This is a genomic window from Metasolibacillus meyeri, from assembly GCF_003049505.1.
Taxonomy (GTDB): domain Bacteria; phylum Bacillota; class Bacilli; order Bacillales_A; family Planococcaceae; genus Metasolibacillus; species Metasolibacillus meyeri.
This window is the reverse complement of sequence record NZ_PYWN01000006.1, coordinates 57,672-102,268: the sequence shown is the minus strand read 5'-3', so window position 1 is coordinate 102,268 and position 44,597 is coordinate 57,672. Positions and strand designations below refer to the sequence as shown.

The window sequence follows — 44,597 nt, the reverse complement described above, 5'->3', positions numbered from 1 at the left end:
TATTTTATAGGTATCCTTACAGGGCGATATAATTTAGAAAATGATTACTTAAATAAAAATGGCGTACAAATGAAAATTAATCCTCTTAATCAAAGAATTAATAAATCAGGCCTAATACGTTTAACCGATAAAATGTATTTCGATGATGATCTTATTTTAAACTTACGTCAATTCCTTGGTAGTGTCTTTTCACCAAACACAGTTGATGAAAATATTCAATGGCTTGCTGAAGCACTTGAAATAAAAAAAGGAGAAGATGCTGAAACTAGATTACGTCGTTATTTCATAAATGAATTTTTTACAGATCATTGTAAAATGTATCAAAAACGCCCTATATATTGGTTGGTAGACTCTGGTAAACAAAAAGGGCTGCGTACACTTATATACATGCATCGTTATCAACCTGACACAATGGCAACAATCCGCTTCGAGCATTTACAGGAAATCCAAGCAAAGTATCAGCAAGAAATTGCTGACTTAGAAAATCGTTTAGTAAATCCGAATTTAAGTGCAACTGAAAAGAAAAAGTTAACTGCGGAGAAAGTAGCATTTGAGAAGAAAATCGACGAGCTTCGAGAGTTTGATAAACGTTTAGCCGCCATTGCAGCAGAGGAAATTGAAATTGATTTAGATGATGGCGTGAAAGTGAATTACGAGAAGTTTTATCGTGGTGGAAAAGGCGTTTTAGCAAAGATTAAATAGTTACTGAGCATGAAACATTCGTTATACTATTTTATAGTGTGACGAATGTTTTATTATCATAAAATAAAAACACCTTAGCTTTTGTTAAAGTAGTGAGGATAGAAGATGCTTACATTGTTATTCTGAATAATATAAACGATTTTTTATAACAGTGTTGCGTTATAAATAATTTTAGAGAGGAGCTTAACGTTGAACGTACTACAATTACTGAAAGAACGCATAGAAGATGAGTTACATAAAAAGAACAAGCCTCGTACGGTTGTTTTTTGGTATGACGAGCAAGGGGAGCATACTGTAGAATCGCTAAAAGAAGAACTAGCAGATCAGCCAGTTCATGTACGAGCTTTGACGCGTAATAATTTCTTCTCATTAAAAATTGAAATTGAAACAGAAAAAAGGGACGATTCGTTTTTACTGTACGCAAATTTTGCGAAGCCTGAAAAGGAGAAAAATTATTTGCTTGATATGGAGCTGTACGGTACAGAATTTAAAGCAGATACAACGGCTTTATTTGCAGAGCAACTACAAGTGAGTGATACATTGCTACGTGACATGATACAAAAGTACCCTGAGTTTTTTAAAAGTGCGGAGCGTAAAGAAAAGCTTAAAAAAGTCTTAAAGTCGCAAGCAAGTGAGCGCGAGTTTGAATATGCAATGTTAGCTGTATTAACTGGGGCGCAAATTGCGGATATGGATAAAATTGCGCAAAATCTATTAATGGCTGGCTTACAAGAGGATACAAACGAGCTTTATAAATCAATTGTAAAACGCTTTAGTAAAGAGCAACTTTTGGTTTTATTAGGACAATATTTCGGTGTCCATATAGAGGAATATACGTTACAGCATTTAATGGAGCATATTTTATATGCCCACTTCCAGCGTTATGCGCAGTTTGAAGATGTCACGTTGCAGAAGAAGTATGAAACGACCCGTGCTAATGCAAGCGCGTTATTTATAGATGATTGGCTACAAACAAAAGACCGTGAAGTGTTAGAGCAGTATATGAATGAAATTGAAGGGAAGTTTTCAATTGTTAAACTATTAAATGACCGTCCAATTGAGCATTATGCTGACATTTCTACGTTTCCTGTTATTGATGTGTTATTAATTGAAAAGCTGGTGACAGAGCTACTGCACCATACGGCTAATTTAGAAGAATGGAAAGAAATTTTACAAAATCGCTTAAACTTGCATTGGGCAAATCGTAACAAACGTATTCATAGTATGTTAACAGTATTAGTACATGCAGTCGATTTAACAATGTATAAAACGTTGTTAAAGCAATATGATACGCGTATTCCGTTATATGTGCAGTATGCAAGTAGCTTATATTTGATAGATCAGGCCTATCGCCGTTTTATAGTAGGTTATAAGCAACTTGAAAATAAAGAAGTATTAGATGAGTTAGCTGAAAAGTTAACAAACTGGTATGAAAATAAGTATCTATCAAAAGTTGCGGAAGAGACCAATTATACGTTAGAACAAGCTGAACTAGGTAAGCTTCCAAAACAGGCTGCTTTCTATAGAGATAATGTTGAGCCAATAATGCAAAAGGAGTCAACACGTGTGTTTGTCATCATTTCAGATGCATTACGTTTTGAAGCGGGTGCCGAGTTACGTGAACGATTAGACGCACGGGCAAATGGTAGTGCTACAATTAGTCCACTCGTTGCCAATATGCCAACCTATACACAGCTCGGAATGGCTTCACTTTTACCTCATAAAACATTAACGATTGACACAAAAGGTACAGTAATAGCAGATGGTGAGCCGACAAATGGTTTAACGAATCGAATTAAGATTCTACAAAAATCTGAACCAGAATCGATCGCTGTTCGCTTTGATGAAATTTCATCTTGGTCACGTGCTACAGCGGATGAGCAGTTAAAGGGTAAACGTTTAGTGTATATATACCACGACGTGATTGATGCTACGGGTGATTCTGTTAAATCAGAGCGTGAAACATATGCAGCAGTAGCACGGGCATTAGATGATTTAGAGAAACTTGTTGACATGCTTTCTAGGTGGCAGGCGAAGCGGATTTTCATTACGGCTGATCATGGCTTCTTATATCAAAATTCGAAAGTTGAAAATGCGGAGAAAATAGCAAGTGTTGACGGTGAGAAATTGGATAGTAACCGTCGATTTATCATTGGTGAAAACCTAGTGATTGGTGATGGGGCAATAGCTGTACCAGAAACCTTTACGACGTTACAAGGTGCAGAGAAGGCTATTGCCAAAGGAGTCAACCGTTTTGTTGGTGGTGGTGGGTTACAATTTATACATGGCGGTGCAACACCACAGGAGGCCATTACACCGTTAATTGATTATCGCCGTACATCACAAGCGACACCAGTAGAAATTAGCGTAGCAATGCCATCACGTGTCATTAAAAACTTCCGTATTGAAGTGCCGATGTACCAGGATCAAAGCATTTCAACAGAATTTATGGCACATACTATTCGATTTGCATTCTACTTAGAAGGAGAACGTATTTCGAATGAAATTGATTATACGTTTGCTATGCAAGGACAAAACCATGAACGTACTGCAAAACTTGTATTTGATTTAACTGAGCAATATTATAAAGCAGGTCAAAAATGTACGCTAAAAATGGCAACAGTTGAGGGTAGTAAAGTAACCCCTTATAGTGAAGCGGAATTTACTATTCATATGTATAATGCACTGTATTAGTAAGGAAGCCCTGAAAATCTAATCTTCAGGGCTTCTTTTAGTTGGATTAGAACACAAACGCTCATTTTATTGATATATGTTATCCTTTGCAATGGAACTATTCATTAACAAATGATTCGGGTTGTTCTATACTTTAACTATAAGAATTTAACGGATGTGAGGAATTTACTTATGCTCAAAGTTGGAGAAATTATAAAAGGCTCATTCTGGCCAGAGATAGTAGAAATTAAGCACTTTGAAGAAATTGATGAAGACCTATATCTAGTAGAATCGATTGGACGTAAAACAAATAAGTATTATGAGCAGTATTTAGATAAAGTGCAACTTAGTCAGCTAGAAAACATTAAAGAAGAAGAAAGTACATTTAATCCCGAGCGGCTACAACATTATCTTCAATACTACATTTTAAAAACCGAAGAGAAGTACTCTCAATCCCGTGCGCGTGGTAATAAAAAGATCATTCCGCTTCCACACCAAATTGAGGCTGTTTACAGTCGAATGCTACAGTCTCCACAAGTTCGCTATTTACTTGCTGATGATCCAGGGGCTGGTAAGACGATAATGTCAGGGATGCTCATTCGTGAATTAATGGCTAGACAAGCGGCAGAGCGAGTTTTGATTTTAGTACCTCCATTAGTGTTAAAACAGTGGCAAGAGGAATTAAAAGATAAATTCGGGGAAGATTTTACGATTGTTAACCGTAGCCTATTAAATAGTTCGAGCGAAGTGAATCCTTTTGAAACACATGACAAGATTATTGCATCACTTTATTGGGCTGCTAGAGAAGAGATTAAAGCTTACATAATGAAGGCTAATTTTGATTTAGTCATTGTCGATGAGGCACATAAAATGGCTGCCTATACGCATGGTGTAAAGAAACGAAAAATTAGTCGAACGAAGATTTATCAGCTTGGAGAAGGGTTACTTCGCCATACGGAGCATTGCTTGTTGTTAACTGCTACACCCCATAAAGGCGATAAAGAAAACTTCCGTCATTTGATGAGCTTAGTCGATCATGATATTTTTTCACGATTAAATACTGGGGAATCTATTTATGAAAAGAGTAATCCGTTTGTGATTCGTCGTTTAAAAGAAACGATGAAAAACTTTGATGGCACTCCATTATTTCCAAAACGCACAACGAAAACAATAGCATTTGACTTAAGCGATAAAGAACAACAGCTCTATGAAGAAGTAACAGCATATGCGCGGGAGCATTTTAATAGAGCGAAGCAAAACAACAAACCAAATGTCGCATTTGCAATGATGATTTTACAGCGTCGTTTAAGTTCGTCCATAGAGGCCATTTATTTATCATTAAAACGGCGAAAAGAAAAATTAGAAGAATTACTAGAATCAGAATTATCAACAGTTAAAACGGTGGAACCTTTTGAATATGATGAACTTTCAATTGATGAACAAGAGGAAGTAGAAGCACTAATTGAAGGGGAAACAGATGTCATTGATATTGAAGAACTTCGCTTGGAAATCTCTGTATTAAGTGATTTAGTTCAAAAGGCAGAAAGATTGGTTTACCAAGATATTGAGATTAAGTATGCTGAACTTGAAAATACGCTTTTTGGTGAAGATGGATTAATTTCTAAAGGCGAGAAAATATTAATTTTTACAGAGTCGAAGGACACGTTGTACTATCTTGAACGGAAACTGTTAAATCACGTACCTGAAGTTACAAAGATCGTTGGTAATTTCTCGATGGATCAACGCCGTGAACAGGTGGAAAAGTTCCGCAATGATGTGCAAATTATGCTGGCAACAGATGCAGGTGGAGAATCTATTAACCTTCAATTCTGTAACCAAATGATAAACTATGACATCCCCTGGAATCCGAATCGTTTAGAGCAGCGTATGGGCCGTATACACCGTATTGGGCAAAAGAATGAAGTATTTATTTTCAATCTAGTTGCGAGCAATACACGAGAAGGTGACGTCCTTATTCGTTTATTAACAAAAATGGATCAAATGCGTGAAGATTTAGGACAAGACCAGGTATATGACTTTATCGGTGAGGTACTCGAAGAAAATAATATCGATTTGGCTAATTTAATGGAACGTGCCATTAGTGGCCGTGAAAATCTCGATGAGCTTGTGGCAACCATGGAGAAAACATTATCTGATGAACATAAACGCTTATTAGAAATTGCGAAACAAGAGCGGTTAGATGATTCTAGTTTTGATTTACCTGGAGCAAGAAGGGCCTATCAAGAAATTTCGATTAATAGTATGCCACCGCGCGTATATGGAGAGTTTGCCGTAAAGCAATTTGAAACGACTCGAATTAAATTGAATTTCTCAAATGATTACAAAACAGTTCGAATTGATCGTTTCCCTAAAAACATCCGTGAATTAATCAAGAGAAAGAAATATGCATTACGAACAGATGAATCGTTAAGATTTTCATTAAGTGAATCCAAACAAACGGAAGATGTATTACTATTGCCTAATGATCACCCTATTAAGAAGCTAGCGATGGAACTAGCAAGTCAGGAGTTGCAGCAGGTTGCCTTACCTGTTTGTCATGTAAAAGCAACTGTCAGTGAGCCATTAATTATTGAATTGAGTCGTATAAGCGTAGTCGATGGAAATAGTCGTGAATTAGAGCAGGAACTGATGTTACTTGCTAAAAGAGAAACGGGGGAATTTATACAAATCGATCCTTATCTTTTATTCCAACAGCCATTAACATATGTAAATAGTGAAGCGAACGAAGATCAGTCATTTAAACGAGAGTCGATTATTCAGGCTAAAAAAGTGCTACAATCCGTTCAAATGAAGCGGGATGACTATCTAAATCGTAAAAGCACTTATTTACGTCGCTCATTCGATGATCAAATGCACGTATTACAGGAACGTCTAACAAACTATTTAGAAGATAACCTAAACAATAAAAATAGTGCTTTAATCAATCAGACATACACGCAAATTGAGGACCTAGAAGAGCGCAGTAAAGAGCGGTTAGAGGATATCGAACGTGAACGTAGTATCCAATTACAATCAATTAAATTGGTTGCACAATTACATGTTCAACCAGTTAGTAATGCTGCACGCATAATACCAACTGATTATATCGACGTTGTAAAGCAATATGAATATGAAAATGGGCGATTAAATATTCGAGAAAAGAAAGCATATGGACTAGTCGATTTCACAAGTGAAGAAGCGGATGGCAACACGCGCTTTATTTTAGTAACTCCATCATTAAAAGCATTAGATGAGCAGATGATAGTAGAGGATTATAAAGAATTAAATGGTTCAGTTTATATTTACGTATTACAAGAAGGAAAAATAATTGAAACACTACAAATGGAACAATTAGTGGGGGTGTAAGAACTTTGGCAGAAATTAAATACGAGGTAATAGAGCATATTGGCTTACTTTCTGAATCAGCTAAAGGCTGGAAGAAAGAATTGAACCTTATAAGTTGGAATGGCAATGCACCTAAGTATGACATTCGCGAATGGGCGCCTAACCGTGAGAAGATGGGAAAAGGTGTTACATTGTCAAAAGAAGAGTTTGAGGCATTAAAGAGTCTCATTAATCGATTATAAATAGTTGATGGCGTATCATGTTTCAGACTGATACGCTTTTGTTTTGAAGTGATTAAGTGTCTAAGTATTCTTGCAAGAACCATTAATTGCTAAAGGTAGGGAGTTATCATGTCGCAAAAGTTACAAGGAATTTTCACTGAAATTAATCCAATATTAGGAACTTACACAAGAAATTGAAAGGCTCATTTTTGTTTCACCGCGAGCAGCAATGCAAACTACACGGATTATGGCGGAAACATTAATTCGCCAAGTAGCACAACTAGAAGATCTCGAGCATAGCGAATTTAATTTTAAGGTTTTTCACATGTAAAGGATCTACCGAAAGAGTTAGTATAGTTAGGCAAATACAGAAATGTCGGAGAGACGGCATTTCTGTATTTATTCAATCAGTTGAAGGTAAAAGGAATGGAGTTTAGGCAAGTTCAAATTTAACTAAATATTCATATAATTTATTTACAAAGAAAATGTTTTATCTAGTTGACATACCAACTCCAATAATTTAATATATTGCTATATAATACAATATCATATAAAAAAGGGAAAACCCCACGTCATAGGTCGTTAGTATACAATTACTAGCGGTTTATTAAACGTGGGGTTTTCTGTTTTAGGAGGAATAACAATGGGAGACAAATTGCACTCAAAAAATACACTGATCGAAGCATACGAATTTTGGGAAGACAATCACTCAATGAAATGGGCTGATTCAACAAAGAAGAGTTATCGTAAGACAGTAGAAAGTGTAGAGGAATATATGATTTCTAACGAGCTAGAACCTATTATTGAAAATATTGATTACGGTTTTATTAAGCAATGGGAGAACTATTTATACGAAATTTTTTCTGAGAAGTCAATTAAGCAAAAAATCGCTACAATGGCAAGTCTGTTTAACTTTTTAAATAAATTAGGCACTGTGAATTCAAATGAATTTGCCATTATTACTATTAATAATAACGATAATCAAGCATCACACTCTCGTGAATTAGATATACAGGAACTGTATGAAGTATTTAAAGCAGCTCAACAATTAGAGGCGGAGGGGACACCGATCCTTTTACCAACTTTAGTAGCAATGTTTACGGGTTTTAGAAGTGTAACATTAACCAAGTTAAAAGTATCAACAGTAAATTTCAACAAATCACAACTAGAATTTAAATTAAAAGAAAATAAGTCAATTAAAACAACAAAACAAAAAAATAATAAACGTCCTAATAATAAGGTAAAAGAGTTGATCGTGCCAATTCCGCCGAAATTGTTAGCATTAATAGAAGAAAATACACAGGACTTAGAAAAAAATGATAGTCTTTTATACGGGTTGCGCGGAAAACCTCTTGCAAACAAGCAAATGAACTATATTACTAAAACACTCTGTACAAAACTTGGCTGGCTGAATGAATATGAAGGGGAAGAAGACGAAGAATCAGAATTAGCGTTTACACCTCATGGATTCCGTTATACATTATCTACTCTATTGTATGAAATGGGCGTATCTGAACAAGCAATTAGGCATGTATTAGGACACTCGCATTTTGAATTAGGCAATTTACGTCTGTATATCAAAACATACAATAAACAAGTTAAAGAAATTAAAGTTGCGCAGATGCTTCTCGAAATGTTACTGTTCACTGCTTATGAAATTGAATCCCAATTTAACCTTAAAATAGATTTAAAAACTATCTTTGATTCAATTGATACACATTATACGAATGCTTTATACAACATCGAATATTTACAATATTTCAAGTCACTTATCTTAAATAGTGCAATTCAAAATTTGAGTGAGACATTGCAGGTTGAACAGCTTAATCCTATGCAAACAAACGCTGTTCAACCACAGAGTATTTATGGTAACCCAATGCAAATGCCATACCAATTTACAGGTCATCCAACTAATCATATGAGCTACCCAAATTACGTACCTGTGTATGGACAAATTCCATATCAACAACCATCTGTACAATTCACAAATCCAGTTACTAATATGCATCCAATTAATTTCTTACAGAAGTGATGTTATCGCTTTTGTGGGAAACGAGTATTCACCGTGTACTATAAACTACACGGTGAATATTTACATTTAATTGAAGATATTAAAAGTCGTAACCGCCTTCTGTTTTTGCTCATAATTCACGTGTGTATAAACTTGTGTAGTAAGCAAGCTAGTATGGCCTAGTAGTTCTTGGATAACACGCAAATCAACGTTCTCACTGTTTTCTTGTAGTAAAAGCGTAGCAAATGTATGTCGTAAATGGTGTAATGAAAACCGTTTTGAATCCATTCCAGCTGCATTTAACGTTTCTTTAAATATTTTGTGCAGTCCACGGGGGTTTAATTGTTTTCCATTTTTATTTAAGAATAAACAATTTGTATCCTGGATTAAATTTTCCGGTAAATGATACTTAAAATCTTGCAACATTGGAATTACAATAGGGTGCAAGGGGACAATGCGTTCTTTTTTACCTTTACCAAAAATACGTACAACAGCATTATCAAGATCTATTTGACCCCAAGTCAGTTCAACAAGCTCTTGGCGTCGCATACCCGTTGTTGCTAACAGTGTAAACATTACCTTATTTCGCATTGCAAAACGACCCTTATAGCTTTCTAAGTATGTTAAAAAATGACGTAATTCCTGTAGTGTCATGTAAATAGGTAATTTCTTATCTAATTTTGGTTTTTCAATACCATTCATAAAATTAGACTCTAATATATTCTCATTAACACAATATTTAGCAAGTGAACGCAACGCTGAAATTTGACGATGTATAGACGCTGCAGACAAATGATCATTTTTCACACGTTCTTGAATAAACCGTCGTACAAGAGCTTTATTAATATCGTTTACATCTAAAGATCGTTTATGGGATTGTAAAAAAGAAACAAAGTTATTCAAATCGTACTCGTAGCCAACAACTGTATTGTATGAGCAATTTTTTTCTACTTCGAGATACAAAAGAAACTCGTCAATCGCATCTTGAATTAACATATAGAACACCTCCGATAATTTACAAAACTAGATAACTCGTTCAAACAGAGATAATTATCGTTCAAAATCACGATAAACGGTTCACAATTAATTATGTGGGAACTTGCCACAATTAGTTCGCAATAACGTTTATTATAGGCACTTCAGGGGGTAAACCCACTTCTACCGCAAAATAAAACTAGTTTACATAATATAAATTATAGGAAGTTATGTATCATTAATAAGTATACTTTTAATATTGAGATGAAGTTGAAATGATGATGTACAAGGACACCAATCTTGTTTCTTCTAGCTGCATCTTTTAAAGTTTCAACTCTGCGTGATTGAGGAAGATTTATTCTTGTTCTTATAAAAAATAGCATAAACCATGGTCTTGGTCTATGCTACTAATATTATATGCTACTAATATTAATTGATTATTGAATAAGGTGCGGAACTGGATAATAATTCGCTACAAATGTATTAGTATAATAATACTTTAAAATTTGAGTATAGGTATATCCTTGATTAGCCAATTGTACTGTTCCCCATTGGCTCAAGATATTCCCTCCATTAGTTCCAGTGCTTACCTGACTTCCAGCGCGATATTGCGCATCGAATGGTCCTTGACTTCTAAGCATTGCATAAGTATGCAACTGATCAACTAAGCTATTTGTAGTCGCATGATTGGAACCTTCTTTATAATGTTGGTAGTTTGCCCACTTGTCAGTAACATGGGCATTATAGTCAGTTGCCGGTTTTCTTGGATTCTCGATATTATACCAAGCATAGGTTCTGAGTGTAAGAGTTTTTAATTGGCTTTTTGATGTATCATATAATTTAATATTAACAGGAATTGGTCTCGGCACTGGTTCAATTGGAATATAATTCAATGTGCTTTTTTCATTTTCCTCATTAGTTTCATCAACGAGACCTTTATAATAAACAGTTTCTATCTTAAGGCCTTCGTTTGTCTTGTTTAAAATAAAAATATGGCGTGTAATTCCATCCGTATAGAATTCAGATTGCTTATGAACATTCATATCTAATAATACATCATACACAAAGTCCCCCTTGGAACTAAATTCGGGGTCGTTTGACAATTTCATGCTTACAAGTTTTATCTCCTGAATTCCATGAATTCCTTCTTTTTTTGATTGGTTTTTACTATCTTTTAAAAAGGATAACAAATCCTCTTTTCCTTCATTATCATAATTGAAGAGCTCCACATATTCATCCCATTTTTTAAAATTTAAATACTCGATATACTGTTGGATTATTGTTTCTGCCTCATTATTGCTAGTGAAAAATACTTTTGACGTAAATATTGTCAAGATGGTTAATAATAAAATAATGCAAAATGATAATATTAATTTCTTCACATATTCACCTTCTCTTTCTATTGTATTTAAAAGCTAGCATACCTAAATCAACATCAATAATACCGAGAAACTATTAAAAGGAATATATTCAACAAAGGGACCTTAAATTCCTTTAGAAAATCATACATCATATAATGGAAAACTTTACTCAAAATAATCAAAGAAAATGGTACAGCTGCATTCCAAAAGAGACGTATGTAAATGAAATGTTGAAAGTGGTTATTTCAATAAATAGCCACCTTCTGTTTACATAGTAGTATTTTAATTCAAAAGAGGATGCTTTAGCGAAATTGAAAAATGATTGAATTTAAAATCAAAGACAATCAAGTTAGATTCCATCAATTTTTAATGCTTTTTACAGATTATAATTCTTCACCATTTATATTGTGTCTGCGGTTATGTAAGTATTGCTATAAAGAAGCATATCAATTCTCTTTACATTCCATAGTTTCTTAAATTCATTAATCGGAACCTTCCGATTATAAGCCTTATGATCATCATCACAATTCGCCAGATGCCCTAATGATTCTGAAAGGTAAATATACTCCTTGTCATAGCCTACGACAGGGACAAAATGCAAATGATTACGGTCTTTCTGTACTTTAATAAAAACAATTACGGGAGTTCCTTTACTAACTTCGTACTTTAATGTATTTATCGTTCCTTTATAATAATTTGTCTTAAAGCCCTTTTTCCTTAACACCGTACGGATCCCTTTTGGATAGACATTGCCTGCCCTCGTTTTACTAGGAAAATGTGTATATAAAGCTTCCCCCTCAGCCTCCATACCAAAATGACGCAACAGATACGCTGTTGAAAATGCTGCACATTCCGTATTATTTTGAAAATCTATTCGATTGCTTTGTTGAATCAGATAGTTAGTTGGATAACCTCTTTTTCGAAAAACAGGTATGGGTAGTGTCATTAAATATGCATTAATGATAGTTGATATAATAATCCATAAAATAACTGTTCTAACTATAAACATACTATTTCCTCCGTTAGTTGAATAAATCAAAATGGGATGTATCATTAAATTTGTTTACAACATTTTGTTGAAAACTATTTTGACTTAGAACTGTAATACCACCTGCTGACGAGGAAAAGTATGCATTAACTATCATTTCTGGCTCAAATTTCAACCACCAAGCAAGTAAGTACCCCAAAGTTCCTCCATGTGTGACAATCAACAGGTTTTTATCTTTATCCGATTCATATAGCTTATCCATGCTATTGCAAACCCGACTATAAAATTGTCGCCAACTCTCACCATCTTGAAATTCCTGATAATCTAAATCAAATCCATTTCTTGTTCGAGGGTTTCTATTTGCTCGTGCCCAATCCTTTGTTTTTCCAGCCGCAACACCAGTATTTATTTCGCGTAGTCCTTTATCTTGAATGACATCTAAACCTAATTGTGTTCCAACTATCTCTGCTGTTTGTGACGCTCTCAATAAGTCAGAAGAATACAAGGAATAAACATTATTATCTACAAATCCTTTTAATTTCTTGCCTATAATTTCTGCTTGTTTTCTACCCAATTCAGTTAAAGGAGTATCTGTCCATCCACCTGACATATTATTTATATGATGCTCTGATTGACAATGTTGTATCAAAATAATGTTGCGCATTTCACTTACCCTCCTATAAGATATTTTTACTGCCTTCTTATGTATCTAAATTAAACAATTCTGCCCCTTTAGAAAATAACAATTCTAGGTAGATTAAAACCATTAAAAGACAGTTCACACAATATTTATTATACCTGAACTGTCTTTTAGATTAAATATACCTTTTTGTCATAAGCTCTATTCTATCAACAATAGAAAGAGTCAAATCTAAATTACTTTTTACATCGCCCAGCTCAATAAGCTGATGTTTATTTTGTCTCACGGTGTAACGTCACTCTTTTTAAGCGTGGTGAATATTTTTTCAACTCTAAACGCTCTGGTGAGTTTCGTTTATTTTTTGTAGTAATATAATTTTTATCTCCTGTTTCTGTACAAGCTAGCGTAACTTGAATGCGCATACTTTAACTCCCTTTCTTAAATCGTAATTATTACGCTTTAAATTTTATTCTCCTTATGAATTTTTGTCAACCTATTTTACATTTTCCCTACTGCCTAGCATTGATATTTAAATAAGAAGATTGCTTTAAAAATAATGCTTCGCACGCAAGATGCCCATTTTCGCACGTTAAACATGGAAATTCGCACACAAGCCAAAAGGCGTGTCACCAAACTTTCTCTTTTTACTGCCCATTCATCAATTATTTAGCAGTCGGCTAATCTAAGGACAAATTGTGTCGGAATTTTATAAAAAATTTTTATAGCAAATTTTTATCATCTTCCTTGTTGTTATATAACAATTTCTGGCTAAGTCCCCTTGCAAAAATTTAGCCTATCGAAATATAATTTTGTACTTTATGTATAAATTATCTGCGCTTATATAAATAATACTGTCATTATTATAGTATTATAGAGGATATATGAGCATTTACTTATTATGGATATGCGCTATGAACCTTGATAATTCTATTGTTATTTCCACTTCTTAGATTTCTGAATATTAGAAAAATAGTATTGCAAACAAAATAATTTTCTCCTAAAATGACATCTAACATGAATTTGCTTTAGGCTGATTCATCGAAATTTACAATTAGGGGGATATTTATGAGCACTAGTTCACTAGAGAAAAATGGTATTAACTTTGAAAAAATTAATCAAATGGAGTCCTTTAATGCGTTTGTGAAAAAGAAAAACAAGCTGTTATTCACCATTACTGCAGCATTTTTAACATTTTATATCTTTTTACCGATCTTAGCATTTACGACTGTTCTACAACAGAACGCACTGGGCTCCATTACTTGGGTATGGCTGTACTCAGCTGCCCTCTTTATTATGACAGTTGTGTTATGCACGGTTTACGGGAAAATCGCTGCTAAATTGGATCGCGAGGTTCAGGCAATTTTAGCTGAATATGAAGGAGGTAACTAATTATGAATTTAGTATCAATAGGCTTTTTCCTTGGGATTGTAGGATTAACATTAATCGTTACATATATTGCAGCGAAGAGAACGTCCTCGGCTAGCGATTTTTATACAGCGGGTGGTGGCTTAACTGGCTGGCAAAATGGCTTTGCGATTGCCGGTGACTATTTATCTGCAGCGGCATTTTTAGGGGTATCTGGTGCGATTGCTTTAACAGGCTTTGATGGCTTCTTCTTCTCTGTCGGCTATGTTGTAGCAAATTTAGTCTTGCTCTATGTCATTGCTGAGCCTATGCGCAATTTAGGACGCTATACGTTGGCGGATATGCTGACGGCTCGCTTTAATGAAAAACGTATACGCGGTGTGGCGGCAACGGGAACAATTATTATCGTTATTTTCTATATGATTGCCCAGCTTGTTGGTGCTGGTGCGTTAATTAAGCTACTGTTTGGGATTGAGTATTGGATTGCTGTGTTGATTGTTGGTGTGATGATGACAACATATGTCTTGTTTGGTGGCATGACAGCAACGAGCTGGGTACAAATTATTAAAGCAGGCTTATTGTTATTCGGGACGGGTCTGCTGGCTGTTTTAGTATTTTATAAATTTGATTTTAATTTAGTGAAAATGTTTGATACGATTGCCGCAGATCATGGAAAAGAATATTTAGTACCAGGCATGAAATATACGTCGACGATTGATTCTGTGTCGATGATGATGGCACTCGTATTAGGAACATCGGGTTTACCACATATTTTAATGCGCTTCTTTACGGTAAAGGATGCGAAAACAGCAAGAACATCTATTTCTTATGCGACTTGGATTACGGCGATTTTCTTCTCGCTGACAATTTTCTTAGGCTTTGGTGCAATGCATTTCGTAGGTTTTGATGCAATTAAGGCATCGAGCGCTGCTGGTAATACAGCTGCTCCATTACTTGCAGAATTTTTGGGCGGCAATATTTTATTATCGTTTATTAGTGCAGTCGCATTTGCTACCATTTTAGCGGTTGTATCAGGTCTTGTATTAACAGGTGCTTCAGCGATTTCGCATGATATTTATGGAGAAATTTTGAAAGATGGCAAGCTTACAGAGAAGCAACAAGTGATGGCTGCTCGCTTAGGCTCTATTTCGATTGCGGTTATTTCGATAATTTTGGCACTGTTTGCGCAAAGCTTAAATGTATCGTTTTTAGTATCATTCGCCTTCTGTCTTGGGGCTTCAGCAAACTTGCCTGTTATTTTGTATACGATTTATTGGAAGAAATTCAACTCAACAGGTGTCGTTGCAGCGATTGTGACAGGTTTAGTTTCTTGTTTAGTGCTGGGTGCACTAGGTCCGAACATTTGGAGTGAAACAGGAGCAGCTATTTTTGTTGGGAAACCATTAGTTAATTTATCAGTGCCAGCCATTATTACCATTCCACTCGGCTTTATTGCTGGTTATTTAGGGACAATTTTGTCTTCAAACAAACAAACTGCAAAACAATCAGAGGCTGTATTCAAAGAAATAAGAGTAAAGGCAAATACAGGAATATCTGTATCAGACGTATCACATTAATTTGTCAAGTCATCTTTTTGATGAAAAGATGACTTGCTATTTTTTAGCTATTAATTTATATTTAAAAACCTATTACAATATATTAATTTTGTGCAAAAAACTTTTAAAAAACATATTTTTAAAAGGTGAAGAAATTAGTCGAAAACACAAAAATTTTCTCTTTCATGAACGTATATTGTTCGTCAACATCTTTTTCAGCACTGATATATCAACATTTCTAAAATAATGTCACGCTCGAAAATACATCTTTTTTATCACTTATTCTCCGTATTTTCTCGTTCAAGTTATTTTTATAAAAATTTTTTTCGCATAATTTTTTTAAAAACTATTGCAATTTTGTGAACGTTAAAATAGAATGAAAATTGTAAATTCTTGATAGAGAAATTTACATACAAAAAGCAGTAATTTTAGACAAAATGGGGGGATAAGATTTATGGGAAATCAACAAAGGCATATTGACTATGACAAAATTGCGCAACTTGACTCTTTCAAACAATTAGTAAAGAAAAAGAACTCATTCTTATGGACATTGACAGCTATTTTCTTAATTGCGTACATGACGTTACCAGTGCTCACTTCTTACACAAAAATCTTACATGCCAAAGCAATTGGCGACATTACATGGGTTTGGATTTATTCCGCAGGCCTTTTTATTATGACTTGGAGCTTAGCACACCTTTATGTATCGAAAGCTGGCAAGTATGATAAAGAAGCGAAGGCCATTATTGAGGAATATGAAAGGGGGCAACGCTGATGGAAAGTATGAGCTTAACGGCGATATTTTTCTTCGTATCCATCGTAGGTTTAACATTAGTTATTACTTGGTGGGCATCAAAACGCACTTCTTCAGCAAGTGATTTCTATACGGCCGGTGGAGGCTTAACAGGCTGGCAAAATGGACTAGCTATTGCTGGTGACTATTTATCAGCAGCATCATTCTTAGGGATTGCAGGTGCGGTTGCTCTATTTGGATTCGATGGCTTCTTCTTCTCTTTAGGTTATTTAGTTGCTTACTTAGTGGTACTTTATATCGTAGCAGAGCCTTTACGTAACTTGGGTCGCTTCACATTAGCAGACATGATTACAGCTCGCTTTGATAAAGCAAAAGTGCGTGGTACAGCTGCATTAAGCACGATTACCATTGTGTTATTTTACATGATTGCACAGCTTGTTGGTGCTGGTGCACTTATTCAATTATTACTTGGTATCGAATATTGGATGGCTGTTCTTTTAGTAGGTATTATGATGACAGTTTATGTACTATTCGGCGGTATGACAGCAACGAGCTGGGTACAAATTATTAAAGCTTGTTTATTAATGTTAGGTACAGTTATTATTTCTTTCTTAGTTTTAGCGAAGTTTGATTTCAGTATCGCTAACATGTTCACACAAATGACAACGGTTACAGAACATGGCGAAGCATATTTAAACCCAGGCTTACGCTATACAGATGGTCTTGATACAATTTCGATGCTGATTGCATTAGTATTAGGTACTGCTGGATTACCGCATATTTTAATGCGCTTCTTCACGGTAAAAGATGCACAAACAGCTCGTTCTTCCGTTATTTGGGCAACTTGGATTGTTGGTTTATTCTATATTTTAACAATTTTCTTAGGCTTCGGTGCAGCGGCATTTGTAGGTAAAGAGAAAATTGTAGAAGCAAATGCAGCAGGAAATATGGCTGCCCCACTTCTTGCGGAAGCACTAGGTGGCGACATTTTATTCTCATTCGTCTGCGCAGTAGCGTTCGCAACAATTTTAGCGGTAGTAGCAGGTTTAGTACTTTCAGGTGCCTCTGCCCTATCACATGATATTTATGGTCAAATTATTAAAAAAGGCAAAGTAACGGAAAAAGAGCAAGTATTAGCCGCTCGTATCGGTTCGATTACTATTTCAGTTATTTCGATTGTTTTAGCATTAGGCGCGCAAACATTGAACGTAGCGTTCTTAGTATCATTAGCGTTCTGTATTGCAGCCTCAGCTAACTTACCAGTAATTATTTACACGATTTATTGGAAACGCTTTAATACGACAGGTGCTGTAACAGCGATGTTAACAGGTTTAATTTCAGCATTAATCCTAGTAGCTGTATCACCAAACGTATGGGGCCCAGAAGGCAAAGCTATTTTTGTAGGTGAGCCATTATTCATGCTATCAAATCCTGCATTAGTCTCTGTTCCACTAGGCTTCATCGGTGGCTGGATTGGTACATTATTATCGAAGGAAAAAGCAGACGAAGCGAAGTACCGCGAAGTAGACGTAAAAGCGAATACGGGTATTTCTGTACAGGATGTTTCTCACTAACAACAAACGAAAGCTATGCGGAAGATTCCGTATGGCTTTTGTTGTTTTTAATTTCTTTCTATTGTAAAATTTTTCTTGAAAGGTGGTGTAATGGATGAAAAGACGCTATTTGCAAAGAAATAATTGGACGCGAGTTGTTCGGAGCGATTATCGAGAATTACAGATTGAGGATGATTTTACGGGCTATATTGCGCTTATTCAGATGCATGAAGTGACAGAGCCACTAATTAAAAAATATGGCGATAAAGAGCTTTGCATAGTGGATAAGCGCTATTCTTGGCTACAGCAACTCCCCTTCCATGAGCATTTCGCTGTGACAACGATGTTTGATCAAGATGGAGAAGTCATTCAGTGGTATATTGATATTACTTATGAGAACGGTGTTGAACATGGTATGCCCTATATGGATGATTTGTTTTTAGATATTGTCGTACTACCAACGGGCGAAGTCATTCAAAAGGATCAAGATGAATTGGCATGGGCGCTTGAAAAGCATATCATTACACAGCAACAATACGAGCTTGCATATCAAACCTTTCATGACGTATTAGCACGTATTGACGAAGACAACTTCCCTTACTTCGCGATGAGTGAAAAGCATCGCAATCAGCTAGTAAAAGAGGTGATATGATGACACAATCACAAGCAAAGAAGAAGCGTTTGGCAAAACAACGCGCAAGTGGTACAGATGTTACAAAACAGCGTGGTACAGCCCCCTTCTCTACACATGAACGTAAAACAAAGACGAAGCAGGAAACGATTGATCAAACGTATAAAAAGTATAAGAAGCATTTTCAAGAATAAAAAGAAGTAGAAAGTGATAATCAATGGCACCTCAATGTCATTGCGCCGAGATTTTTTCGAGCCTGTGAGGGGAACCTTTTTAAAATCTGAGATATCCATTGGTTCAGTGTAAGAAGAATCCATTTTGAAAAAAGATTGATTAAAACGGATTCTTCTTTAGCAGTTTTAAGTTTGGTTATTATAAAAAGGTTTGATCATTTTCTACCTGTGTTACTCAACAAATGCGCCCGATTGTGGGATAAGTAAAAACTTTATTAAAAGACCATATTTGATGTAAGTTACTCACCGTGAGGAAATAAGCAATTACATCATTTTATTCGTTCGGATAAAGATTCTGATAGGTTTCTACTGTATGTTTAATTAAATCCTTTAAAATATTGGTATTGATATCAGCTAATTTATTCACGTAAATACAAGCCTTACTCGTCGTGTGTTTGCCAAAGCTTTCTAATAATTTTTCTCTTTCTTCACTTTCATAGGACAAATAAAGACTAATCTTCGCCTTTCTTGGTGAAAAACCTACTAAAGGTGCATCCCCCTCACGTCCTGATGCATACTTATAGTGATAGCTACCAAAGCCTATAATACTTGGCCCCCACATTTTTGCGTCATAACCTGTTACCTCTGTGAAAATTTCTAATAACCGATAGGCATCTGCTTTCTTCTTGTCATTTTCCACACTTTCAATAAATTCAATTACGCTATTGTCGTTTGCTTTCATTTTCGGTTCAGACATCTACGTACCTCCATTCTCCAAATAAATACTAGTCATTCTTATTATATTTTAGAATACAAGTCCAATTTTCTGCAAAAAAGTAGACCTGCTTTGACAAGTCTTCTTCCTTGCTAAGTAGTATTCCGTTCCCTCTTCTGTATCGCCAAAATGCCAATCGTTGCTAAAATGAAAAATGTACCAAGCCAATCGATCCAGCCGAATGCAACACCTAAAAATAGCACGGAGGTGACTGCAGCAGATAATGGTTCCGCACAGGCAAGTAAGCTCGTTTCGGTTGGTGTTAAGTATTTTAAGCTTTCTAAATAGCTGTAAAAGGCAAATACTGTGCCGAATAAAATGACAAATGCTAACGCAAATGGTGCTGAAATATGCCATTCTCCTTCAAATCGCCACGGTGCATGGACAAAGCTGAATGCGATGCCCCCTATGAACATGCCCCAGCCGACGACTAAAATGGAGCCCCAGCGCCGCAATAAGGAAATGGGTTGGATTGTATAGAAAGCTAAACCAAATGCCGATAAAATTCCCCAAACAAATGCCTCTTTGGAGATTGATAAAGAATTGATATTACCATGTGTTACGAGTAAAAATGTTCCAAACAGAGCAAATCCTACAGCTAAAAGCTCTTTCATAGTTGGTAGACGTTTTGCTAAAAAGATAAAATAAGCTGTTACAATCGCTGGCCCTAAATATTGTAGCACTGTCGCTGTTGCGGCATTTCCGTAATTGATAGCAGCTAAGTATGTATATTGCACACCAATCATGGCAATTACACCGAAAATCAATAATGCAAAAATATCTGCTTTTTGTCGCCAAATATGAAAGATACGAGGACCTTGCTGACGGTAGGCAACGGCTAACAAAATAAGCCCTCCACTTAATAAGCGCACCGTTGTCACCCATTCTGTGCTCATATGCAATGTTTGGAATAAATATTGCGATACCGTTCCAGAGATGCCCCAAAATAGGGCAGCAAGAAGAACGAGCGTAATCCCCTTCCTGCGATTTTCTACTGCCATGATAGAATGCCCTCCTACATCGCCATCTCAAGCTTTTGACGACGAATGATCATTAAGAAATAAGCGCTTAGTAGCAAGCTGAACACACCGAACGTGACGCCCATCCATTGCAAGCCGATTAAATCAAGCAATGCTCCTGTCGATAGCAACACCACTTGGAACAGCACTTGATCAATCATATTACGGAACGAGAAAAAGCGTCCGTGATATTCCTTTGGCACTTGGCGTTGGAAAATGGTCATTGTTGTTGGGAAGAAGCAACCTACTGTAAAGCCGAATAATGCAAATGTTAACAAGGCAAATAATTTGATATCCGCTAAAAAGAGCATCAGCTCCATCAAGCCGATAATAAATACAGACATAAATAAAATTGTGCCTGTTTTCATCACTTTCGTCAAATATTTAATAAATACAGCACCAAGCATAAAGGCGGTTCCTTCCACTGCATAAATCATCCCTGATAAGCTTTGCGATTGATGGATTTCGGTAATTTTCATAATGACTAAATTAAACGAGCCTAAAAATAAAATCGGAATGACCATAAGGACAAGTGTCATGAGCACAACAGGATGCGCCTTTAGCATCGGATATACTTCCTTAAAGCTACCTTTGCTCTTGTCTTTTGCCTGTGCAGCACTTTTTTGCTCCTGTAAATTGAACGTAAAGGTAATGCCTAACATCACAATATACATAACCATCGATGCAATATAAAGCCATTTCACATCAAAGTAGCTTAATAGTAAGCCAGCTGCCGCTGTACCTATAATACGTGAAATGGTGCGTGCATTCATATGCCAGCCATTCAATGTAATTAAGTCGCGATCCTTCACAATCATCGGAATGACTGCCTGTAGTGCAGGCATATAAAATGCCGCTGCTAATTGCAAGCTTACTAAAAAGCATAGCATCCACAGCACTGAGTTTGTGGCAAGTGCAATAAACATAAAGGCAACCGCTACCACCCGCCCTGCACTTGCGACAATCAATACTTTCTTTTTACTTGATGAATCAATTAGGCGTCCTGCTAATGGGCCAGCTGCGACACCTGCAAGCAACCCAATCGCTAAAATGAGCGACTTATGGAAGTCGGATGGTACGGTTTCCTGCATAAATGCTAAGTTGCCGATGATGCCTGCCCAAAGGCCTAAGCCGACAACAAACTCCCCGATCAGCACAATCCATACATTTTTATTTTTCCACATTGAGATTCTCCCTTTCTATGATATAACGAACTCCGAAATAAATTGAATGATATAGTAATCTCAGGTAATTGTCAATATGATGAAAGAGGCAGAAAAGATGTGGATTTGTCTATTTTCGCTTAATTAAGCGTTGTATTCGCCCGCAAAATGCCTAGTTTTTAGTATAAGAACTTAAGAAAAACTTATGATGAAGTTACTAAAAAGGACATATCGAAAATGGAAAAGCAAACAAGAAGAAGATTACTGCAAGAAACAAAGGACTATATTGTGAAAATGATTTTAGAAGAAGGCGTAAAAATTCGTGAGATGTCACGGAAATTTGAAATCGTTGAATCCACTATTCCACATATGGAGACTCCATTAGTGCTCGTAAACCATCAAAAAAGTGTGTATTCGCCGTCAGCCAATCACGACCATTTGTTAGTTTGGAATAAAGTTTGATCTACAATATCCTCAAAATCCATATGTTAAGTTAAATGATAAAAACCCGTTTTGAAAAATGATTAATCAAAACGGGTTCATTCTTTGTGAAATACTATGCGATTTTTATAATAAAGTTTGATCATTTTCTACCTAGTAATGCTAAAACAATCGCGCCTGAATGCGGGATAAATATTATATTTTTGCTAGGACAGAGTTAACAAAACTTCTGGATATTTGTGTTTATTATGGGGCAGCCTACATTTCTTTCTGAGAGATACTACCCTACTAAGGATGCTGTTATTTTCCCATCTAGTTTTTTAATCGCATGCATCGAATTATCCTGAATGATGCCTGACTCTACAAAACCAAATGAAGCGTATAATTCTTTAGCTACGCTATTATTTTTATGATAAAAGAGGTCTACATGTTGTGCTTCCCCATATGGCATAGTTTTAATATCCGCCAACACTTTTTCAAAGGCAAGCTTGCCATATCCTTTCCCTTGATAACTCTTATCAATCATAAAATGCCAAATAAAATAGGTCTTCTCTCCGTAATAAACTTCATTTTGAAATGATTCATGATCCGTCGTATCATAAATATACATCACAAATCCAATCATCGTATTATTCGCATAAATAGCTAATGGAGCAGCTGGTATTCCATCTGTATTCAACATATGGCCGTCTGCGAAGCACCTAAGGTTAGTAGTTTCTAATATAAAGTCTTTCTGGTTTTCTTCAACATCAAGCGCTATTACCTCATCTATGTTATCCCCGTCTATTTTTCGTAATTCAATCATCTTTTTATCTCCTCTCCTAAGACAAGTCACTTCCACTTAGTCTAAGTACATTACTTCACAATAGTAACATAAATATCCAACAAAAATCTTCTTATCTTAGAAATTTATAGAACTTATTGGTAATAAAGGAACACAAGCTAAAAACTTCACAGCCTATTAATACAGGATAAAGCTACACCATTCAAGAGGGAAAACAGCTGGGGATTGTGTACTTTTATAAAGGCACTCTAGCTTAGCTAGCTGTCGCTGAACCAATATGAGAGACAGCTGGCTCCCTTAAAACCCCATGAAAGAGCAGAGCAACCAAAGGGCGTTAGCAAAAATTGTCGTGTCCGTTTTCTTGAAAGAAGTACCAAATTCGCTCAACCAATAAAAATAGAGCGCATCCGAAAATCGGACACGCCCTGTTTCACTGCTTTATGATTAGTTCTCTCTCGATAAAATCATAGCTCTTATTAATGCACCATCTGCTGCTGTATCAATTTTTAATGAACCATTTGAATAACGATCAGCACGCGATAAGTTTAATACTTGAATCGTCTCTTGAACGCCCCGCTCGGTTTCCAACAATACATTGTCGTGTGCTGTTGCAAGCAATACCGCATAAATACGGTGTGGATTTGCTTTTAGCTCTTTTAAAATAACAACGCCGCGTTTTGCGCGATTGCCTAATTCAATTTCTGATAAAACCATCCGTTTGACTGCCCCTCGTTGTGTCACAACGACAAGCTCCTGATTGCTATCTGGCGTGATTAAATTAGCTGCTGCCAAGTATTCACCATCTTTTAGTACAATTCCCTTCACACCACCTGTTTTCACACCCGTAACAGGTAATTCTTCTGCCGCAAAGCGAATTGTATAGCTAGTGTTGCTCGTTAATAAAATTTCTTGCTCAGGTGTTAACAGCGACGCATAAATCATTTCATCATCAGCTTTGACATTCATCGTCTTCACAGGCTTCGAATAACGTGTGACAACGTAATCTGCTAGTGACGAACGTTTAATTTGCCCATCCTTCGTTGCAGTAAAGATATACGTTCCCTCTTTTTCAAATGAATCAATGCCAAGCACTTTGATAATAAATTCCTCTGCGTCGAGTGGAACAATACTGGAAATATGCTGACCGAGATCCTTCCAGCGAATATCTGGTAGCTCATGCACAGGCTGATAAATATAATTGCCTTTATTCGTAAACAATAATAAATAATGCTGCGTATTTAACGTTTCTTCATATAATAAATAATCTGATTCCTTCATGGCGAAATCTTGACCATTTGATGCGCTATGAGAGCGAAGGCTTGTCCGTTTGACATAGCCATCCTTCGTCACCGTCACAACGACTTCCTCACTCGGTACGAGCACATCAAGCGTTAGCTTAATTTCCTCAATTTCCGCTTGAATAACAGAACGGCGTGGCTCTGCGAAGCGCTTGCGTACATCTAGTAGCTCCTGCTTAATGACACGCGCTAGCTTTTTCTCATCGTTTAAAATGCTTGTTAATTTTTCGATTAATTGTGTGAGCTCTTCTTCTTCTGCGCGCAATTCCGTAATATCCGTATTTGTTAAACGGTATAATTGTAGGCTAACAATCGCTTCTGATTGCACTTCTGTAAAGCTGAACTTTTGTTGTAAATTATTTTTCGCATCGCGCTTATCGCTAGAAGAGCGGATTGTTTGAATCACCTCATCTAAAATAGATAATGCCTTCATTAATCCTTCTACAATATGTAATCGATCCTTCGCCTTTGTTAAATCAAAGACTGTACGCTTACGCACGACTTCCTTTTGGTGCGCGATATAAGCATCAAGCATCATTGGTAATGTCATCAATGTTGGTCGACGATTGTAGATAGCAATCATATTGAAGCTATAGGTAATTTGCAAATCCGTTGATTTTAATAAATAATTTAAAATCCCTTGTGCTTGTATGTCTTTTTTCATCTCAATCACGATGCGTAGACCATTGCGATCCGATTCATCACGAACGTCAGCGATGCCTTCTAAACGTTTATCAGCACGCTGTTCATCAATTTTTTTTATTAAATTCGCTTTGTTGACATCATATGGTAGCTCTGTAATGACAATTTGCTCTTTATTGCCTTTAATTGCTTCAATCTCAGCAGTTGCACGAATAATAATTTTTCCTTTGCCTGTTTCATAGGCCTTTTTAATGCCATCTATACCTTGAATAATACCACCTGTTGGGAAATCAGGCCCTTTGATGACCGTCATTAATTCATCGACTGTACATCCAGGATTCTCTAAGCGCATCAATACCGCATCGAGTGCTTCTTGTAAATTATGTGGTGGAATATCTGTCGCATAGCCTGCGGAAATCCCCGTCGAACCGTTGACAAGCAGATTCGGGAAGCGCGCTGGTAAAACAGTTGGCTCCATATCTTGATCATCAAAGTTCGGTACAAAATCAACTGTGCGCTTGCCGATATCACGCAGCATCTCCGCTGCCACCTGTGATAAACGCGCCTCTGTATAACGCATTGCGGCTGGTGGATCACCGTCCACCGAGCCGTTATTGCCATGCATTTCAATAAGCATATGGCGCGCTTTCCAATCTTGGCTCATGCGCACCATTGCCTCATAAACAGAGGAATCACCATGTGGATGGAAGTTACCGATAACGTTACCGACTGTTTTCGCTGATTTTCGGAATGGTTTATCATGCGTATTGCCCTCATTAAACATCGCGTATAAAATACGACGCTGCACAGGCTTTAGACCGTCACGTGCATCGGGTAATGCGCGGTCTTGAATAATATATTTGGAATAGCGACCAAAGCGGTCCCCCATTACTTCTTCTAAAGGTAAATCTTGAAATTTTTCCGTTGTCATTCTTTAGTCCCCCTCATGATGGATGAATTCATTTTCTAAAATATTGACCTCATCCTCCATTCCGAAGTCGACATGTGTCTCAATCCACTTACGACGAGGTTCTACTTTATCACCCATTAATGTCGTCACACGTCGTTCTGCACGTGCGCCGTCTTCAATTGTTACGCGAATTAATGTGCGCGTCTCTGGGTTCATCGTCGTATCCCAAAGCTGATCCGCGTTCATCTCACCTAACCCTTTATAACGCTGAATGACATAGCCTTTCCCTATTTTTTTAATGGCCGCATCCAATTCGTTTTCCGTCCAAGCATATTCGAGCACTTCTTTTTTGCCTGCGCCCTTCGATACTTTATAAAGTGGTGGCAAGGCAATATATACTTTGCCTGCTTCGACAAGCGGTTTCATATAGCGATAGAAAAATGTTAATAACAAAACTTGAATATGTGCCCCATCCGTATCGGCATCTGTCATAATGACAACTTTATCGTAGGCTGTGTCCTCTACAGAGAAATCCGAACCAACACCCCCGCCAATCGCATGAATAATTGTTGCGATTTCCTCGTTTTTCATAATATCCTGTAGCTTTGCTTTTTCAGTATTAATTACTTTCCCACGTAATGGTAAAATCGCTTGGAAGGAGCGGTCACGCCCTTGCTTAGCAGATCCGCCCGCTGAGTCACCTTCGACTAGGTAAAGCTCATTTTTTGCTGCATTGCGTGATTGGGCAGGCGTTAATTTACCAGATAACAAGGTGCTGCTTTTTTTGCTCTTCTTGCCATTTCGCGCATCCTCACGTGCTTTTCTTGCGGCCTCACGCACTTGCTGTGCACGAATCGCTTTACGCACAAGCGAGGCAGATAATTCTGCGTTTTCCTCTAGTACATATAATAGTTGCTCCGATACGACCGCATCGACGGCTGAACGTGCTTCACTTGTCCCAAGCTTGCCCTTTGTTTGTCCTTCAAATTGTAGTAAATGCTCAGGAATACGAACCGACACAATTGCAGTTAAGCCTTCTCGCACATCTGAGCCCTCTAAGTTTTTCTCTTTTTCCTTTAGCAAACCAATTTTTCGCGCATAATCATTAAAGACGCGTGTCATCGCTGCCTTTGCACCTGTTTCATGCGTTCCACCATCGCGTGTACGCACATTATTGACGAACGACAGCATCGTTTCCGAGTAGCCATCATTAAATTGGAAGGCAAACTCAACTTCAATTTCTTGCTGCATTCCTTCTACATATTTAACAGGGTGTAAAACATCCTTTTCTTCATTTAAATAAGTAACGAATGCTTCAATGCCATTTTCATAATAAAATACTTCGTGCGCACCTTCTGCACGTTCATCGATTAATTCAATTTTTAACCCTTTTAATAAAAAGGCAGATTCACGCAAACGTTCAGCTAATGTATCATAATTAAATTTCGTCACAGAAAAAATCGTTGCATCTGGTAAAAAATGAACGAGTGTCCCTGTTTCCTTTGTTTTTCCGATCATGTCAAGCGATGTCGCAGGCTTGCCACCATTTTCAAAGCGTTGACGATAAACTTGTCCATCACGATGAATAGATACTTCTAAAAAGCTACTTAAAGCGTTGACAACAGATGAACCTACACCGTGTAGACCACCACTCGTTTTATAGCCGCCTTGGCCAAATTTTCCGCCAGCATGTAAAACAGTGAAAATGATTTCGGGTGTCGGTTTCCCCATTTTATGCATCCCTGTAGGCATTCCTCGCCCAAAGTCACGCACGCTAATGCTGTTATCTTCATGTATTTTGACAATAATATGTGTACCAAAGCCAGCAAGCGCTTCGTCTACCGCATTATCCACTATTTCATAAACTAAGTGATGAAGCCCACGCCCGTCTGTCGAACCGATATACATACCTGGTCTTTTACGAACGGCCTCTAAGCCTTCTAACACTTGAATCGCATCATCATTGTATGCGATTGGTTGTTCCTTTACCAAAGAAATACCCCCTAATTAATTAAAACAAACAAACGTTCTGTTCTTTTATCGTACAAAGAATAAGCTTAGCTGTCAATAAACTAAACCTCCACATAGATAGTCATTGTACCATTGAAGCCATCCATTTTTCAATGAATGCTTTACTACTATTCCCGTTATAACATACATCTTCCTGCAAAAACAAAAAAAAATATCATTCTACTATCCAATCAATAGGCAATCGGTGTATAATTATTATTACAACATATTAGTACCAACTATTAATTTTTGAAAGGAGCACATATATGTCCATTGCGATTATACTCATTTGTGCTTATTTAATCGGCTCCATCCCTTCAGCATTATGGATTGGTAAGCTTTTTTATCATACGGATATTCGAAAGCAAGGAAGCGGAAATTTAGGTGCAACGAACACATTTCGTGTTCTTGGTAAAAAAGCGGGGCTCATCGTTACGATTATGGACGTTTTGAAAGGAACTGCCGCTGTTTTACTACCGTTATTGCCATTTTTCGAGGATGTACAAATTCATACATTAATTTTAGGCGTTGTCGCTGTATTAGGGCATATATTCCCTATTTTCGCTAGCTTCCGAGGAGGCAAGGCGGTAGCCACTTCTGCTGGTGTCGTGCTAGGCTATGCATGGCCGCTATTTTTACTGCTTTTTGTTGCCTTTTTCATCACATTAAAGTTAACAAAAATGGTCAGCCTAACATCTATGATCGTTGCACTCATCGCCCTTATTTATAGCATAATTCATCTCGTATTAACAGGTGATTTCGCCTTATTTATTTTAATTGCCATTTTATTTACGTTTATCGTTTATCGTCACAGAGAAAATATTAAACGAATTAAAGCAGGCACAGAACCAAAAGTGAAATGGATTTAAACTTGCAAGGAGCCGTCTGAAAAGTCATTTTGAGACGGCTCTTTTTGTCTAGAAAGTTGAATAACGAAAAATAGAAGGGGCAATGAAGCTTGTGTTTGCGAATTTTCTAGTTCAAAAGTAACGATTCGCCCGTAAGATAGCTATATTTGCCCGCAAGATAACCATTTTCGCCCGTTAAAAAGCGAAATTCGCCCGCAAGGCAAACACATTCGCTCAAATCAATTGCGCCTAGTCGTAATTGTGTCCAGATTTTTAGGAGCTTGTCTGAAAAGATTAGAGCACCTCCCCTTCTTCTAATAGCAAGCAATTTGCTGTTCCTCTTCTATAAAATCCGTTAAAATGGAAGTATTAATGTATGGTGGGAGATGGCTTTATGAAAATTGTTTTGACTGATGCAGCATTAGATTGGTTTCATAAGGAAATGGAAGTACAGCACGGTGATTATGTGCGGTTTTATGCAAGATATGGCGGGTCTTCCCCTTTCCATGAAGGCTTTTCACTTGGCATGAATCGTGAATTGCCACATGAAGTCGGTGTGGAAACAGTCGTAGATGACGTTCATTTTTATATCGAGCGCAGTGATGAGTGGTTTTTCAATGAGCATAATTTGCATGTCAGTGTGAATGAGCAGCTTGATGAGTTAGCCTATGAATATAAATTAGCATAAGAAAAGCGATGCAACGCTCTATAAAGAGTTCGTTGCATCGCTTTGTTTATAGCTCACTCATGAAAATCTTTTCAACAAATTGCTCATATGTGCCAACAATGATATGGACATTATCCAAATGATAAAATGTACTTGTAAAATCCATATCATATATATCCTCATTTGGCGAATATAAATAGATTTTGATATCGTTCGCTAGAGCAATGCCAAATTCAATATGACTGCCCTTCCCAGCAGGTAATAGGACAACCAAAAAATCGGCTAATTGAACGGCTTCTTTTTCGGCGTTGCCGATGCGTTGCAATTCTTCTAAGTTTGCTGCACGACTGTTTTGTGTCCAGTCATACGTATGATGAAAGTCTTTTGTTATTAATTGGTCCCTTACATAGCGAACAGCATCTATATTTTGAAAGCTGGAGGCAATATAGAAATTTTTCGGCATATTAGATATGATACTCAATCTCTTCCTCAACAAAATCCCATTTGTATGGTGTTTCTTGGTATACGTAATAGTTCAACCAATTGTAGAACAATAAATGGGAATGGGCACGCCATGTATTTTTGGGTGCTTTCGTTGGATCATCATTTGGGAAGTAGTTAATTGGCACTTCCACATTGTCCGCCTTTGCCACATCTCTTTCATATTCATCCGCAAGCGTTGTGGCATCGTACTCTAAATGCCCTGTAATCATAATTTGCTTATTGTCCTTGGATTGGACAATAAAGACACCAGCATCGTCTGAATAGCTCAGTAAGCGTAAATCTGGATGTGCGCGAACTTCCTCAATGGATACAGATGTATGTCTGGAATGTGGTGCCACATATTCGTCGCTAAAGCCACGTACTAAATCAACAGTTAAATCCGTAATGACATGTGAATAAACGCCTGAGCATTTTTTCGGCAACTCAAATTTACCAACTCCGTAATGATGATATAAAGCCGCTTGAGCGCCCCAACAAATATTCATAATCGACGTCACATTTAATTTTGCCCAATCCATAATGTCCGTAATTTCTTGCCAATAAACCACATTCTCAAACTCCATACGTTCAATCGGTGCACCTGTAATAATCATGCCATCAAAGCGGCGGTGCTTAATTTCATTAAATGTCGTATAAAACGTTTGTAAATGTGATTTTGAGACGTTTTTTGATTCATATGTCGCCGTATTTAAAAACGTCACATTCACTTGTAAAGGCGTATTTCCTAATAAACGCAATAATTGCAGCTCTGTTTTCTCTTTTTCCGGCATTAAATTACACACTAAAATGTTTAAAGGACGGATTTGTTGCGTTCTCGCACGGTCCTCCTCCATAACGAAAATCTTCTCTTCTCTTAGTAGCTCACCTGCTGGTAATTGCTTCGGAATATTAATTGGCACTTTATTTCCCCCATTTCTTCAAATACAAAAAACCCTCTCATTCCAGCATAGAGAATGAGAGGGTTTTGTAAGCAATCCGTTCACTCTTATCTCTCGGGAAATCCTCCCGCTGGAAGTAGCACCTTTCTAAACAATGTTAGAGGTTGCTGAAGCGTCAACGGGCCATATCCCTCGGCTTCTCTTGATAAGGTTTTTTAATTTTGTTTATTGTAGCATTATTGAAAGCGTTTGACAATAGGGTTTAAAATACTATTAGCAATATAGTATACTTCTTAATCAATTTTCATATTTTTTTCCTACATCATACTAATGACGATGAAAAGCGTAGTTTAGCAAAAAAGTTATAGATAATAAGAAGTAACTTATATGCAACAAATAAATTGTACTTGTCTCATCAAATTTCATTCATTTCCTTGTATACGGATAATATTTTTTACTCATAATATATTAAAGTCGCTTTAGTATAATCGTCTACACGATTAACATCCAACATAACGTAATAAGAGCCTTTATCCCACAAGCTTGAAATATAATAACTACCATCTGAACGTGTTTCCACATTACGTCCAAGCTCCTTAAGGCCTTCTTTATAAAGCATATCATGTATAAGTTTAATTTCCGACCAATCACTATAACGATCTCTATTAGGGAAGAAATCAAACCCAATCGCACCAAGCTTTTTATCCTCGTAATGATATACCAATTCTGTTGAATAACCATATTTCGTTGCCGAGTAAACTAAAGTAGACACATTTCCCTTTTGTGATTTCCTAAGTAACTTTGCTGTTTCTGCTTTCTCAACTTGATTAATACTCATAGAAAAATCTATTTTTCGATTTTTATTTTGTGGATTCTGTTCTTTCACTACTAAATAAGCATCCTTTACATAACCCTTTACATTGCCTTGTTTTATGTATGACCAACCGTTGCTGTCTGTTGTGTATACAAAAACTTTCGAGCCGTCTTGCAACATCGTTACTTTAGCACCTTTTGAATGCGCTTCTTTTCTTACAATTAATCCCCCCTCAGCTTTTACAAATTTATTTTGATTGATGTTTTGCGTAGCTGCTTTAATTTCCATAGGACTAGCTGCTTGTACATCTGTATCATTTCCAGCTAGCAACGACAAAAACATTAAACATATAATGACTATTAATTTTTTATTTCTCATAGCCAAACACCCCATTTCTTAATATTATACAGTATAATAATATCATATCTTACTTGATTATTCTGTTAGATTAACCAAACAAGAAAGGATTTTTAAAATGTTTCCAATATTAACAACAGAACGACTAATTTTACGAGAAATTGTCCATGAGGATGCAAGTGATATTTTTGCCTATTTTTCCAATGAGGATGTAATCAAGCATTATGGGATGCAAGCATTTGAGCATATCGAACAAGCAGAACAATTAATCGAGGGCTTTGCAAAGAGCTTTCAAGGAAAAAGAGGCATGCGTTGGGGCATTACAGTGAAAGGCGAGAATCGCTTAATTGGTACGATTGGCTTTAATTTATGGGTGCCTGCACATAAGCGAGCCGAGGTGGGCTATGAAATTCACCCTGATTTTTGGCGTATGGGCTATGCATCAGAAGCTTTGGAGAAAGTAGTGGAATATGGCTTTCAAAAGTTAGGATTAACGCGTATTGGAGCGACTGTTTATATTGAGAATACGGCATCTAATCAAATGCTGTTGAAGCAAGGCTTTGAAAAAGAAGGCACTTTCCGCAATTATATGTATCAAGGCGATTGCGCTCATGATGTTCATATATATGCTAAAGTAACGCTATAAGCAATATGAAAAAAGATAGGGCTCCTCACCCTATCTTATTCAAAAAGTGCCTTCAACAGCGTAAATGATTTGGCACGTGCGTCCTCATCATAAATCGAAGCGGTCACCATCAGCTCATCTACTTGTGTATCCGCAACAAATTTTTCAAGCTGTTCTTTGACGGTTTGCTGGCTACCAACAAACATATACTGACGTTGCTGCATCACGGCTTGTTTTTCAAAAGGTGTCCAAATTGCATCCATATCGTCGACGGGTGGTTTAAGCAAATCATGTGTACGGCGAATAATGCTTAAGAAAAATTGATAATGCGTTGTCGCCAATTTTTGTGCTTCCTCGTCTGTCTCTGCGATAATGACATTAACACAGGCTAGCATTTTTGGTTTTTCTAATGCTTCAGATGGGCGGAATTGCGTGTGATAAATGCCGATTGCTTGCATTAAATAATCTGGTGCGAAATGGCTCGCAAACGCATAGGGCATACCACGACGAGCAGCAAGCTCTGCGCTAAACAAGCTAGATCCTAATAGCCATAGTGGGATATTTGCACCTAAGCCTGGATATGCCTTAATCGGGTCGGCTTCTTTCCCTCTCATTAAATAACGCTCTAGTTCTTCAATATTATCTTCAAAGCCTTCCGCCTCACGACGGCGTAATGCTCTTGCGGTAAATGGATCTGTCCCTGGTGCACGACCTAATCCTAAATCAATGCGCTCTGGGAACATCGCATCCAGTGTCCCGAATTGCTCCGCTACAATTAATGGTGCATGGTTTGGCAGCATAATGCCACCCGAGCCGACGCGAATTTTCTTCGTTGCATTTGCTAAATAGCCAATGACCACTGCTGTTGCGGAGCTGGCGATGGCGCGGCTATTATGATGCTCCGCCACCCAATAGCGCTCATAGCCTAAGTCATCTGCTAGAATGGCTAAACGGCGAGAGCGTTCAAACGCCTCAGTTGTCGATTGTCCCTCTACAACAGGCACTAAATCTAAAACGGAAATCGGAATATTTTTTAACAATCGTATCACCTCATTAGTTACTATAACGAAAATGGAAAAAAGATGCTTGCAATATGCTTTTATGCTAAAGTAGCTTAAGGAGGTGGAAAGAATGTCCATTTTACAAGATCAAAACTATGAGATTAGTCGTAGCGAAGTGGAATTTAAGCTCTTGCGTGTAAATGAGCAAAGCGTTTTATTTGAAGCTATTTTTCGTGCTGGCGCATGGCCTGAAATCGCGATGAAAATTAATTGTTTGAAAAGAGATTTCTATACGCTGCTAGATAATTTACGACTGCTTGAAAACACGCATTTAAGTATATTAGAAATGCATGATCCAGGCATAGTCATTTATCATATCCCTCAATTCGGTACATATTATTATCCATCATTCGGGCCCTATCAAATTCCTGAGAATGAACGCCATGAATGGACGCCTTATTATGAATTGATTTTCATGCTAGATGCAGGCGAAAAAAACACCCAACGTGCAAACTGGCGTGGGCCCGCACTGAGTTTAGCGGTAACGCAAGGGCAAATCGAGGCTTTTGTTGCATCCTTAAAAAAAGAAGTGAGTGACCATCTATGGTTCTCTCCTGTTCAATATAACCGCTCATAAAATAAGAAGGTAGCGCATTTTTTCAGGCTACCTTCTTGTTTTGGATTATTTAGCTCTGTGTTGATAAAAGCGCTTTTACGGTCAGTTATCGTCCACTTTCTCAAGTGCTGATATGTACCTATTGCGTTGTTGTTGCTGACGCTTCGCTTTCGCAACAGAAAACATCTGCTGACGCTTTGCTTTCGCACAGAAAATATTTGCTTTCGGTACATAAAATATGACTGTCCGTTAATGCGGCATAAATGATAGGCAATCCTAATAAATTGGGTTTCCTCCATTTCTTTGACTATTGTTTAACTAACTGGTTCATTTTTCTCAAATTTATACCACAGTTATTTGAATAACAATCCTTCTAATCGAAAAACTCCATATGTGTTTTGTCGTTTTTATAGTAAGCCAATCTATCTTGCAATGTACCTGTATGAAATTCAAATTTGTGCCCGTCTGGATCCGTAAAATAAATGGATTTTTTATCTTTTTCGTCTCTCGGACGACCTGACAAAATATGAACATTTAATTTCTTTAGCTTGTCATACATTTTATCAAAATCTTCCTCTTTCATTGAAAAAGCAATATGTGTATAGGATTGATGTATTTCATTACGGGGGATGTCTTTCTCTACATTTAGAGCAAACCACATCCCATTTACATCGAAATAAGCCGTATTCCTACCCTTTACTAATAATTTCGCATCGAATACATTTCTATAAAACGCAATAGAATTTTCTAAATCGGAAACTGAAAACAAAAAATGATTAAGCCCTGTTATCGACATTGTTACACCTCAATAAAGTTTTGTCTTTCCTACATTGTTAGTCACTTGCCTTTAATAATTGCTCCAGCTGTTCATCCCAAGCATTTGTGAATGTGTTGAATACACGTATATCAAATGTATTTTTGCTTGTATCATGCAACACATATTGGAAACATGGCACATCATGAATTTGCAATTCCTCTGCACTGTTGATTGAGCTGATAAATGTTGGTTCATCTGCCTCTTCATCGTTTTGTAATGCTGCGACGATTTGCTCATCTGTCCATGTAGCTGTTTCTTCATGCGGAAGCTCGTCGGGAAATTCATCAAATTCCCCTAGGTCTCCTTGCAAGAACGCACCATGCAACGGGCTATAAAATACCTCTTGCTCCATTTCCTCTAGCTGTTCTTCGAAAATGCCAGCCTCCAATTGTGCCTTGCCCTTTTCTGTGAGCTGAATCGTGTCTTCCACTATAACTAAACCTGTTTTCTGCATTTTTTGCAATAAGTCCTCGATAAAGAGTGTTTCTACCAACAGGACATCTGCGACCATTTCGACGTCTTGGAAACGCCCTGTTTGAAACGTCAGGAGCAGCATTTTCATTAAAATGTCCATCGGTGTGCGTCGAATTGGTGCATATTTGGCTAATATTGTATGCAGTGGGATTGAAAATTGCTTTGTTTCCGTAATTTCCACAGCGGCAGGACGTGGCAGTTGCCTTTGGATTTGGCGTTCTAATTGTTGTAATTCCATAAGTTCCTCCTATGCACGGTAGCCGTCCTGTGCCTTTACAACATCGAGCACATGCTGATACATTTGGCGCGTTTCCTGCTTCTTTGGACGTTTCGTAAACATTTCTGTACTACCGACCATAATTAATAATTCGCGTGCACGTGATAAAGCTACATTTAAGCGACGGTAATCTTGCGCAAAGCCAATGCTCCCCTGCCCATCATGATTCCGCACCATGCTTACGATAATCACATCCATCTCCATTCCTTGGAACTTATCGACAGAGCCTGTGCGAATATGCAAATGTGGGTATTGTTGTTCCACTAGATCGTTGATGCGCTTTACTTGTTCAGCATAGAAGCTAATAACACCTACAGATTTTTGGGCATCCTGCGGCAACAAGCCTTGCTCCTTCGCTTGCATCGTCGCCTCGTTCATCGTTGTCAGCAGTTCTTTTACTTTTTCTAGCTCTGCACGATTAAATAAGCTTGCTCCTTCCTTCATTCGCTCCTCGAAATAGCGTTTTTCATGAGGGATATCAAGCCATAGCAAGTGATTGTGGCGAGCAAATAAAGGCGTTTCAAGTAAATGATCTCGCGCTTTGTCTGAATCAGGCAAGCCACATTGCAATGCATCATGCTCATTTTGATAAAATGGCACAATCGTTTCCATAATATTTTCATGCATGCGGTATTGAATCGCCAGCATCGTCTTATTGGATTGTGGTAAGTTTTTATACAGACGCTCAAACAAGGATTCCTCTAACATCTTTTCAAGCTCGCGTTTTTCCTCAAATGTATCGCTATTTTTAATGACTTGCTCAAGCGTTTCTTCAAAGGTTTCGTCCCCAATAAGTGGCGGTAGCTGGTGATGATCGCCAACTAAAATGATTTTCTTCCCTTTTAACATCGGTAGCAACAGCTCTGGTGGTGTTGCTTTCGATACCTCATCAATAATGACCACATCAAAGGTTGGGTAGTTGTCCATAAACTCCTTGTTTGCCGATGCCACACAGGTTGTCCCAATAACGTTGGCATGCTTTACATAAAGCTTACGAATTTCCTCTAAGTCATGCTCACTGGCGCTCGCAAGCATCGTTTGCCATTCGCTTTGTAGCTTTTGAGTGATAGGCAATAACTCTAGCTTTTGAGTGATTTTTACGCTTTCGTCTTGAATGGCGGTCATGCGTTGTTCGACTGCGAATAAGGCTACCTCTGGGTTTTGCTTCGTTACTTGTTCTAATTCTTCCTGCTCTTTTTCTAATGCCAAGCCTGTGCTGTTAATTTCTTTCAGCTGCTCCTTCAATGATTGCAATAGCTCATTGCCATGTGTAAGCTGCTCATTTACTTGCTGAAGCTCAGCAGTTTTTGTTTCGTAAGTAGCTGTGAGCTGTGCATATTTTGTTTGTTGTTGCTCTAGTTGTTGTTGACTTTGCTCTAGTTCGTTCCGCTGTTGCTGTAGCTCTTCAACCGTTTGCGCTATTGCTGGTACGTTTTGCAATGGCTGTAGCTTTTGTTGGAGCTGCTGCTCTGTGCTACGCAATTGTTGCACTTGTGCTTCACTATGACCGAGCTGCTCTTTATATAAGTCCACAAGCTCCTCTTTTAGCTTCGTAAAAATGAGCATGACTTCACGCATTAAGTCTTGATATTTTACTTGTAGCTGTTCAATATATGCTTGACGCAGTAGTACGCCTTGAATTGAACGAGCACCGTTTTGCGCATTAATTTTTCGCTCTGCAAAGGCATGGCTCAGCTTTGTTAAAAATTCCTGCACCTCTGCAAGTGAATACGTATGATTCGGTGGTAGTGACGGTGCTGTCACGTGAATTTGCAGCGTTTTTTCACTATAAGCTCGTGCTTTTTCTAGCCGCTCACTTAAATCTTTAATCGGTTTATATGCCGCAATTTCAGGCTGTAATTTCGATAAAGAAGCAAGTAGACGGTCAATGACAAAGCTTCGACGTATTGCATGTGCCACAATGAAATCTTCCACATCCTGCACTTTTTTTAGCTCGGTAATTTGTGTCGTTAATCGCTCCATTGCATGGTCGTCTGGTGACATGCGCTGTAGCTGAGCGGTTACGTTAGCAAGCTGTTGTTCTAGTTGTTGCTTCATCGCGCTCATTTCAGCCGTTTGCAACGCTTCATTTAGCTGTGTGAGCTGTTCGCTGTTTTCTTGCTGTTTAGCTGTGAGTTCTTGCATTGATGGTAGCTCTGCAAGCTGTGTTTCAAGCGTTGTAATGGCTTCTGTAAGCTCAGCCTTTGTTGCTTCTAGCTGTTCAAGCTGCTCCTCCGTTTGCTCGCGTTGTTTTTTTAATGGCGCAAGCTGTTTTTTCAGCGCTGTTATTTTTTCTGTGAGTGCTTTTAGCTGTTCTTCCGCTTGCTTTTTTCGCTCGATATCTTGTAGGAGCTTGTTCTTTTCTTCTTCCAGTTGAATGAGCTGCTTTTCATAGGCGGTGATTTCCTGTTCTAATAGCTGTTGCTTCTCACTTTGCTGGGATACTTCATGCGTAATGGCTTCATAGGTTTGCTGCTGCCAATAGCTCGCAACATTTTCTTCAATAAATTTTTTGCCTTCCTCTTCAATGCTTTCTGTGCGACCGTAGCGCAAAATACGGATATCTTTATTGGAAAGTAGGCGACTGAGCGCATTATCAACTGCTAAATTCGATTGCGAGGCTACAAGTGTTTTCAAACCTGCTTTCGCATTTTGATAACAAATTTCTGAAATAACGGTCGTTTTCCCAGTCCCTGGCGGCCCTTGTATGACATATAAATCCTCCGCACTCATCGCACCGGTTACAGCTTGGCGTTGGAATTCGTTCAATTGATTATGGAAATCAAGTTCAACATCGACCTTGCGTGCCGCAATCACAGGCTTGTCTTCAAATAAAATATTTTCTAAATTGGCATTTGCCGCAAGTCCCTCTTTTAAGCGGTCAAAGCCTTTTAATAAACGATTGAGCTGTGATTTTGTCGAGGCATTGCTGAAATCGATAGCATTCATCTCGAAATGCAGTGCATTTTTTCTTGCAAGGCGCACCGCATCTGGTTTCAATGCAATTTCAATGCTACGTGCCCCTCGATTGACCTTCACAACCTCACCTAAATCGAGCTTTAAACCACGCACACGAGCGCTTAAGCCTTTTACTTGCTTCCATTCTTTATCTGTCATATCACTACAAGTAAACGTTATATGTGTAAAATCGCCATTCAATGTATGCGTCGTAAATTTTGCTTCAATATCCTCGATATCCGCATTTTGATTCAGCACCTTCAAATAGCCTTCCCATGAGGTAATGCGTTTGTTGACATAATCAAAGCGCTCCTGAGCAACAGGAAGCGCGGCAAGCGTTTCAATAAATTTATCTGGGTATGTATGCCCACTAATACGTGAAGGAACAAAATGAATCAAGAGCCTTTCGCGACGATTCGTTGCAACAGGCGTCCCCTTTCCTCTTGTACGGAAGCTTTTGGCGACAAGTCCATTTTTCAAATCGAAGACGCAATCCATAATGACCACACGCTCTTGAAATTTGTCCTTTAAAGCGCGATTCTTTTCATTATCAAAATATAATGTGAGTGCGAGCTGCGTCTGTTCTATCGCTAATTTTTCAATATAAACAATAAAGTTTTTTTGCAAACGAAAAAAGGCCTGTTCATCTTGAACATGCTGCTGAATGGCTTCACGTGCCGTATTCGTTAATAATATATGACATCGAACCGTTTCAATGGCAACTTTCTGCACCATGAACAACCCTCCCTTGCAAATTTAACACAAAAACAATTATAGCAAGAAATACGATGCACTGATAGAAAAAGATGTGCTAGTTTTAGCACATCTCTCGCATATTTTTGATATACGCTGCATCCCATGCAGGATCGACCTTACTTAATGAAACAGGGCGGAAATTTTCCTTACGCACCAATGTATGTACAGTTGTCGCCGTTGCTGCCACAGTCCCATCCTCATGCAACACCTCATAGCCATATGTTGTACGCAGACGTGAATGTGCCTCAATCCATGTACGCACTGTCGCTACCTGCCCATAGCGAAGCGCTGCCTTATATTGAATCGACACATCAATCACAGGTGATAAATAACCATCCGCCTCTAGTTTTGCGTATTCAAAGCCTAAATCTTTGATTAATTGTGTGCGCCCAATCTCTAGCCAAATGAGGTAATTTGCATGGTACACCACGCCCATCTGATCCGTTTCCGCATAGCGGATTTCAATTTGTTTTTCTGATATATACATTTTCTTCACCTCGGGTACTATCATACCGCTTTGGGTGGGGGTTTGTCAGTTGGAAGGTGTTATGTTGGGATGATTATTTTCGGGGTGGTTTTGGTGGGTGGTGCGTGGGTATTGTTTGGGTGTTTTTTCCTTTCTATGTATAGAAGTGTCTAAGAATGTTTGGATTTAGGGTACAAATTTTAAATTGCGGCAGGCGTAGAGAGTGGATGTAAGTAGGCATTTCTTCTTGGATTGATAGCCTCTTTATTACCTGTAATTGAACCCGCCACCTAACACACATAATCGTGTTCAAATAATTGTACAGCTTCCATATCGTCCACAGCCCAATGTCATGAGGCTTGTTGATTGATTTCCACTAGCCGCGTGGTTATCTACTCGATTACCTTTACTTTTATTACCTGTTTCATGTATGTAGATTTTCTTTTTAGTATTGATTTTTCTCTATGTAATCTTAGCTGCAATTGTTGATGATACTATATGTTTTCTAATATTAAGCAATTTCTTTTCTCCTTTCTAAATAAAAAGGACACGCAAATGCGCATCCTTCAAAATCCTAAACGTTTGGGATTTTACTCTTCGATTGGTCTTTTAAATGTGTAAGTAACCTCCTGTATAGTGTTGTAACTACCAGTAAATTTTGAATTTATCACACTTACCAATTCCCAACCTTGCTGACCTAAATTACCAAGTTCTATCTCTAAAAAATTCGGCACTCTATTATTTGTATTACCTGCTTGTCTTTGCGTGTCCCATTTAAAGATTTTATACTCCCATTTCATCCTACTATCCCTCCAAATATATTATAAATATACCTACGAATGGAGAGCTTGATAGTTTCAAAAGCTTTTTTCGACAATAAAAATAACGCTAGTCATTTGACTGCATTTAGACCCCTCTTTTTTGTATTTTATTTTAAGGATAAATATTCAATAATTTCTCATACTATCCTTAATAACCGAGCAAGGATGTGATTGAATTGGTCAAAACAAAATTTGCAAATCTTGAACCTGATCAACTTAGTGAGATAAAAAATCTTGAAGAGAAATTAGATGTAACATTGATTGCTTATGATCTCTCTGAAACCGAAGGACAAACGAAGCAAGGATATAATTCTGATGTCATTAACCCGTTATCCCGTATTAACAGGCTGTAAGACCCCCGCATCAAAATAGTGAGTGGAAACGAAATCGTTAAGTGGGGGATCAACAGCCTGTAAAACCCGATTGGTGAAACTACCAATCGGTGGGGGATGAGGCCTCCCCTACCGATTGAAGGTTCACTTTATAAGATGCACCTTAAGTGTTTGAATTTTTAGATTCAAGCACTTTTTCTTTTTAGTGCAATTTTGACCATGTGCTTATCAACATCCAAATTTTTTCTATAAATAAAGTGATTATCTGTCAATTAATTCACCTGTGTGTTATGCCATGTTGACCTAAAGAGGTGATAAGAAGTATCATTAAGTGCGTATTTATCTAAAGGGGTGAGGATATGAAAATTTTAATTTTAGGAGCAACTGGTCGAGTGGGTAGTCATTTATTGAAATATATCCTTAATGACGGGCACCATGTGACAGCCCTTGTTCGGATGCCAGAAAAGATTCAAATGAACAATGAAAAGCTGACTATTATTCAAGGTGATGTTTTGGATAAGGATGCTATTGTTACTGCGCTACACGATATAGATGTAGTCATTAGCGCATTAAATACGGATGGAACTACTACTTTATCCAAAAGTATGCCACTCATTATTGAAGCCCTGCAAAACCGAAACATTCAACGTATTATCACTATAGGAACGGCAGGAATCTTGCAAAGTAGAAATACCTCTGGTTTACTGCGTTATCAGTCAAGTGAATCCAAACAAAAATCAGCACGTGCAGCAATAGAGCATCATAAAGTGTATGAATTGCTTAACCAATCAAATCTAGATTGGACAATTGTTTGCCCTACATACTTGCCAGATACAAAACGTTTAGGGACTTATCGTATAGAACGTAATTTTTTGCCAATAGATGGTAAGGAAATATCTGTTGCAGATACCGCAGAGTTTGCATTTAGCCTAATCCAAAGTAGAGACTTCTTAAAAACTCGTATTGGTATCGCCTACTAAATCATGTGGTTCTTATGCTTGGTTATGACAACAAGCTTTTATTCCAAAGTAAAATCATTGGTTTTAACTGAGCAAATACAAAAGCTATATCCATTAAAGTTTCATCGCGAGCTAAGCGTACCGCTGTGTGTAGCTTCATCAAAATCTTTTGTTTTTTCAATTACATAGTTAGGCTCTGAACACTCAAAATACTGGTTTCTAACAGCTCCCCTTTTCCTTATTAATACATCGTGCGCGACACTCAACATTACTCTCTTCAGCATGATTACATCGAAACTTTCTTTGCCCCTCGTTTAAGCTTTTTCTCTTCCTCGTATGGCACATCATACTCTCCTGATTCGTTGCCGCATAGCAGGTTTCAATTTGTTTATCTAATATATATATTTTCTTTACCTCAAGTTTTATCATATCGCTTGCGGCGTTATTCGTAACAAGGCAATTCAAAATAATGACTCCATATAGCAGTTGTTTTACGACAACGTTAGGTGATAAAATAAGATTATATATTTGGTGGGTAGCATAATAAAATCTATCTGAAATGACAGCGGCGTGTTCCAATTCGTTAATAAATAACTGTATGGTAAGCTACCTAAATAAAAAAGGAACGGTATGATTAAATTTGCAAAGGAAGGAGGAGATGACATGACAGATCGTGAATTGCTTGAGGTAATACTAAAAAGGGTGGAAGCAATTGATACGAAATTGATAACAACTGATGAAAGCATGGCTACAATGAACACACAATTGGTTACACTGGATGAAAATGTAGCTATGATGAACACGAAGATAGCTACACTTGACGCAAATATGGTTACTGTTAATACAAAATTAACTACACTTGACGAGAAAGTAACTACACTTGACAAGAAAGTAACTACGCTTGATGAGAAAGTAACATCGATGGATACAAAGTTAGATGCAGTAACACAGCAAGTTGTTAGAAATAGTGAAGATATTGCTACATTGCGTACAACGTTGGACACGGTTGCCGTACAGACAGCCCAAAATGCGGAGCTACAGCCTTCACTAGATAGCGCTGTTGCTAAAATTGCTGAGCTGGAAACGGATATGAAAATTGTTAAAAGACTTATCTCATCATAAATATTAGGAGATGTGCGTGACGGCATGTTTTCAGTTAGCTATATTTAAACCTTAAAAGGCGCGAGATTCCTTTCGGAATCTTCTGCGCCTTTAACATGATGGCTAACCAACCATCTCTCTTATTATTGCCAAAATGCATCAAGTTATTCAAAAACACATTAAAATATTTTTAACAAGTATTAAGAGCTCATCTGATTTTTTATTTCTCGTTATGTACATATTAAGTATTAGACAAAACGCTTTGTCATTCGCTCTTCTTTTAAGTTATTGATAGCCTCTTTTACTTTGGAAATGACTCTTTTATAGAGATCGGAAAAATACAAATTCCTTTCGAAATCTAGATACTTTCTGTTTTTCGCTGTTCTTTATCCATTCTTACCACGAATCGAACTCATATAAGAGTAAAATAAAAATTGTCCCAAAAAGCCATGCACAGGCATGTTTTTGAGACAATCCTTCCTAATTACTAGTCGCTTAAATCATCTGGGTAAACCGTTGTATTGAAAATTTCACCGTTTGCTTCGTCTTTGTAATGGATTGTGACTTTGTATGTGTCTGCATCTACGCCGTTAAAAACTTGGTAGTACATGCCAGCGATAGCTAGTCCAAATGAAGCAAGTGCATCAAAGCTTCCTTCAAAGCTTTCCTTTTCCACTGTTAATGTAAATTCAGTATATTTTTTGTTGTAAGCAACATCTTTAATTGATGGGAAACTATCTGTGCTTTTAATTTCATCAACTGTTTCAAGAATGCCGTCTTCTAATTCCTTCATCATTTCTTTATGCTTTTCCTTCGATACGGTGTACGTCAAAGAACCATCATCGTTTTGCTTGATTTCGCTAGTGCCCTCTTCTTTCAAATTTGCGATTACATCGTCTATATTTTGCCCTTCTAGAAAAGACGCAGGTAGTTGGATTTCAACATTTTGATTATTACAAGCTGCTAAAATAAAAGATATGACGAATAAAAATGGTAATAATTTTTTCATAAATTCTCCTCCTCTTCTACTACTATACATAATTTGGAGGTGCGTTACTATAAAATATGTAGAAAAATAGCAATATTTGTTTGGAAGAGTGTGTTCAAAAAGTCGAAATCATTTTCAAATTATTTAGTTCAAAGGTAACAATTCGCACGCAGGATGCCCATTTTCGCACGTTAAACATTGAAATTCGCACGCAAGACAAGCAAATTCGCTCAACCAAACTTAAAAGAGGGGCCTATCTGAAACAGACACCCTCTTCTATTTATTTCGTCGCATTTCGTCGCTGATCAATTGTAATATATAGACCTAGTAAGCGATCCGTTGTTATTT

The 44,597-nt window shown here is 37.5% G+C and carries 40 protein-coding genes, 1 pseudogene and 1 riboswitch (1 of these 42 only partly in view); of the genes and pseudogenes, 19 read left to right on the top strand and 22 right to left on the bottom strand.

The features are described 5' to 3' along the window. The 5 genes and pseudogenes from C9J34_RS01225 to C9J34_RS01205 form a co-directional block, all read left to right on the top strand. A pseudogene (locus C9J34_RS01225) lies at positions 1-702 on the top strand (BREX-1 system adenine-specific DNA-methyltransferase PglX); the annotation flags it as partial. Between the two features lie 189 nt (positions 703-891). Beyond that, positions 892-3,396: a BREX-1 system phosphatase PglZ type A gene (pglZ, locus tag C9J34_RS01220; RefSeq protein WP_107838029.1), complete on the top strand. Its 2,505-nt coding sequence runs from the start codon at positions 892-894 to the stop codon at positions 3,394-3,396. 171 nt (positions 3,397-3,567) lie between these two features. Then, a complete protein-coding gene (locus C9J34_RS01215; RefSeq protein ID WP_107838028.1) occupies positions 3,568-6,741 on the top strand; it encodes a helicase-related protein in 3,174 nt (1,057 codons plus the stop codon). Between the two features lie 5 nt (positions 6,742-6,746). After that, positions 6,747-6,962 carry a YdbC family protein gene (locus C9J34_RS01210; RefSeq protein WP_107838027.1) on the top strand — a complete coding sequence of 72 codons (216 nt, stop codon included), beginning with the start codon at positions 6,747-6,749 and terminating at the stop codon, positions 6,960-6,962. Between the two features lie 622 nt (positions 6,963-7,584). Beyond that, a complete protein-coding gene (locus tag C9J34_RS01205; RefSeq protein WP_107838026.1) occupies positions 7,585-8,973 on the top strand; it encodes a tyrosine-type recombinase/integrase in 1,389 nt (462 codons plus the stop codon). 66 nt (positions 8,974-9,039) lie between these two features. Here C9J34_RS01205 and C9J34_RS01200 read toward each other — a convergent pair whose 3' ends face one another. The 5 genes from C9J34_RS01200 to rpmG all read right to left on the bottom strand — a co-directional run bounded on the left by C9J34_RS01200 (position 9,040) and on the right by rpmG (position 13,338). Then, positions 9,040-9,948 carry a tyrosine-type recombinase/integrase gene (locus C9J34_RS01200; RefSeq protein WP_107838025.1) on the bottom strand — a complete coding sequence of 303 codons (909 nt, stop codon included), beginning with the start codon at positions 9,946-9,948 and terminating at the stop codon, positions 9,040-9,042. A gap of 416 nt (positions 9,949-10,364) precedes the next feature. Continuing rightward, the gene (locus tag C9J34_RS01195) at positions 10,365-11,309 is read right to left on the bottom strand and encodes a hypothetical protein (protein ID WP_107838024.1); all 945 of its coding nucleotides are present in this window, start codon (positions 11,307-11,309) and stop codon (positions 10,365-10,367) included. 379 nt (positions 11,310-11,688) lie between these two features. Continuing rightward, positions 11,689-12,297 carry a cysteine peptidase family C39 domain-containing protein gene (locus tag C9J34_RS01190; protein WP_107838023.1) on the bottom strand — a complete coding sequence of 203 codons (609 nt, stop codon included), beginning with the start codon at positions 12,295-12,297 and terminating at the stop codon, positions 11,689-11,691. Positions 12,298-12,310: 13 nt separating this feature from the next. Next, the gene (locus C9J34_RS01185) at positions 12,311-12,940 is read right to left on the bottom strand and encodes a histidine phosphatase family protein (protein ID WP_107838022.1); all 630 of its coding nucleotides are present in this window, start codon (positions 12,938-12,940) and stop codon (positions 12,311-12,313) included. 248 nt (positions 12,941-13,188) lie between these two features. Then, positions 13,189-13,338 (bottom strand): 50S ribosomal protein L33, encoded by a 150-nt coding sequence (rpmG, locus tag C9J34_RS01180; protein ID WP_107838021.1) that lies wholly within the window; start codon positions 13,336-13,338, stop codon positions 13,189-13,191. 643 nt (positions 13,339-13,981) lie between these two features. Between rpmG and C9J34_RS01175 the strand changes: the two genes are divergently transcribed. The 6 genes from C9J34_RS01175 to C9J34_RS21755 all read left to right on the top strand — a co-directional run bounded on the left by C9J34_RS01175 (position 13,982) and on the right by C9J34_RS21755 (position 18,969). Further along, on the top strand, positions 13,982-14,305 hold the full coding sequence (locus C9J34_RS01175) for a DUF485 domain-containing protein (protein ID WP_107838020.1): 324 nt from the start codon (positions 13,982-13,984) through the stop codon (positions 14,303-14,305). Positions 14,306-14,307: 2 nt separating this feature from the next. After that, complete coding sequence (locus C9J34_RS01170; RefSeq protein WP_107838019.1) at positions 14,308-15,858, top strand: solute symporter family protein; 1,551 nt, start codon at positions 14,308-14,310, stop codon at positions 15,856-15,858. A gap of 433 nt (positions 15,859-16,291) precedes the next feature. Continuing rightward, positions 16,292-16,612, top strand: a complete 321-nt coding sequence (locus tag C9J34_RS01165; protein WP_107838018.1) for a DUF485 domain-containing protein — start codon at positions 16,292-16,294, stop codon at positions 16,610-16,612. An 8-nt stretch (positions 16,613-16,620) separates the two neighbouring features. Next, a complete protein-coding gene (locus C9J34_RS01160) occupies positions 16,621-18,165 on the top strand; it encodes a solute symporter family protein (RefSeq protein ID WP_107838033.1) in 1,545 nt (514 codons plus the stop codon). A 94-nt stretch (positions 18,166-18,259) separates the two neighbouring features. Beyond that, on the top strand, positions 18,260-18,796 hold the full coding sequence (locus C9J34_RS01155) for a ribonuclease FAU-1 family protein (protein WP_107838017.1): 537 nt from the start codon (positions 18,260-18,262) through the stop codon (positions 18,794-18,796). Then, positions 18,796-18,969: a hypothetical protein gene (locus C9J34_RS21755; protein ID WP_193768846.1), complete on the top strand. Its 174-nt coding sequence runs from the start codon at positions 18,796-18,798 to the stop codon at positions 18,967-18,969. The genes C9J34_RS01155 and C9J34_RS21755 overlap by 1 nt, the downstream gene beginning before the upstream one ends. Before the next feature lie 313 nt (positions 18,970-19,282). Here C9J34_RS21755 and C9J34_RS01150 read toward each other — a convergent pair whose 3' ends face one another. The 3 genes from C9J34_RS01150 to C9J34_RS01140 all read right to left on the bottom strand — a co-directional run bounded on the left by C9J34_RS01150 (position 19,283) and on the right by C9J34_RS01140 (position 21,926). Further along, entirely contained in the window at positions 19,283-19,705 is a 423-nt protein-coding gene (locus tag C9J34_RS01150) for a DUF1801 domain-containing protein (RefSeq protein ID WP_107838016.1), read from the bottom strand. Positions 19,706-19,815: 110 nt separating this feature from the next. Then, entirely contained in the window at positions 19,816-20,724 is a 909-nt protein-coding gene (locus tag C9J34_RS01145) for a DMT family transporter (protein WP_107838015.1), read from the bottom strand. Positions 20,725-20,738: 14 nt separating this feature from the next. Beyond that, the gene (locus C9J34_RS01140; protein WP_107838014.1) at positions 20,739-21,926 is read right to left on the bottom strand and encodes an MFS transporter; all 1,188 of its coding nucleotides are present in this window, start codon (positions 21,924-21,926) and stop codon (positions 20,739-20,741) included. Positions 21,927-22,142: 216 nt separating this feature from the next. Here C9J34_RS01140 and C9J34_RS01135 point away from each other — a divergent pair, with 216 nt between their 5' ends. Next, on the top strand, positions 22,143-22,367 hold the full coding sequence (locus C9J34_RS01135; protein ID WP_107838013.1) for a hypothetical protein: 225 nt from the start codon (positions 22,143-22,145) through the stop codon (positions 22,365-22,367). 259 nt (positions 22,368-22,626) lie between these two features. Here C9J34_RS01135 and C9J34_RS01130 read toward each other — a convergent pair whose 3' ends face one another. The 3 genes from C9J34_RS01130 to parE all read right to left on the bottom strand — a co-directional run bounded on the left by C9J34_RS01130 (position 22,627) and on the right by parE (position 27,972). Next, positions 22,627-23,151 carry a GNAT family N-acetyltransferase gene (locus C9J34_RS01130; protein ID WP_107838012.1) on the bottom strand — a complete coding sequence of 175 codons (525 nt, stop codon included), beginning with the start codon at positions 23,149-23,151 and terminating at the stop codon, positions 22,627-22,629. Positions 23,152-23,574: 423 nt separating this feature from the next. Next, positions 23,575-26,001 carry a DNA topoisomerase IV subunit A gene (gene parC, locus C9J34_RS01125; RefSeq protein WP_107838011.1) on the bottom strand — a complete coding sequence of 809 codons (2,427 nt, stop codon included), beginning with the start codon at positions 25,999-26,001 and terminating at the stop codon, positions 23,575-23,577. Positions 26,002-26,004: 3 nt separating this feature from the next. Next, positions 26,005-27,972 (bottom strand): DNA topoisomerase IV subunit B, encoded by a 1,968-nt coding sequence (gene parE, locus C9J34_RS01120; RefSeq protein WP_107838010.1) that lies wholly within the window; start codon positions 27,970-27,972, stop codon positions 26,005-26,007. 284 nt (positions 27,973-28,256) lie between these two features. Here parE and plsY point away from each other — a divergent pair, with 284 nt between their 5' ends. Together plsY and C9J34_RS01105 are read left to right on the top strand one after the other, a co-directional pair. Further along, positions 28,257-28,859 carry a glycerol-3-phosphate 1-O-acyltransferase PlsY gene (plsY, locus tag C9J34_RS01115; RefSeq protein WP_107838009.1) on the top strand — a complete coding sequence of 201 codons (603 nt, stop codon included), beginning with the start codon at positions 28,257-28,259 and terminating at the stop codon, positions 28,857-28,859. A gap of 373 nt (positions 28,860-29,232) precedes the next feature. Beyond that, positions 29,233-29,526 carry a HesB/YadR/YfhF family protein gene (locus C9J34_RS01105; protein WP_107838032.1) on the top strand — a complete coding sequence of 98 codons (294 nt, stop codon included), beginning with the start codon at positions 29,233-29,235 and terminating at the stop codon, positions 29,524-29,526. A gap of 46 nt (positions 29,527-29,572) precedes the next feature. Here the strand turns inward: C9J34_RS01105 and C9J34_RS01100 are convergent, their stop codons facing one another. The 3 genes from C9J34_RS01100 to C9J34_RS01090 all read right to left on the bottom strand — a co-directional run bounded on the left by C9J34_RS01100 (position 29,573) and on the right by C9J34_RS01090 (position 32,079). After that, positions 29,573-29,986, bottom strand: a complete 414-nt coding sequence (locus C9J34_RS01100) for a group-specific protein (RefSeq protein WP_238600534.1) — start codon at positions 29,984-29,986, stop codon at positions 29,573-29,575. Next, positions 29,970-30,908: a homoserine O-acetyltransferase MetA gene (metA, locus tag C9J34_RS01095; RefSeq protein WP_107838006.1), complete on the bottom strand. Its 939-nt coding sequence runs from the start codon at positions 30,906-30,908 to the stop codon at positions 29,970-29,972. Before metA ends, C9J34_RS01100 begins: the two co-directional genes overlap by 17 nt. Positions 30,909-30,991: 83 nt before the next feature. After that, positions 30,992-31,099, bottom strand: a riboswitch (SAM riboswitch). A 242-nt stretch (positions 31,100-31,341) separates the two neighbouring features. After that, positions 31,342-32,079, bottom strand: a complete 738-nt coding sequence (locus C9J34_RS01090; protein ID WP_107838005.1) for an SH3 domain-containing protein — start codon at positions 32,077-32,079, stop codon at positions 31,342-31,344. A 97-nt stretch (positions 32,080-32,176) separates the two neighbouring features. Between C9J34_RS01090 and C9J34_RS01085 the strand changes: the two genes are divergently transcribed. Then, positions 32,177-32,704 carry a GNAT family N-acetyltransferase gene (locus C9J34_RS01085; RefSeq protein ID WP_107838004.1) on the top strand — a complete coding sequence of 176 codons (528 nt, stop codon included), beginning with the start codon at positions 32,177-32,179 and terminating at the stop codon, positions 32,702-32,704. A 35-nt stretch (positions 32,705-32,739) separates the two neighbouring features. Here the strand turns inward: C9J34_RS01085 and C9J34_RS01080 are convergent, their stop codons facing one another. Next, entirely contained in the window at positions 32,740-33,732 is a 993-nt protein-coding gene (locus tag C9J34_RS01080) for an LLM class flavin-dependent oxidoreductase (RefSeq protein WP_238600533.1), read from the bottom strand. Between the two features lie 82 nt (positions 33,733-33,814). On the opposite strand from C9J34_RS01080, the gene C9J34_RS01075 reads away from it, so the two are divergent. Next, the gene (locus C9J34_RS01075; protein ID WP_107838002.1) at positions 33,815-34,321 is read left to right on the top strand and encodes a hypothetical protein; all 507 of its coding nucleotides are present in this window, start codon (positions 33,815-33,817) and stop codon (positions 34,319-34,321) included. Positions 34,322-34,673: 352 nt separating this feature from the next. Here the strand turns inward: C9J34_RS01075 and fosM are convergent, their stop codons facing one another. The 5 genes from fosM to C9J34_RS01050 all read right to left on the bottom strand — a co-directional run bounded on the left by fosM (position 34,674) and on the right by C9J34_RS01050 (position 40,848). Beyond that, positions 34,674-35,096, bottom strand: coding sequence for a FosM family fosfomycin resistance protein (fosM, locus tag C9J34_RS01070; RefSeq protein WP_107838001.1), 423 nt, complete (start codon positions 35,094-35,096; stop codon positions 34,674-34,676). A 37-nt stretch (positions 35,097-35,133) separates the two neighbouring features. After that, complete coding sequence (locus C9J34_RS01065; RefSeq protein ID WP_107838000.1) at positions 35,134-35,829, bottom strand: nucleoside-diphosphate sugar epimerase; 696 nt, start codon at positions 35,827-35,829, stop codon at positions 35,134-35,136. 9 nt (positions 35,830-35,838) lie between these two features. Beyond that, positions 35,839-39,561: a DEAD/DEAH box helicase gene (locus C9J34_RS01060; RefSeq protein ID WP_107837999.1), complete on the bottom strand. Its 3,723-nt coding sequence runs from the start codon at positions 39,559-39,561 to the stop codon at positions 35,839-35,841. A gap of 82 nt (positions 39,562-39,643) precedes the next feature. Continuing rightward, positions 39,644-40,069: an acyl-CoA thioesterase gene (locus C9J34_RS01055; protein ID WP_107837998.1), complete on the bottom strand. Its 426-nt coding sequence runs from the start codon at positions 40,067-40,069 to the stop codon at positions 39,644-39,646. A gap of 569 nt (positions 40,070-40,638) precedes the next feature. Then, the gene (locus tag C9J34_RS01050; protein WP_107837997.1) at positions 40,639-40,848 is read right to left on the bottom strand and encodes a DUF4177 domain-containing protein; all 210 of its coding nucleotides are present in this window, start codon (positions 40,846-40,848) and stop codon (positions 40,639-40,641) included. Positions 40,849-41,045: 197 nt separating this feature from the next. Here C9J34_RS01050 and C9J34_RS01045 point away from each other — a divergent pair, with 197 nt between their 5' ends. From C9J34_RS01045 to C9J34_RS01030, 3 genes are all read left to right on the top strand, one after another. Next, complete coding sequence (locus C9J34_RS01045; protein ID WP_107837996.1) at positions 41,046-41,222, top strand: uroporphyrinogen-III decarboxylase; 177 nt, start codon at positions 41,046-41,048, stop codon at positions 41,220-41,222. 338 nt (positions 41,223-41,560) lie between these two features. Further along, positions 41,561-42,181: an NAD(P)-dependent oxidoreductase gene (locus C9J34_RS01040; RefSeq protein ID WP_107837995.1), complete on the top strand. Its 621-nt coding sequence runs from the start codon at positions 41,561-41,563 to the stop codon at positions 42,179-42,181. Between the two features lie 642 nt (positions 42,182-42,823). Further along, positions 42,824-43,282, top strand: a complete 459-nt coding sequence (locus C9J34_RS01030) for a coiled-coil domain-containing protein (RefSeq protein WP_107837993.1) — start codon at positions 42,824-42,826, stop codon at positions 43,280-43,282. A 466-nt stretch (positions 43,283-43,748) separates the two neighbouring features. Here C9J34_RS01030 and C9J34_RS01025 read toward each other — a convergent pair whose 3' ends face one another. Together C9J34_RS01025 and C9J34_RS01020 are read right to left on the bottom strand one after the other, a co-directional pair. Beyond that, the gene (locus tag C9J34_RS01025; RefSeq protein ID WP_107837992.1) at positions 43,749-44,270 is read right to left on the bottom strand and encodes a hypothetical protein; all 522 of its coding nucleotides are present in this window, start codon (positions 44,268-44,270) and stop codon (positions 43,749-43,751) included. Between the two features lie 259 nt (positions 44,271-44,529). Further along, positions 44,530-44,597, bottom strand: partial view of a M15 family metallopeptidase gene (locus tag C9J34_RS01020; protein ID WP_107837991.1) — the end only. 592 nt of this gene lie beyond the right edge of the window; 68 of the gene's 660 nt are visible here — the last part of the coding sequence; the start codon falls outside the window, past its right edge — the gene reads right to left on this strand; the stop codon is at positions 44,530-44,532.

Bases quoted from the DNA above. Each gene is read 5' to 3' on its own strand.
- C9J34_RS01215 (WP_107838028.1), top strand. From the start codon at position 3,568: ATGCTCAAAGTTGGAGAAATTATAAAAGGCTCATTCTGGCCAGAGATA.
- C9J34_RS01205 (WP_107838026.1), top strand. From the start codon at position 7,585: ATGGGAGACAAATTGCACTCAAAAAATACACTGATCGAAGCATACGAA.
- C9J34_RS01200 (WP_107838025.1), bottom strand. From the start codon at position 9,948: ATGTTAATTCAAGATGCGATTGACGAGTTTCTTTTGTATCTCGAAGTA.
- C9J34_RS01190 (WP_107838023.1), bottom strand. From the start codon at position 12,297: ATGTTTATAGTTAGAACAGTTATTTTATGGATTATTATATCAACTATC.
- C9J34_RS01185 (WP_107838022.1), bottom strand. From the start codon at position 12,940: ATGCGCAACATTATTTTGATACAACATTGTCAATCAGAGCATCATATA.
- rpmG (WP_107838021.1), bottom strand. From the start codon at position 13,338: ATGCGCATTCAAGTTACGCTAGCTTGTACAGAAACAGGAGATAAAAAT.
- C9J34_RS01175 (WP_107838020.1), top strand. From the start codon at position 13,982: ATGAGCACTAGTTCACTAGAGAAAAATGGTATTAACTTTGAAAAAATT.
- C9J34_RS01170 (WP_107838019.1), top strand. From the start codon at position 14,308: ATGAATTTAGTATCAATAGGCTTTTTCCTTGGGATTGTAGGATTAACA.
- C9J34_RS01165 (WP_107838018.1), top strand. From the start codon at position 16,292: ATGGGAAATCAACAAAGGCATATTGACTATGACAAAATTGCGCAACTT.
- C9J34_RS01160 (WP_107838033.1), top strand. From the start codon at position 16,621: ATGAGCTTAACGGCGATATTTTTCTTCGTATCCATCGTAGGTTTAACA.
- C9J34_RS01155 (WP_107838017.1), top strand. From the start codon at position 18,260: ATGAAAAGACGCTATTTGCAAAGAAATAATTGGACGCGAGTTGTTCGG.
- C9J34_RS21755 (WP_193768846.1), top strand. From the start codon at position 18,796: ATGACACAATCACAAGCAAAGAAGAAGCGTTTGGCAAAACAACGCGCA.
- C9J34_RS01150 (WP_107838016.1), bottom strand. From the start codon at position 19,705: ATGTCTGAACCGAAAATGAAAGCAAACGACAATAGCGTAATTGAATTT.
- C9J34_RS01145 (WP_107838015.1), bottom strand. From the start codon at position 20,724: ATGGCAGTAGAAAATCGCAGGAAGGGGATTACGCTCGTTCTTCTTGCT.
- C9J34_RS01140 (WP_107838014.1), bottom strand. From the start codon at position 21,926: ATGTGGAAAAATAAAAATGTATGGATTGTGCTGATCGGGGAGTTTGTT.
- C9J34_RS01135 (WP_107838013.1), top strand. From the start codon at position 22,143: ATGGAAAAGCAAACAAGAAGAAGATTACTGCAAGAAACAAAGGACTAT.
- C9J34_RS01130 (WP_107838012.1), bottom strand. From the start codon at position 23,151: ATGATTGAATTACGAAAAATAGACGGGGATAACATAGATGAGGTAATA.
- parC (WP_107838011.1), bottom strand. From the start codon at position 26,001: ATGACAACGGAAAAATTTCAAGATTTACCTTTAGAAGAAGTAATGGGG.
- plsY (WP_107838009.1), top strand. From the start codon at position 28,257: ATGTCCATTGCGATTATACTCATTTGTGCTTATTTAATCGGCTCCATC.
- C9J34_RS01105 (WP_107838032.1), top strand. From the start codon at position 29,233: ATGAAAATTGTTTTGACTGATGCAGCATTAGATTGGTTTCATAAGGAA.
- C9J34_RS01090 (WP_107838005.1), bottom strand. From the start codon at position 32,079: ATGAGAAATAAAAAATTAATAGTCATTATATGTTTAATGTTTTTGTCG.
- C9J34_RS01085 (WP_107838004.1), top strand. From the start codon at position 32,177: ATGTTTCCAATATTAACAACAGAACGACTAATTTTACGAGAAATTGTC.
- C9J34_RS01075 (WP_107838002.1), top strand. From the start codon at position 33,815: ATGTCCATTTTACAAGATCAAAACTATGAGATTAGTCGTAGCGAAGTG.
- fosM (WP_107838001.1), bottom strand. From the start codon at position 35,096: ATGTCGATAACAGGGCTTAATCATTTTTTGTTTTCAGTTTCCGATTTA.
- C9J34_RS01065 (WP_107838000.1), bottom strand. From the start codon at position 35,829: ATGGAATTACAACAATTAGAACGCCAAATCCAAAGGCAACTGCCACGT.
- C9J34_RS01060 (WP_107837999.1), bottom strand. From the start codon at position 39,561: ATGGTGCAGAAAGTTGCCATTGAAACGGTTCGATGTCATATATTATTA.
- C9J34_RS01055 (WP_107837998.1), bottom strand. From the start codon at position 40,069: ATGTATATATCAGAAAAACAAATTGAAATCCGCTATGCGGAAACGGAT.
- C9J34_RS01050 (WP_107837997.1), bottom strand. From the start codon at position 40,848: ATGAAATGGGAGTATAAAATCTTTAAATGGGACACGCAAAGACAAGCA.
- C9J34_RS01040 (WP_107837995.1), top strand. From the start codon at position 41,561: ATGAAAATTTTAATTTTAGGAGCAACTGGTCGAGTGGGTAGTCATTTA.
- C9J34_RS01030 (WP_107837993.1), top strand. From the start codon at position 42,824: ATGACAGATCGTGAATTGCTTGAGGTAATACTAAAAAGGGTGGAAGCA.
- C9J34_RS01025 (WP_107837992.1), bottom strand. From the start codon at position 44,270: ATGAAAAAATTATTACCATTTTTATTCGTCATATCTTTTATTTTAGCA.